This window comes from Streptomyces antarcticus, from assembly GCF_026627255.1.
In the GTDB taxonomy this organism is placed as follows: Bacteria; Actinomycetota; Actinomycetes; order Streptomycetales; family Streptomycetaceae; genus Streptomyces; species Streptomyces antarcticus.
In genome coordinates this window covers 1-56,923 of the sequence record NZ_JAPNLM010000019.1, presented here as the reverse complement: position 1 = coordinate 56,923, position 56,923 = coordinate 1, and the positions used below count along the sequence as shown (strand labels likewise).

The 56,923-nt window shown below is 73.1% G+C and carries 48 protein-coding genes and 1 pseudogene (1 of these 49 cut by a window edge); 19 read left to right on the top strand and 30 right to left on the bottom strand.

The window, feature by feature from the left end:
- Nucleotides 1-816, top strand: the 3' portion of a protein-coding gene (locus OTB16_RS26005; protein ID WP_267723173.1) for an alpha/beta fold hydrolase. Its footprint begins 90 nt before the window's first position; the window shows 816 of its 906 coding nt (coding positions 91-906); its start codon lies off the left edge, out of view; it ends in the stop codon at nucleotides 814-816.
- A 187-nt stretch (nucleotides 817-1,003) separates the two neighbouring features.
- Nucleotides 1,004-2,083, top strand: a complete 1,080-nt coding sequence (locus tag OTB16_RS26000; RefSeq protein ID WP_267723172.1) for a C40 family peptidase — start codon at nucleotides 1,004-1,006, stop codon at nucleotides 2,081-2,083.
- Nucleotides 2,084-2,107: 24 nt separating this feature from the next.
- On the opposite strand, the gene OTB16_RS25995 is transcribed toward OTB16_RS26000, so the two are convergent.
- From OTB16_RS25995 to OTB16_RS25985, 3 genes are all read right to left on the bottom strand, one after another.
- Nucleotides 2,108-3,211, bottom strand: coding sequence for an alpha/beta hydrolase (locus OTB16_RS25995; protein WP_267723171.1), 1,104 nt, complete (start codon nucleotides 3,209-3,211; stop codon nucleotides 2,108-2,110).
- A 143-nt stretch (nucleotides 3,212-3,354) separates the two neighbouring features.
- Entirely contained in the window at nucleotides 3,355-4,047 is a 693-nt protein-coding gene (locus OTB16_RS25990; protein ID WP_267723170.1) for a LuxR C-terminal-related transcriptional regulator, read from the bottom strand.
- Between the two features lie 11 nt (nucleotides 4,048-4,058).
- A complete protein-coding gene (locus OTB16_RS25985) occupies nucleotides 4,059-5,360 on the bottom strand; it encodes an ATP-binding protein (protein WP_267723169.1) in 1,302 nt (433 codons plus the stop codon).
- Between the two features lie 131 nt (nucleotides 5,361-5,491).
- Here OTB16_RS25985 and OTB16_RS25980 point away from each other — a divergent pair, with 131 nt between their 5' ends.
- Both OTB16_RS25980 and OTB16_RS25975 read left to right on the top strand, forming a co-directional pair.
- Nucleotides 5,492-6,802 (top strand): PspC domain-containing protein, encoded by a 1,311-nt coding sequence (locus OTB16_RS25980; RefSeq protein WP_267723168.1) that lies wholly within the window; start codon nucleotides 5,492-5,494, stop codon nucleotides 6,800-6,802.
- Complete coding sequence (locus tag OTB16_RS25975) at nucleotides 6,789-7,013, top strand: hypothetical protein (protein WP_267723167.1); 225 nt, start codon at nucleotides 6,789-6,791, stop codon at nucleotides 7,011-7,013. Before OTB16_RS25980 ends, OTB16_RS25975 begins: the two co-directional genes overlap by 14 nt.
- Here OTB16_RS25975 and OTB16_RS25970 read toward each other — a convergent pair.
- The 4 genes from OTB16_RS25970 to guaA form a co-directional block, all read right to left on the bottom strand.
- Nucleotides 6,959-7,471 (bottom strand): DoxX family protein, encoded by a 513-nt coding sequence (locus tag OTB16_RS25970; protein ID WP_267723166.1) that lies wholly within the window; start codon nucleotides 7,469-7,471, stop codon nucleotides 6,959-6,961. The two genes, OTB16_RS25975 and OTB16_RS25970, sit on opposite strands and share 55 nt — an antisense overlap.
- Nucleotides 7,472-7,489: 18 nt before the next feature.
- The gene (locus OTB16_RS25965) at nucleotides 7,490-8,746 is read right to left on the bottom strand and encodes a hypothetical protein (protein ID WP_267723165.1); all 1,257 of its coding nucleotides are present in this window, start codon (nucleotides 8,744-8,746) and stop codon (nucleotides 7,490-7,492) included.
- Nucleotides 8,747-8,848: 102 nt separating this feature from the next.
- Nucleotides 8,849-9,712 carry a class II aldolase/adducin family protein gene (locus OTB16_RS25960; protein WP_267723164.1) on the bottom strand — a complete coding sequence of 288 codons (864 nt, stop codon included), beginning with the start codon at nucleotides 9,710-9,712 and terminating at the stop codon, nucleotides 8,849-8,851.
- Between the two features lie 175 nt (nucleotides 9,713-9,887).
- Complete coding sequence (gene guaA / locus OTB16_RS25955; RefSeq protein ID WP_267723163.1) at nucleotides 9,888-11,474, bottom strand: glutamine-hydrolyzing GMP synthase; 1,587 nt, start codon at nucleotides 11,472-11,474, stop codon at nucleotides 9,888-9,890.
- A gap of 299 nt (nucleotides 11,475-11,773) precedes the next feature.
- Here guaA and OTB16_RS25950 point away from each other — a divergent pair.
- Nucleotides 11,774-12,064, top strand: a pseudogene (locus OTB16_RS25950) (chorismate mutase); the annotation flags it as partial.
- Between the two features lie 492 nt (nucleotides 12,065-12,556).
- On the opposite strand, the gene OTB16_RS25945 reads toward OTB16_RS25950, so the two are convergent.
- From OTB16_RS25945 to OTB16_RS25920, 6 genes are all read right to left on the bottom strand, one after another.
- On the bottom strand, nucleotides 12,557-14,389 hold the full coding sequence (locus tag OTB16_RS25945; RefSeq protein ID WP_267723162.1) for a GMC oxidoreductase: 1,833 nt from the start codon (nucleotides 14,387-14,389) through the stop codon (nucleotides 12,557-12,559).
- Between the two features lie 10 nt (nucleotides 14,390-14,399).
- Entirely contained in the window at nucleotides 14,400-16,031 is a 1,632-nt protein-coding gene (locus tag OTB16_RS25940; protein WP_267723161.1) for a succinic semialdehyde dehydrogenase, read from the bottom strand.
- Between the two features lie 161 nt (nucleotides 16,032-16,192).
- Nucleotides 16,193-17,869 (bottom strand): serine/threonine-protein kinase, encoded by a 1,677-nt coding sequence (locus tag OTB16_RS25935; protein ID WP_267723160.1) that lies wholly within the window; start codon nucleotides 17,867-17,869, stop codon nucleotides 16,193-16,195.
- 125 nt (nucleotides 17,870-17,994) lie between these two features.
- Nucleotides 17,995-20,913, bottom strand: coding sequence for a protein kinase (locus OTB16_RS25930; RefSeq protein WP_267723159.1), 2,919 nt, complete (start codon nucleotides 20,911-20,913; stop codon nucleotides 17,995-17,997).
- A gap of 77 nt (nucleotides 20,914-20,990) precedes the next feature.
- Nucleotides 20,991-23,555: a serine/threonine-protein kinase gene (locus OTB16_RS25925; protein WP_267723158.1), complete on the bottom strand. Its 2,565-nt coding sequence runs from the start codon at nucleotides 23,553-23,555 to the stop codon at nucleotides 20,991-20,993.
- A gap of 378 nt (nucleotides 23,556-23,933) precedes the next feature.
- Complete coding sequence (locus OTB16_RS25920; protein ID WP_267723157.1) at nucleotides 23,934-25,640, bottom strand: glycerol-3-phosphate dehydrogenase/oxidase; 1,707 nt, start codon at nucleotides 25,638-25,640, stop codon at nucleotides 23,934-23,936.
- A gap of 257 nt (nucleotides 25,641-25,897) precedes the next feature.
- Here OTB16_RS25920 and OTB16_RS25915 point away from each other — a divergent pair, with 257 nt between their 5' ends.
- Both OTB16_RS25915 and OTB16_RS25910 read left to right on the top strand, forming a co-directional pair.
- Complete coding sequence (locus OTB16_RS25915) at nucleotides 25,898-27,127, top strand: nucleotide sugar dehydrogenase (protein WP_267723156.1); 1,230 nt, start codon at nucleotides 25,898-25,900, stop codon at nucleotides 27,125-27,127.
- A gap of 115 nt (nucleotides 27,128-27,242) precedes the next feature.
- Nucleotides 27,243-27,716 carry a hypothetical protein gene (locus tag OTB16_RS25910; protein WP_267723155.1) on the top strand — a complete coding sequence of 158 codons (474 nt, stop codon included), beginning with the start codon at nucleotides 27,243-27,245 and terminating at the stop codon, nucleotides 27,714-27,716.
- A gap of 76 nt (nucleotides 27,717-27,792) precedes the next feature.
- On the opposite strand, the gene OTB16_RS25905 is transcribed toward OTB16_RS25910, so the two are convergent.
- The 4 genes from OTB16_RS25905 to OTB16_RS25890 form a co-directional block, all read right to left on the bottom strand.
- Nucleotides 27,793-28,917, bottom strand: a complete 1,125-nt coding sequence (locus tag OTB16_RS25905) for a GuaB3 family IMP dehydrogenase-related protein (protein WP_267723154.1) — start codon at nucleotides 28,915-28,917, stop codon at nucleotides 27,793-27,795.
- A 165-nt stretch (nucleotides 28,918-29,082) separates the two neighbouring features.
- The gene (guaB, locus tag OTB16_RS25900) at nucleotides 29,083-30,588 is read right to left on the bottom strand and encodes an IMP dehydrogenase (protein ID WP_267723153.1); all 1,506 of its coding nucleotides are present in this window, start codon (nucleotides 30,586-30,588) and stop codon (nucleotides 29,083-29,085) included.
- Between the two features lie 117 nt (nucleotides 30,589-30,705).
- Nucleotides 30,706-31,335: a sigma-70 family RNA polymerase sigma factor gene (locus OTB16_RS25895; RefSeq protein WP_267723152.1), complete on the bottom strand. Its 630-nt coding sequence runs from the start codon at nucleotides 31,333-31,335 to the stop codon at nucleotides 30,706-30,708.
- 312 nt (nucleotides 31,336-31,647) lie between these two features.
- On the bottom strand, nucleotides 31,648-32,259 hold the full coding sequence (locus tag OTB16_RS25890) for a response regulator transcription factor (protein WP_003948568.1): 612 nt from the start codon (nucleotides 32,257-32,259) through the stop codon (nucleotides 31,648-31,650).
- A gap of 380 nt (nucleotides 32,260-32,639) precedes the next feature.
- On the opposite strand from OTB16_RS25890, the gene OTB16_RS25885 reads away from it, so the two are divergent.
- Nucleotides 32,640-32,969 (top strand): WhiB family transcriptional regulator, encoded by a 330-nt coding sequence (locus OTB16_RS25885; protein ID WP_267723151.1) that lies wholly within the window; start codon nucleotides 32,640-32,642, stop codon nucleotides 32,967-32,969.
- A gap of 103 nt (nucleotides 32,970-33,072) precedes the next feature.
- Here the strand turns inward: OTB16_RS25885 and OTB16_RS25880 are convergent, their stop codons facing one another.
- The gene (locus tag OTB16_RS25880; protein WP_267723150.1) at nucleotides 33,073-33,972 is read right to left on the bottom strand and encodes a LysR family transcriptional regulator; all 900 of its coding nucleotides are present in this window, start codon (nucleotides 33,970-33,972) and stop codon (nucleotides 33,073-33,075) included.
- A gap of 88 nt (nucleotides 33,973-34,060) precedes the next feature.
- Between OTB16_RS25880 and OTB16_RS25875 the strand changes: the two genes are divergently transcribed.
- The 3 genes from OTB16_RS25875 (at nucleotide 34,061) to OTB16_RS25865 (ending at nucleotide 36,334) form a co-directional block, all read left to right on the top strand.
- Nucleotides 34,061-34,729, top strand: coding sequence for an MOSC domain-containing protein (locus OTB16_RS25875; protein WP_267723270.1), 669 nt, complete (start codon nucleotides 34,061-34,063; stop codon nucleotides 34,727-34,729).
- A 30-nt stretch (nucleotides 34,730-34,759) separates the two neighbouring features.
- Nucleotides 34,760-35,533, top strand: coding sequence for an SDR family NAD(P)-dependent oxidoreductase (locus tag OTB16_RS25870; protein ID WP_267723149.1), 774 nt, complete (start codon nucleotides 34,760-34,762; stop codon nucleotides 35,531-35,533).
- Between the two features lie 102 nt (nucleotides 35,534-35,635).
- Nucleotides 35,636-36,334 carry an ester cyclase gene (locus OTB16_RS25865; RefSeq protein WP_267723148.1) on the top strand — a complete coding sequence of 233 codons (699 nt, stop codon included), beginning with the start codon at nucleotides 35,636-35,638 and terminating at the stop codon, nucleotides 36,332-36,334.
- A 106-nt stretch (nucleotides 36,335-36,440) separates the two neighbouring features.
- Here OTB16_RS25865 and groL read toward each other — a convergent pair whose 3' ends face one another.
- Together groL and groES are read right to left on the bottom strand one after the other, a co-directional pair.
- Nucleotides 36,441-38,063 (bottom strand): chaperonin GroEL, encoded by a 1,623-nt coding sequence (groL, locus tag OTB16_RS25860; RefSeq protein WP_267723147.1) that lies wholly within the window; start codon nucleotides 38,061-38,063, stop codon nucleotides 36,441-36,443.
- Between the two features lie 133 nt (nucleotides 38,064-38,196).
- Entirely contained in the window at nucleotides 38,197-38,505 is a 309-nt protein-coding gene (gene groES, locus OTB16_RS25855; protein WP_267723146.1) for a co-chaperone GroES, read from the bottom strand.
- 345 nt (nucleotides 38,506-38,850) lie between these two features.
- Between groES and OTB16_RS25850 the strand changes: the two genes are divergently transcribed.
- Genes OTB16_RS25850 through OTB16_RS25835 form a run of 4 tightly spaced genes read left to right on the top strand, consistent with a single transcriptional unit; the run spans nucleotide 38,851 to nucleotide 43,767 of the window.
- On the top strand, nucleotides 38,851-39,531 hold the full coding sequence (locus OTB16_RS25850; protein ID WP_267723145.1) for a response regulator transcription factor: 681 nt from the start codon (nucleotides 38,851-38,853) through the stop codon (nucleotides 39,529-39,531).
- Nucleotides 39,524-41,002, top strand: coding sequence for a sensor histidine kinase (locus OTB16_RS25845; RefSeq protein ID WP_267723144.1), 1,479 nt, complete (start codon nucleotides 39,524-39,526; stop codon nucleotides 41,000-41,002). Before OTB16_RS25850 ends, OTB16_RS25845 begins: the two co-directional genes overlap by 8 nt.
- A gap of 57 nt (nucleotides 41,003-41,059) precedes the next feature.
- The gene (locus OTB16_RS25840; RefSeq protein ID WP_267723143.1) at nucleotides 41,060-42,301 is read left to right on the top strand and encodes an LCP family protein; all 1,242 of its coding nucleotides are present in this window, start codon (nucleotides 41,060-41,062) and stop codon (nucleotides 42,299-42,301) included.
- Nucleotides 42,289-43,767, top strand: coding sequence for an FtsW/RodA/SpoVE family cell cycle protein (locus OTB16_RS25835; protein WP_267723142.1), 1,479 nt, complete (start codon nucleotides 42,289-42,291; stop codon nucleotides 43,765-43,767). Before OTB16_RS25840 ends, OTB16_RS25835 begins: the two co-directional genes overlap by 13 nt.
- Before the next feature lie 75 nt (nucleotides 43,768-43,842).
- Here the strand turns inward: OTB16_RS25835 and OTB16_RS25830 are convergent, their stop codons facing one another.
- Both OTB16_RS25830 and OTB16_RS25825 read right to left on the bottom strand, forming a co-directional pair.
- Nucleotides 43,843-44,733 (bottom strand): polysaccharide deacetylase family protein, encoded by an 891-nt coding sequence (locus OTB16_RS25830; RefSeq protein WP_267723141.1) that lies wholly within the window; start codon nucleotides 44,731-44,733, stop codon nucleotides 43,843-43,845.
- Entirely contained in the window at nucleotides 44,730-45,590 is an 861-nt protein-coding gene (locus OTB16_RS25825) for a polysaccharide deacetylase family protein (protein WP_267723140.1), read from the bottom strand. Before OTB16_RS25825 ends, OTB16_RS25830 begins: the two co-directional genes overlap by 4 nt.
- Before the next feature lie 323 nt (nucleotides 45,591-45,913).
- Here OTB16_RS25825 and OTB16_RS25820 point away from each other — a divergent pair, with 323 nt between their 5' ends.
- The 3 genes from OTB16_RS25820 to OTB16_RS25810 all read left to right on the top strand — a co-directional run bounded on the left by OTB16_RS25820 (nucleotide 45,914) and on the right by OTB16_RS25810 (nucleotide 50,115).
- Entirely contained in the window at nucleotides 45,914-46,330 is a 417-nt protein-coding gene (locus OTB16_RS25820) for a VOC family protein (RefSeq protein ID WP_267723139.1), read from the top strand.
- A 74-nt stretch (nucleotides 46,331-46,404) separates the two neighbouring features.
- The gene (locus OTB16_RS25815; RefSeq protein ID WP_267723138.1) at nucleotides 46,405-48,813 is read left to right on the top strand and encodes an excinuclease ABC subunit UvrA; all 2,409 of its coding nucleotides are present in this window, start codon (nucleotides 46,405-46,407) and stop codon (nucleotides 48,811-48,813) included.
- 105 nt (nucleotides 48,814-48,918) lie between these two features.
- Entirely contained in the window at nucleotides 48,919-50,115 is a 1,197-nt protein-coding gene (locus OTB16_RS25810; protein ID WP_267723137.1) for a class I SAM-dependent methyltransferase, read from the top strand.
- A gap of 42 nt (nucleotides 50,116-50,157) precedes the next feature.
- On the opposite strand, the gene OTB16_RS25805 is transcribed toward OTB16_RS25810, so the two are convergent.
- Genes OTB16_RS25805 through tsaB form a run of 4 tightly spaced genes read right to left on the bottom strand, consistent with a single transcriptional unit; the run spans nucleotide 50,158 to nucleotide 52,769 of the window.
- Complete coding sequence (locus OTB16_RS25805; protein WP_267723136.1) at nucleotides 50,158-50,430, bottom strand: hypothetical protein; 273 nt, start codon at nucleotides 50,428-50,430, stop codon at nucleotides 50,158-50,160.
- The gene (tsaD, locus tag OTB16_RS25800; protein ID WP_267723135.1) at nucleotides 50,427-51,596 is read right to left on the bottom strand and encodes a tRNA (adenosine(37)-N6)-threonylcarbamoyltransferase complex transferase subunit TsaD; all 1,170 of its coding nucleotides are present in this window, start codon (nucleotides 51,594-51,596) and stop codon (nucleotides 50,427-50,429) included. Before tsaD ends, OTB16_RS25805 begins: the two co-directional genes overlap by 4 nt.
- Nucleotides 51,589-52,068 (bottom strand): ribosomal protein S18-alanine N-acetyltransferase, encoded by a 480-nt coding sequence (gene rimI / locus OTB16_RS25795; RefSeq protein ID WP_267723269.1) that lies wholly within the window; start codon nucleotides 52,066-52,068, stop codon nucleotides 51,589-51,591. The genes tsaD and rimI overlap by 8 nt, the downstream gene beginning before the upstream one ends.
- A gap of 38 nt (nucleotides 52,069-52,106) precedes the next feature.
- A complete protein-coding gene (tsaB, locus tag OTB16_RS25790; RefSeq protein ID WP_267723134.1) occupies nucleotides 52,107-52,769 on the bottom strand; it encodes a tRNA (adenosine(37)-N6)-threonylcarbamoyltransferase complex dimerization subunit type 1 TsaB in 663 nt (220 codons plus the stop codon).
- 114 nt (nucleotides 52,770-52,883) lie between these two features.
- Between tsaB and OTB16_RS25785 the strand changes: the two genes are divergently transcribed.
- Nucleotides 52,884-53,441 carry a hypothetical protein gene (locus OTB16_RS25785; RefSeq protein ID WP_267723133.1) on the top strand — a complete coding sequence of 186 codons (558 nt, stop codon included), beginning with the start codon at nucleotides 52,884-52,886 and terminating at the stop codon, nucleotides 53,439-53,441.
- Nucleotides 53,442-53,513: 72 nt separating this feature from the next.
- Here OTB16_RS25785 and OTB16_RS25780 read toward each other — a convergent pair whose 3' ends face one another.
- The 4 genes from OTB16_RS25780 to alr all read right to left on the bottom strand — a co-directional run bounded on the left by OTB16_RS25780 (nucleotide 53,514) and on the right by alr (nucleotide 56,742).
- Nucleotides 53,514-53,717 carry a hypothetical protein gene (locus OTB16_RS25780; RefSeq protein ID WP_267723132.1) on the bottom strand — a complete coding sequence of 68 codons (204 nt, stop codon included), beginning with the start codon at nucleotides 53,715-53,717 and terminating at the stop codon, nucleotides 53,514-53,516.
- Between the two features lie 163 nt (nucleotides 53,718-53,880).
- Nucleotides 53,881-54,447: a tRNA (adenosine(37)-N6)-threonylcarbamoyltransferase complex ATPase subunit type 1 TsaE gene (gene tsaE / locus OTB16_RS25775; protein ID WP_383911161.1), complete on the bottom strand. Its 567-nt coding sequence runs from the start codon at nucleotides 54,445-54,447 to the stop codon at nucleotides 53,881-53,883.
- Entirely contained in the window at nucleotides 54,398-55,534 is a 1,137-nt protein-coding gene (locus OTB16_RS25770) for an alpha/beta fold hydrolase (protein ID WP_267723267.1), read from the bottom strand. Before OTB16_RS25770 ends, tsaE begins: the two co-directional genes overlap by 50 nt.
- A 71-nt stretch (nucleotides 55,535-55,605) precedes the next feature.
- The gene (gene alr, locus OTB16_RS25765; RefSeq protein WP_267723131.1) at nucleotides 55,606-56,742 is read right to left on the bottom strand and encodes an alanine racemase; all 1,137 of its coding nucleotides are present in this window, start codon (nucleotides 56,740-56,742) and stop codon (nucleotides 55,606-55,608) included.
- Nucleotides 56,743-56,923: the final 181 nt, after the last annotated feature.

Below are 56,923 nucleotides of genomic sequence, written 5' to 3'. Positions count from 1 at the left end.
GGCACCCGCCTACACTTCGTGGACAGCGGCCCCGAGAGCACCGGAGCACCCCTCGTCCTCCTCGGCGGCTGGCCCCAGACCTGGTGGCAGTGGCACAAGGTGATGCCGGCCCTGGCCCGCCACCACCGGGTGATCGCGGTGGACCTGCGCGGCATGGGCGGCTCCGACAAGCCCGTCGGCGGGTACGACAAGAAGACGATGGCCGCGGACGTCCGCGCCCTCCTCGACCACCTGTCCATCGCATCGGCGCACCTCGCCGGGCACGACATCGGCGCGATGGTCGCCTACGCCCACGCCGCCAACCACCCCGCGGCGACCCGCCGCGTGGCCCTCCTCGACGTGGCCCACCCGGACGAGGACTGGGCCAGGATGCCCCTGCTCCCCCAGCCCGGGGTCATCCACCTGTGGTGGTTCGCCCTCAACCAGGTGCACGGCCTGCCCGAGCAGCTCCTCGCCGGCCGCTACCACCACCTCCTGGACTGGCTGTTCACCCACGGCGCCGCCGACCCGGCCGCCATCGACGCGCGTTCCCGGGCGGTGTACGCCCTCGCGTACGACTCCCCGGACGCGATCCGGGCCGGAAACGACTGGTACCGGACCTTCGGGCAGGACATCGCCGACCTCGCCACGTACGCCCCGGTGACCGGCCCGCTGCTCGCCCTCGGCGGCGAGCACAGCAACTACGAGCTGCTCACCCATGCCGTCCCGGCGCTGGGCGCCGACACCCGGGTCGTCCGCATCGACGGCAGCGGCCACTACCTCCCGGAGGAGCAGCCGGAGGCCGTCGTCGCCGAGCTGACGCGATTCTTCGGCTGATCACACCGGGCCGGACCGGCAGCGGTCAATATCCTCACCGCCGTCCTCCGGCATCGATCCGCTCCGGTCCCGTGCGACCACATCCGGTCGCATCAGGCCACTTGCGATCACCCTTCATCTGCCCGTTACCTCCGGGTCTAGCGTCCTCCTCCAGCAAGCACCGACAGAGGAAGGACGTGAGGCCCGCGTGGCCAGTCACCGAAAGCCCAGGCAGCGCCCGTTCTCCGGCGGCACCGTACGGACCGCCGCCACCCTCGCCCTCGCGGGCGCTGCCACCGCGACCGCCTTCGAAGGCACCTCCCAGGCCGGCCCCCGGCCCACCCCCGCCCAGGTCGAAGCGGAGGTGAACCGGCTCTACGAGGAGGCCGAGGCCGCGACCGAGCGGTACAACGGGGCGAAGGAGCAGGCCGACGAGGCCGAGCGGGCGCTGACCGGCCTGCGCGAGGAGACCGCCCGCAAGACCGACCGGCTCAACACCGCCCGCGGCGCGCTCGGCACCCTCGCCGCCGGCCAGTACCGCGGCGGTTCCCTGGGCACCGCCGTGCGGCTCGCACTGTCCTCCAACCCGCAGGAGTACCTGGCCCAGGCCGCCTTCATCGCCCGCGCCGGCGACCGCAACGCCGCCGGGATCACCGCCGTGCGCCGCGGGCTGGACGAGGTCGGGAAACTGCGGACCCAGGCCGCCGGGCGGGTCTCCGACCTGCGTGCCAAGCGGGACGAACTCGCCGGGCACAAGGCCGAGATCCAGGCCAAGCTCGCCGCCGCCAGGCAGCAGCTGGCCAGGCTCACCGCCGAGGAGCGCGCGGCCTACGAGGCCCGGACGGCCGCCGCCACGGCCACCACCACCCCCACCCCTGCGGCCGCCTCGGCCGCCGCACCCGCGCGGCGCGCCGCGTCGGCGCCGGCGCCGGCCGACGGTTCGCGCGCCGCCCGCGCCGTGGCCTTCGCGTACGGGGCGATCGGGAAGCCGTACGTCTGGGGCGCGACGGGCCCGGGGTCCTTCGACTGCTCGGGGCTGACCCAGGCGGCCTGGCGGTCGGCCGGGGTCTCGCTCCCCCGCACCACGTACACCCAGATCAACGCGGGCCGCCGGGTCTCCCGCGACCAGCTGGCCCCCGGAGACCTGGTGTTCTTCTACTCCGGCATCACGCACGTCGGCATGTACATCGGCAACGGCCAGATGATCCACGCCCCGCGTCCGGGCTCGACGGTCCGGGTGGCCCCGCTCGACTCGATGCCCTGGGCCGGCGCCTCGCGCCCCGCCTAGACCCGCCCTGCTGGTTACGGCTGGCTACGGCGCCTTGACCTGCGTGGTCAGCCAGCCGAAGGTCTGCGGGAGCTGCTTGGACCACGACTCCAGGTTGTGACCGCCGGTCACCTTCTCCGCGTGCACCACGGTCGGGCTCTTCGCGGCGCCCTTGAGGTCCATGCCGGACAGGTAGCCGTCGTGCGCGGCCCCGGACATCCACAGGGAGACCGGCGGCGGCGTCGGCGCCACCTTGAGCAGGTTCAGCAGGTTGTGGGTGCGGCGCAGCTCCGGGTCCTGGGCGACCAGCGACGAGGGCTCCTGGCCGGGGTCGTTGTAACCGGAGAGCGAGACGGCCGCGGCGTAGCGGTCGGGGTGGGCGATGGCCAGCTTGGCGGCGCAGTACGCGCCGGCCGAGTACCCGGCCACGCCCCAGGTCCGCGCCTCGTCCGAGGCCCGGAAGTTGTCGACGACCATCTTGCGGACGTCGACGCTGAACCAGCTGTCGGCGTTGACCTTGCCGGGGAGGTTGGCGCAGCCCGTGTCGCCGTTGCCGAGCAGCATGGCGCGCGGAGAGACCAGGATGAACGGCTGCACCGTGCCGTTCTTCATCAGCGGCTCCAACACCTCGTGCGCCTTGAGCCCCTGGAACCAGGACTTGCCCGTCCCCGGGATGCCGGGGATCAGTTCGACCACCGGGAACTTCTTGTCCTTGTACGCCGGGTCGTCGTACTGCGGCGGCAGCCACACCATGACGTCGCCCTTGACCCCGGAGACCTTCCCGTCGAGCTCGGTCTTCTGGACCCGGCCGCCGAGGCCGTCCACCGGCTGGAACTGCTGGCGGACCTTCGGCGCCTCTTCCACCTTCTTCCCGCCGAGCCCGTCCGGGCCGAGGTCGGGGGCGGCGGTGACGTACTTCCCGGTGCCGAGCAGGTCGCCCCAGGAGGTGTAGAAGTTCATGTCCCGGTTGATGCCTACGAACACCAGCGCGACGGCGGTGACCTGCGCGAAGACGAGCATCGTGCCGCGGGTGGCGACGCGCACGGCGGCGGGGCCGCGCACCCTGCTCCACACGGCCAGCGGCAGGACGACGGCGGTCACGGTCAACGCGACCACCGCCACGAAGAGGGGGGTCCCCGTCAGGCTCATCACGCCATCAAAGAGGACGTCAGCGCGCCTTACGGTTGCCCACTCCCCCTGCGGCGTGGATCACACGCGCCGGACCGGTCCGGCGGACGTCCCCGCGGACCGGCCCGGCAGCCCGGACCGGACCCGCCGGTCAGACCAGCCGGTCAGACCAGCCGGCGGGCCGTCGCCCAGCGGGTCAGCTCGTGCCGGTTGGACAGCTGGAGCTTCCTGAGCACCGCCGAGACGTGCGACTCGACCGTCTTCACCGAGATGAAGAGCTGCTTGGCGATCTCCTTGTACGCGTACCCGCGCGCGATCAGCCGCAGCACCTCGCGCTCCCGCTGCGTGAGCCGGTCCAGGTCCTCGTCCACCGGCGGCGCGTCCGTCGAGGCGAACGCGTCGAGCACGAAGCCCGCCAGCCGCGGCGAGAACACCGCGTCGCCCTCCTGCACCCGGAAGACCGAGTCCACCAGGTCGGTGCCGGTGATGGTCTTGGTGACGTAGCCGCGCGCGCCGCCCCGGATGACGCCGATGACGTCCTCGGCGGCGTCCGACACCGACAGCGCGAGGAAGCGCACCGGGTTCTCGGCGGTCCCCATCAGCGGGGCGCAGCGCCGCAGCACCTCGACGCCGCCGCCGCCGGGCAGGTGCACGTCGAGCAGGACCACCTCGGGCCGGGTGGCGGTGATGACGGTGACGGCCTGGTCCACGTCGGCCGCCTCGCCGACGACCTCGACGCCGGTGCGGTCGGTCTCGCCGATCTCGGCCTGCACGCCGGTGCGGAACATGCGGTGGTCGTCGACGAGGACCACCCGGACCCGCCTGGTCGGTGCCGTGCCTGTGTTCTCGTCGGACATGCTGCCTCCGGTCATGCTGCGTTCGCCGCCCTCTCCATCTCCAGCTCGACTTCGGTGCCGCCGTCGGGAGCGGACCGCAGCCGAGCGGTCCCGCCGTTGCGCTGCATCCGGCCGATGATCGATTCTCGTACGCCCATGCGGTCGTCCGGTACCGCGTCGATGTCGAAGCCCGGCCCGCGGTCCCGTACGGACACGAACACCGTCCGGCCCTCGACCTCGGCGTAGACCTGCACCGGCCCGCCCTCGCCACCGTACTTGGCGGCGTTGACCATCGCCTCACGCGCTGCCTGGACCTGCGCCGCCAGCCCCTCGTCGAGAGGGCAGTCGCCAACGACGACGACCTCGATGGGCACCCCGTGGTGGTCCTCGACCTCGGCGGCGGTCTTCTTCACGGCCTCCGCCAGCGTCGTGGGCTCCTCGGCCTCGTCCTTGCCGGTGCCCTCGGGCTTGTACAGCCAGTTCCGCAGCTCGCGTTCCTGGGCCCGGGCCAGGCGGCGCACCTCTCCGGCGTCCTCCGCGCCCCGCTGGATCAGGGTGAGGGTGTGCAGCACCGAGTCGTGGACGTGGGCGGCGACCTCGGCGCGCTCCTGGGCGCGGATGCGCATGAGCCGTTCCTCGGAGAGGTCCTGGGTCATCCGGATCAGCCAGGGTCCGGCGAGCAGGGCGACGCCGACGAGGACGGCGAGGGTGGCGGTGAGGACGTTGCCCAGCTGGGCGGCGGAGCCCCGTACGACGATGAAGACGGTCAGGCCCACGCCGACGAGGACGACGCCGGCGAGTGCCCGGGCGGTCTGGAGCAGGCGGGCGTGCCGTCCGGCGGCGGCGTTCCAGTGGGCGCGGCGGGCGTTGTCGGCCTGGCGCCACACGAGGACCACGCCGGCGCCGACCAGCAGCGTCGGCCACACGTACCGGCCGGACTCGCCGCCGAGCTGGACCTTGGAGATGAAGATGCCGGCGCCGATGAACAGGGCGATCAGCGCGGTGACCTGCCCCCGGTCGGGTTTGCGCAGCCGGCGGCTCCCGTCGGCGCAGGTCTCCCAGAGGGAGCCGTTCGCGGTGCGGCCGCCGACGCCGAGCGGTACGAACACCCAGAACGCGGCGTACAGCAGGACGCCGAGGCCGTCCCCGAACATGAAGAGGGCGAGGAACGCCAGCCGGACCCAGATCACGGGCAGCCCGAGGTGCCCGGCGAGCCCGCGCGCGACCCCTCCGAGCATCCGGCCGTCGGCGCTGCGGTAGAGCTTGCGCTGCGGTGCGGGCTCGGGCAGGGGTTCCGATGCGTGCGGGGTGCGGGGTGCGGCGGCTGCGGGCATGTCACTGATGGTCACACGCGCGGGGGCGGGCCGGCATCAGGGCATCCCCCCAGTTCTGGCCGGGGGATATCAGGGTTGCGCCAGGGTCGGGCCGGGTGCCGCGGGGCGCCGCGGGCCGCCACCATGGACGCATGACCGAAGTACACGACGCCCCGCCGGCGGACCCCGCGGCAGCACCGCCCCCGGCGGCCCGGCCGCCCCTGCGCCGCGCCAGGCGTGACAAGGTCCTCGCGGGCGTGTGCGGGGGGCTGGGCCGGCACTTCGACCTGGACCCGGTGGTCTTCCGGATCTTCCTCGGTGTCCTCGCGGTCACCGGCGGCGTCGGCCTGATCTTCTACGGATTCGCCTGGCTGCTGCTGCCCCTGGAGGGCGAGGAGGAGAGCGAGGCCAAGAAGCTGCTGACCGGCCGGGTCGAGGGCGCCACCCTGGCGGCGGTGTTCGCCGCCCTGGTGGGCTGCGCGCTGTTCCTGTCGATGCTGGACAACGGCGAGATGGCGGTCTTCTCGATCCTGGTCATCCTGACGCTGGGCGGCGCCTCGTACTGGTCGCAGCGGCGCCGGGTCACCGCCGTCCCCGAGGCGGAGGCGCCCGCCTCGCACCGGCCGGCGCACTCGCCGGCCCCGCCGGAGACCAAGGCACCGCCCGCCCCCGGCGGTCCGTCGTGGTGGCGGGACCCGCTGGTCAAGGACGGCACCACCGGCCCGGTCGGCGGGACGGGCTACCTGTGGGGGCCCGACGACGAGGTCGCCGACCCCTGGAGCGGCTCCCCGGCCGTGCCGGAGGCGCCGCCCGCCGTCGCGGTCCGCCCGCGCGGCGGCATCGGGGGCCGGGTGTTCGTCCTGGCCGTGCTGGCCGGGGCCGGGTCCGCCGCCTCCGTCTGGGAGGGCGGCACGCTGACCCACGCCCTGCAGATCGGGCTGGCCTCGGCCCTGGCCGTGTTCGGCCTCGGCCTCGCGGTCAGCTCGTTCAAGGGGCGTACGGGCTTCGGCACCGTCCTCCTCGCCCTCGTCACCGCCGGACTGCTGGCGGGGGCGTCGGCGCTGCCCGCCGAGATCGGCACGGACTGGCGCCGGACCGACTGGCGGCCCGCCGCGGTGGCCGACGTACGGCCCGCGTACGAGGCGGGCACCGGGCTGGCCACGCTGGACCTGAGCCGCCTGGACGTGCCGAAGGGCACCACCGTGGCGGTCCGCGCCTCCCTGGACGCGGGCCGGCTGAAGGTGATCGTGCCGCGGGAGGTGACGGCCGTGGCCGACGTGTCGGTCCGGTTCGGCGACATCCACATGCCCGGTGAGACCAGCCGGGACTTCCGCGTCCGCCGCGGCGGCGAGACCCAGGGGGCGACACTGCCCCCCTCCCCCGGCACCGAGGCCGGCGGAACGATCGAGCTGCACCTGGACACGGGTGTGGGACAGGTGGAGGTGGCCCGTGCGGCGTCATGAGTTCCAGCCGGGACGGCTCCTGGCGGGGCTCGTCCTGATCACCGCGGGCGCGCTCTACCTGCTCGACGCGACCGGCCGGGCCGATCTGCCGTGGTTCCTGGTCGTCCCGATGGCCGCGGGCGGGCTGTCGCTCGCCGCCCTGGTCGGGATGGTGACCTACGCCGTGCGCAGGGACCGCCGCGAGCGGATCCGCTCGTCGAGCGACCAGTAGGGCGCTCCGGCGATGATCAGCGGGGTCCAGGCGATGAGGTACACCAGGTCGTTCCCGTAGTAGTACGGGGACACCGCCCAGGAGACGGTGAGCCAGAGGCTGAGCGCGATCAGCGCTCCGCCGAGGGCCGCGATCCGGGTCAGCAGGCCGACGAGGACCCCGAGCCCGACCAGGAGCTCCCCGAGGGCGATGACCGTCCCGAAGGCCACGGGGGCCTCCAGCGCCATGTCCACCATGGCCGGGATCGCGGAGCTGTCGCGCACGGCGCGCATCTGGTCGCCGATGGAGCCGTCGCCGGTGGCGGCGAGGAACGCGGAATCGGTCAGCTTGTCCAGGCCGGCGTATACGAAGGTCACCCCGAGGAAGATCCGCAGGGGCAGCAGCGCGTACCGGGCCGCGCACTCCTTCAGCGGGGAGGGCTTCGACGGGGCGACGTCAAGTACATCGGTTCGATTCACGCGACATGTGTACCCCGATCACTCGGCCACGTCGATGGTGCAGCGGTTGGATTCCACTCCTGCGGCGGTCACCACTTGGACGTCGACGCGCCCCGGTTCCACTTCCGCCGGCACCGGCACCGTCAGTACGGCGTCCGAAGGGTTGGTGAACCCGCCCGCCACCGGGACCAGCGGCACGTGCACGTGCACCGCCCCGATCCGTACGACCAGCCGGGCCAGCATCTCCGGGGTCTGCGCCCCGGGCGGCACGAAGCCCACCCCGCGGATCTCGATGTCGTCCCCGGGTCGGACGGCGGCGTCCAGGTCCCCGGGTTCGCGTCTGCGCACCACCGACAGCACGAGCGGGCGGCTGCCCTCCGCGTACTTGGCGGCCAGGTAGACGGCGGCCGACAGCGCCACCAGCACGGCCAGCGCCCACGGCAGCCGGGGCAGCCGGTCCGGGAAGCGGGCCAGCGACACCGCCGCGTGGACCAGCACCACCGCCGAGACCAGGACGTACTGCGCGTCGGGGAAGGAGCCGCGCCCCGCGTCGTCGGTGAGCAGGTCCGCCCCGCGCGGCCGGTCCGCGGGCAGTTTCTGCAGCCGCTGGCCCAGGATGCGTACGGAGACGACCCGGCGGACCAGTACGGCCACCATCGAGGTCAGCGCGACGACCGCCAGCAGCGGCAGCGCGCCCTCCAGGGCGAACCCCTCGTACAGGGCCTGCCGCTCGGGGCCGGGCACCGACGCGGCCAGCCGCAGCGCGGGCAGCAGCGCCGCGAAGGCGGCCAGCACCACCCAGGCGCTCGGCACGGCCTTGGAGGTGGAGAGCCGGTTGTCCTCGCCGACCAGCGGCGCCAGCATCCCGCCCCGCACCGACTGGGCGCGGGCCGCGACGGTGAGCAGTCCGGCGAGCAGCAGCGCGGCCAGCAGCCCGGCGGTGCGCGCGGTGGACCAGCCGGTGCCGAGCGCGGCGGCGACCTGGACCAGCAGCAGGACCCCGGCGGCGATCCACACGGCGAGCACGGCCCGCCGGGAGAACAGGTACAGCCAGGAGTTGCCGGCTTCCCGGCCCCGGTCGGCGACGGTGCGGGCCGACAGGGTCAGCTCGTCGGAGACCCACTGCCGGGACGCGCCGAGGGAGTGGGCGACGGCGGCCGGAACGCCGTGGCCGGCGGCGAACTCGTCGCGCTTCTCCAGGAACGCGGCGACCGCGCGCCGGTGTCCTTCGCGTGCGCACTCCTCGCAGGCGCAGACGGCGGTATGGGTGCTTCGGGAGATCTCTTGGACAGCCACGTGCGTGCCGCCTCTCTGAACAACGGTGCAATGCCAGCGAATTGTGCACCACTGCGGCAGTGCTCCGGATTGCGCACGATGTCAGAGCAGGTGATTAACGGTTCATGATGTTGACGTCACGGGCCGTGGGGCCGTCTGGCGCAACGGCTGGTAGTTCGCCCAGGCCGCCAGATCGGACCCGAACCGCTCGCGCAGGAGGACCGCGCCGTGGTGGTCGATCGGCACCGGTTTCCCGGCCGCCCGCGCGATCAGCTGCACCTGCGCCGCCCGCTCCGCGGCGATGAACCACCAGACCGCGGCGTCGACCGTGTCCCCGACCGTCAGCAGCCCGCGGTTGCGCAGCACCAGCGCCTTGTACGGTCCCAGTGCCCGCCCGGTCCGGCGCGGGTCCTCGGCCGCGGCGAACTCGTCGAGCAGCGCGTGGTCCCCGTAGAAGGCGCAGGCCTCCTGGGTGATCGGGGCCAGCAGTTCGCCGAGCGCGGCCAGCGCCCCGCCGTACGGGCCCCGCGTACGGACGACGGCCACCGTCCCGGGGCGCTCCCGGTGGACGGCCGCGTGCACGGCGAAGGCCAGCTCGTTGACGCGGCGCCCGCCCTGGAGCACCCGCCCGTCCCCGTCGACCAGCAGCAGGTCCTCGGGGGTCAGCGTGGCGAAGGCCCGGCCGAAGGGGTTCACCCAGTAGCAGTCGGCGAACTCCGGGTCCCGTGCGCTGACGTGCCCGGCCACCCCGTCCTCGTACCCGAGGGCGCCCAGCAGCCGCAGCGCCTCGGCGAGCCGTTCCTTTCGGTGCGCGCGCTCGTCGGCGGGATCCGCGTGCTCGGGCGGCATGTCGAAGCGCAGCCGCTCCACCGGCACCGGGCCGGGCCGCGCGCCGCGCACCTGACCGGGCCGTGCGCCAAGCACCGGACCGGGGCGCGCGCCCGCCGGATCGAGCCGCATGTCCGCCGCCGCCGTCTCGTCGGCCATCGCTCGCTCTCCTCGTCGGTCGTCTTCGTCCGCGCTCCGCCGGTCGTCGGCGCAAGGTACTGGCCACCGCGCGAGGAGAACAGGGCCGCGCACCGGCGAAAACGACGGAGCGACGACGGAGCCGCCGCTCAGCCAGGCTGAGCGGCGGCTCCGTCGTACGCGGGTCAGGACCCGGTCACTCCCACTCGATGGTGCCCGGGGGCTTGCTCGTGCAGTCGAGGACGACACGGTTCACGTCCGGCACCTCGTTGGTGATCCGGGTGGAGATCCGGGCGAGCACCTCGTACGGCATGCGCGTCCAGTCCGCGGTCATGGCGTCCTCGGAGGAGACGGGGCGCAGCACGATCGGGTGACCGTAGGTGCGGCCGTCGCCCTGGACGCCGACGCTGCGGACGTCCGCGAGCAGGACGACCGGACACTGCCAGATCTCGCGGTCCAGACCGGCGGCGGTCAGCTCGTGGCGGGCGATGGCGTCGGCCTCGCGCAGCAGGTCCAGGCGCTCCTTGGTGACCTCGCCGACGATGCGGATGCCGAGGCCGGGGCCGGGGAAGGGCTGGCGCTGGACGATCTCGTCCGGGAGGCCCAGCTCCTGGCCGACCATCCGGACCTCGTCCTTGAACAGCTGGCGCAGCGGCTCGACGAGCTCGAACTCGATGTCGTCGGGGAGGCCGCCCACGTTGTGGTGGGACTTGATGTTCGCGGTGCCGGTGCCGCCGCCGGACTCGACGACGTCCGGGTACAGGGTGCCCTGCACCAGGAAGGCCACGTCCGCGCCGCCCTCGGCGATGATCTCGGCCTGCGCCTGCTCGAAGACGCGGATGAACTCACGGCCGATGATCTTGCGCTTGGTTTCCGGGTCGGAGACGCCGGCCAGCGCGTTCAGGAAGCGCTCCTGCGCGTCGACGACCTTCAGCTGGACGCCGGTGGCCGCGACGAAGTCCTTCTCGACCTGCTCGGTCTCGCCCTTGCGCATCAGGCCGTGGTCGACGTAGACGCAGGTGAGCTGCGACCCGATGGCCTTCTGTACGAGCGCCGCGGCGACCGCGGAGTCCACGCCGCCGGAGAGGCCGCAGATGGCGCGCTTGTCGCCGACCTGCTCGCGGATCGCGGCGACCTGCTCCTCGACGATGTTGCCCGTGGTCCAGGTGGGGGCCAGGCCGGCGCCGCGGTAGAGGAAGTGCTCCAGGATCTGCTGGCCGTGCGTGGAGTGCATGACCTCGGGGTGGTACTGGACCCCGTACAGCTTCTTCTCGTCGTTCTCGAAGGCCGCGACCGGGACGACGCCGGTCGACGCGGTGACGGTGAAGCCCTCGGGGGCGGCCGAGCACGCGTCGCCGTGGGACATCCACACCGACTGGTTGTCGGGGGTGCCCTCGAAGAGGGTGGAGCCGGACTTGGAGACGGCCAGGGGGGTACGGCCGTACTCGCGGGCGCCGGTGTTGTCGACCTGGCCGCCGAGGGTGACCGCCATCAGCTGGAAGCCGTAGCACATGCCGAAGACCGGGACGCCGGCCTCGAACAGGGCGCGGTCGATGGTGGGCGCGCCGTCCTCGTACACGGAGGAGGGGCCGCCGGAGAGGATGATCGCCTTGGGGTCCTTGGCCAGCATCTCGGCCACCGGCATCGTGCTGGGGACGATCTCGCTGTAGACCCGTGCCTCGCGGACGCGGCGGGCGATGAGCTGGGCGTACTGGGCGCCGAAGTCGACGACGAGAACCGTGTCCGGGGCGCTGTCGTGGGCGGCGGAGGGTGCTTCTGGCACGGGGCGGCCTTCCGGCGGAAGAGGTGGCTGTTTTGTCGATTCTACCGGGGGACCCGGGCCCCTCTTCGTCTCACCATCCGAACCGGCTTGGCCTGAAGGGGGACGGAAGGCCATAATCCGTTCCATGCGCGAGCAGCTGAGCTTCCTCTTTACCTATGGCACCGGTCGGTCCGGTCGCCACGGGTCTTCGTGATGCTCGCTTGAGCCGCTGACTTCCCAGAGAGCGCCCCGGTCCGACAGGACCGGGGCGCTCCTGCGTTCCCGCTCCTGTCGGCCACGGCAACCGCCCACACACGAGCCACAGCCACAGCCACAGGAGATGCGCCATGACCATGACGACCACCACCCCCGAGCAGCTGATCGCCGGCTCCCGCACCCGCATCGACGCCCTCGACGACCACATCATCGGGCTGATCCAGGAGCGGATGGCCCTCTCCACGGTCATCCAGGAGGCCCGGATCTCATCGGGAGGGCGCCGGGTGCACCTGTCCCGCGAGATGGAGGTGCTCTCGCACTGGAGCGACGCGCTCGGAAAGCCCGGCACCACCCTGGCGATGACCCTGCTGGAGCTGTGCCGGGGCCGGGTCTGACGCCCGCGGCCGCACGCCGTGTCACGCCCGTTCGTCACTCGTCCGGGCCGTGACCCGCCCCGGGGCCCTTCGTTGGTGAGGGTGGCCGCGCCAGCCAGGCGCGGGACCGCAGCACCACGCGTGGCTCCGCCGGAGCGATGAGACGTACGCCCCGTGGGGCGTGCGTCGTGGGACCTCGCTCCTCAGCGTGACCGGACGGCAGGGGACAGCAGCCCGGTCCGTGACGGGACGGCCGGTCCGGGGGACGCCCCGGGCCGGCCGTTCCGCGTGTACGGCCCCTCGCCACCGCGCCCGTTCCCTCGTGTACGGCCCCTCCCCGCCGGGTCCGCCCTTCACCGTGTGACGGACACCACGGACCGGGAGGGCTGGTTCCGGTACAACCATCGGTGCGGATCACGTGTCACCAGATGCGTGCGGGGACTGCGCTCGGAGGGGGAGTGCAGTCCCCGCCCGTCACCGCGTCGCCCCGCGTCCCGCCGGCCCCGCGTCCCGCTACGGCGCCTCCTGCTTCGCCGGGACCTCGGGGATCCCGAGGAACGGCAGCCGCAGCGCCCCGAAGGCCTCCTTCGGCACCGCCGGGCTGACCGGTTCCACCGCCGGGAGGCGGACGTACGCCGCGCCCTGCTCCGGGCGCGCGTCCTGCTCGCCCTTGTTCGGCCAGAACGACATCGCCCGCTCCGCCTGCGCCGTGATCGTCAGCGACGGGTTGACCCCGAGGTTGGCGGAGACGGCCGAGCCGTCCACCACCGAGATGCCAGGGTGACCGTAGAGCCGGTGGTACGGGTCGACCACGCCCTCCCCCGCCGACGCGCCGATCGGGCAGCCGCCGAGGAAGTGCGCGGTGAGCGGGGCCCCCAGCAGCTCGCCGATGTTGCTGCCCGCGAAGCCGTTGATCTCCTCCGCCAGCAGGGACGCGGCCCGGGTGGCCTCCGCGATCTGGACCGGGTTCGGGGCTCCGTGGCCCTGGCGGGCGGTGAGCAGGCCCTTGCCGATGCCGCCCGGCTTGCGGTAGGTCGTCAGCGAGTTGTCCAGCGACTGCATGACCAGGCCGATGATGGTCCGCTCGGACCAGCGCCGGTTGGACAGCGAGCGCGCCAGCTGGAGGGGGTGCCGCGCGGTCCGGGCGAACCAGGCCCGGACCCGGTGCCGGGAGTAGGGCACCTGGAGGATCGTCATGAACCCCATCGCGTTGGAGCCCTTGCCGTAGCGGACGGGCTCGATGTGGGTGTCGGCGTCGGGGTGCACCGAGGAGGTGATCGCCACGCCGTGGGTGAAGTCGGCCCCGGGGGCACCTCCCAGCGGTAGCTGGGGGAGGTCCGCGCCGTGCCGCCTGCGGTAGCGGCGGTCGTCGGTCTGCGCGCCGACCAGGCCCTCGGAGTTGGTCCGGGTCAGCTCGCCGAGCCGCTCCGACAGGCGCGGCAGCTCGCCGCGGTCCTTCATGGTGTGCAGCAGGGTCTGGGTGCCGTACGTGCCCGCCGCGACGACCACGTACGGGGCGCGCAGCACCTTCGACCGGCCGCCGCGTCGGCTGTCGGTGGGGACCGTACGGACGCGGTGGCCGCCGTCGGGGTCCTCGGAGAGCGCGGTGACCGTGGTCATCGGGTGGATGACGGCGCCCGCGCGCTCGGCCAGGTGCAGGTAGTTCTCGTTCAGGGTGTTCTTCGCGCCGTGCCGGCAGCCGGTCATGCACTCGCCGCACTCGGTGCAGGCCCTGCGGGCGGGTCCGGCGCCGCCGAAGTACGGGTCGGCGGCCTCCTCGCCGGGCCTGGCCCGGGCACGGCCCGCGCCCTGCTCGCCGTTCTCGCCGTCCTTGCCGTCGCCGAAGAAGACGCCGACCGGGGCCATGTGGAAGGAGTCCCCGACGCCCATCTGCTCGGCGACGGCCTTCAGGTGGACGTCGGAGGCGGTCATCGTCGGGTTCAGGCGCACCCCCAGCATCCGCTTGGCCTGGTCGTAGTAGGGGGCGAGCTCGCCGCGCCAGTCGGTGATGGACGCCCACTGCCGGTCCTCGAAGAAGGCGGCGGGCGGCACGTAGAGGGTGTTGGCGTAGTTGAGCGAGCCGCCGCCCACCCCGGCGCCGGCCAGCACCATGACGTTGCCGAGCAGGTGGATGCGCTGGATCCCGTACAGCCCGAGGGCCGGGGCCCACAGGTAGTTGCGCAGGTCCCAGCTGTTCTTCGGCAGGCTCTCGCGGGTGAACCGGCGTCCTGCCTCCAGGACGCCGACCCGGTACCCCTTCTCGGTCAGGCGCAGGGCCGAGACCGACCCGCCGAACCCCGATCCGATGACGATGACGTCGTAGTCGTAGTCGTGCGCGTGCGACACGGGTGGGCCCCTAACGCAGTCGGAGTGCCTTCATGACCTGGAGGCTGCGGGTCATGAACGCCGCGTACTTCTCGTCGTCCATGCCCAGCGAGGGCGCCATCGGCAGCAGCCGCTGGTGGGCGACGGTCTGGGCCTCGGTGTACTTGAGGATGCCCTCGGAGCCGTGGCGGCGGCCGAGGCCGGAGTCCTTCATGCCGCCCATGGGCGCCTGGGCGCTGCCGTAGGCGGGGGCGTAGCCCTCGTTGATGTTGACGGTGCCGGTGCGCAGGCGGGCGGCGACGGCGTGGCCGCGGCGGGCGTCCTTGGTCCAGACGCTGGAGTTGAGGCCGTAGGAGGTGGCGTTGGCCTGCGCGATGACCTCGTCCTCGTCGGTGAAGCGGTAGACGGAGACGACCGGTCCGAAGGTCTCCTCGCCGCACACCGCCATGGGCGCCTCGACGCCGTCGAGGATGGTGGGCTCGTAGAAGAGGGGGCCGATGTCGGGGCGGGCGCTGCCGCCGGCGACGAGTACGGCGCCCTTGGCGACGGCCTCGTCCACGTGCCGCTGGACGGTCTCCAGCTGGCGTGTCCCGACCAGCGAGCCCATGTCCGCCCCGTAGGCGAGGGAGCTGCCCAGGCGCATGGCCTTCGTGCGGGCGGCGAAGCGCTCGACGAACGTGTCGGCGACCGAGGCGTGTACGTACAGCCGCTCGATGGAGATGCACAGCTGTCCGGCGGAGGAGAAGCAGGCGCGGACGGCGCCGGCGGCGGCCTTCTCCACGTCGGCGTCGTGCAGGACGAGCATGGCGTTCTTGCCGCCGAGTTCGAGGGAGACGCCGACGAGGCGGTCGGCCGCGCCGCGGGCGACCTCGCGGCCGGTACGGGTGGAGCCGGTGAAGGAGACGTAGTCGGCGTGCCGGACGACCTCCGGGCCGACGACGGGTCCCTCGCCGAGGACGATCTGGAAGACCTCGGCGGGAAGTCCGGCCTCGATCAGCAGGTCACGGGCCCACAGGGCGGTGAGCGCGGTCTCCGTGTCGGGCTTCATGACGAGCGCGTTGCCGGAGACGAAGGCGGGCAGCGCGTCGCCGACCGACAGCTCCAGGGGGTAGTTCCAGGGGGCGATCTGGCCGACGACCCCGCGCGGCTGGCGCAGTTCGGTGACCTTGGTGAGGGTCGGCATCGCGCCCGTGTGGCCCTTGGGGCGCAGGTACGAGGGGGCCTTTCGGCCGTAGTGACGGGCGGCGATGGCGACCGCCTGAACCTCCTCGTGGGCGTGCAGGCGTGCCTTGCCGGTCTCCAGCTGGATGAGGTCGAGGACCTCGGCCTGCCGGGCGAGGACCAGGTCGTGGAAGCGCAGCAGCACCGCGGCCCGCTTGCGTACGGGGACGGCGGCCCAGGCGGGCTGCGCGGCGCGGGCCCGGTCGAAGGCCTCGGCGACGTCCTCGGGGGTGGCCTCGGGAAGCTCGGCCAGCCGGTCCCCGGTGAAGGGGGTGTGGTTGGCGGTCCGGCCGGAGCCGATGATGCCGCGGGTCAGCCGGGCGACCAGGTCGGGAGTCACCACGTCGGCGGCGGTGCGGACGCCCGCCGGGGCCTTGGCGACCGGGTTGGTGGGCCGCGGTGCGGCGCGGAGGGGGGCGGCGGGGGCCTGCGAGTCCGTCATGGCGGTGAGCGTATTGCGCCCGCGAGCCTTTGGGTACCCGTGGGTAACCGGATTTTGCCTTTTCCGCCAGTGATCGCTGGCACGATCGACGCGTTTGGCGGGATCACCGCCCCTTGGCCGGGTCACCGCCCGCGTGGCGGGGTCACCGCACGCCCGGCGGGTCACTGCGCCTTGGCGGGCGGCTCCCAGCCGCTGAGCACGATGTCGAACTGCTGGCTGGTCGTGTTCCAGTCGGCGGCCGGGCTCGACATGTAGATCGCGTACTCGGTGCCGTCCGGATCGATGTACATCTGCTCCTTGGCCCGCCGGGGTCCGGCGTGCGTCCCCTTCTCGGTCCAGGTGAAGTCCCACAGCGCGGACCGGGTGCTGTCCCGGAAGGTGTTCTGGTTGAGCCGCTGCTGCTTGTAGTCCGTCCGCTTCTGCACCTGCTTCTCCAGGTCGAGCAGGTGCGCGTACGGGTTCACGTAGTCCGGGGTGGGGTCGGCCGCGATCCGGATGAAGTGCTTCCCGTTGTCGGGGGTGTAGTCGATCTGGTCGCCGTCCATCTGACGCGTCCAGCCCTCCGGGACGAAGAGGGTGAAGCCGGTGGGGTCGGTGACCCTCTTCCAGCCGGCCGGGGGCTCGGCGGGCTCCTTCGCCTTCGGGCCGTCGCCCGGGTTCTGCTGGTCGGGGGCGCTCACGTTCTTGTCCGTGCCGCCGCCCTTCCCGGTGTCGGTGTCGCCGGTGTACTTCAGCACCCCGAAGACACCGCCGCCGCCGAGCAGCGCTGCCACCAGGGCGACCACCGCGGCGCGCTGGACGCGGCCCCTGACCGAGCCGCCACCGGAAACGGCCCGCTCCGGGAGGGACTCCGTCGCGACGGAGTCCCCCGAGGGGGACCGCGGGGGCCGGGGGGCGTGCGCGGCGTTCCGCGCCTCGGCTTCCGGGCGGTCGTGCTGATCCTGCGCCGGGGCCAGTTCCTCCGTGGTCACCGCCCGCGTGGGTACGTACGCCTGCGCCGCCTTCGGCTCCCGGCCCTCCATCGCCTCCAGCAGCATCCGCTCGGTCTCCACGGCCGAGGGCCGATCGGCCGGGTCCTTGCGCAGCAGGGCGGTGATGACCGGCCCCAGCGCCCCGGACTGGCGCTGCGGCGGCGGCTCGTCGTTGACCACGGCCTGGAGGCTGGAGATCGGCGAGGTGCGGCGGAACGGCGAGCGGGCCTCGACGGCCGTGTACAGGGTGGCGCCCAGCGACCACAGGTCGGACGACGGGTCGGGGGCCCCGCCGGTGACCCGCTCGGGGGCCAGGTAGTCGATGGAGCCGACGATCTCGCCGGTGCGCGTGATGGAGGAGTCGCCCTCGATCGCGGCGATCCCGAAGTCCGTGAGCAGTACCCGGCCGTCCTTGGCCAGCAGCACGTTGCCCGGCTTCACGTCCCGGTGCAGGACGCCGACGGCGTGGGCGGCGCGCAGCGCGCCCAGGACGTGCAGCCCGATCCGGGCCGCCTCACGGGGCTCGATCCGGCCGGCCGCCTTGGCCGCCTCCGCGAGGGACGGGCCGTCGATGTACTCCATGACGATCCACGGCCGGTCGTCGTGTTCCAGCACGTCGTGCACGGTGACGACCGCGGGGTGCTGGATGCGGGCCGCGGCCCGCGCCTCCTTCTGCGTCCGGGCGTGCAGGACCTCCCGGTCGGCCTGGGCCACGTACAGACCCGCCGTCAGCTCCTTGACCGCGACGGTCCTGTGGAGCAGCTCGTCATGAGCGCGCCACACCTTGCCCATGCCACCGCTGCCGATCGGCTCGATGAGCCGGTACCGGCCCGCGAGCACGGCGCCCCCACCTGTCTGCTGTTCCACGAAACCTCGCCGCTCTCTGCACCTCAGGACAGGTTACGGAGCGCACGGGCGCTGCCGGAACCGACCGGGCGCGTAAAGACAGCACTGTGACGCAATCGCCGTACTGATCGGGCGTCAGAGAACCGTCAACCGCCCGCCCTGTAACTCGCCGTGGCCTTCTCGAAGACTTCGGTCACCTTGCCCGACTCGTCCTCCGGACCGGTGACGATGACCACGTGGTAGCTCCCGCCGAGGGCCACGACGAAGTTGCGCGCGAAGACGTTGCGCCCGTTGCCGTCGATCCACGTGTACCGGGCGGTGACGCGGAGCTGCTGGCCCACCGTGGTCTTCTTGATGTCGCCGACGGAGGACCAGGTGGAGCTGCGGTAGGGGTTGAGCTCCGGCTCCTTGTCCTTCTGGTAGGCCTCCGGGTCCGGGTTTCCCTGGACCTTGTCCCGTCCGGGCACGACGGTCAGGACGAACTGCCCCTCCGTGAAACGCACCTGGCCGGCCTCGTTGATGCCGTTGCGGTCCCAGCCGTCGGGCACCGCGATCTGGAAGTGCTCCGGATCCTGCTGGACGTTGTAGCCGGGCGGCGCCGAAACGGTCGGCGCCGCCGTCGGGGGCGGTGTGGTCGTCTGGGGCGCCGGCTTCGACTCGGGCGTGCCGGCGGGCGTCTGCGAGGGGCCCTGGCTCTGCTTGCGCGGCGTCGGCCCGGCGCCAACCTGCCCGCCGGGTTCACCGGACCGGGGCATGAACAGCATCGCGTACGCCACCGCCCCGGCGAGCAGGGCCAGTACCCCGACGAGCAGGGTCCGGCCGAGGGAACGGGGCTTGCGGGGGCCCGCGGGATTGCGGTGCCGCCCGTGGAGTTCACCGCGCCGGCGTACGACGGGCAGCCGCGCGGGGTCCGGCTCCGGCATCGGGAGGAAACCGAAGCCGGCCTCCGGCTCGGGGGCGGACCGTACGAGCGAACGCAGCCAGCCGCGCAGCTCCTCGAAGTCGGGCCGCTCGGTGGGGTCCTGACGCAGCAGCGACTCGACGATCGGGCGCAGCGCGCCGCACTCCTCCGCGAAGGCGGGCGGCTCCGCGCAGACCATCTCGACGAGTTCGGCGACGCTGTCCTCGGGGTACGGGGCGTGCCCCTGCACGGCGCGGTACAGCAGCGCGCCCAGCGCCCAGAGGTCGGTCGCCGGGCCGACCGGGGCCGCCAACTGCCAGTGCCCGTGCACGGGACCGGCCTGCTCGGGGGCCCACCGCTCGGTGACGGCCCCGACGACGGCCATCCGCGTCTGCCGGGCCCGCTCGGCGTCCAGCCCGGTGCGCGGTCCGTCCCAGCCGGGCCGCGGACCGGGGTGCCCCGGCGCGGGGTGTACGGGCACGGGGCGCCCCGGTGCGGGGTGCCCCGGCGCGGGTGCCGGGACCGGCTGCGGCCGGGCGGCCCAGCTGCCGGCCTGCGGCTGCCGGGGCGGCTCGGGGCTCCGTACGGCGCGTCCCGGCTCCGGGGAGCCCGCCGCCGACGGCCGGTCCCCGTCCGGGGCGTCGGCCTGCCGGTACCCCTGCGGCAGCGCGATCCGCGCGGGCAGCGGGGCCCCGGGCCGGGCCTGCGCGGCGGGGTACGGCCGCGCGTGCGCCTGCGCGGCCGGGTCCGGCTCGGCCGGGCGGTCCGGGTACGGCTCGCCCGGCCCGGACGGGGCGGTCGGAGCGTACGGGGCGGTCGGAGCGGACAGGTCGTACGGGGCGGACGGGGCGGTCGGCTCGGGGCGGGGCTGCGGCGCGGAGTCCGGGGCCTGGCCAGCTTCCGGGTCCGGGGCCGAGGCCGGGTCCGGACCCGGGTCCGAGGCCGACTGCCGCGCGGGGCCCGGCGGGAGCGCCTGGCGGGGGGTGGCCCCGTGCCAGGGCGCGCGGGTGCCGGTGGCCCCGGCCTCCGGGCCGCCGTACGGGTACGAGTACCCCTGCGGGAGGTTCGACCCCTCGGGCCGCGCCTCCTCGACGGCCTTGCGCTGCTCGGTGACCCGGGCGGCGGCGGCCTGCGCCCCGGCCCGGTAGGCGGCGATGGCCCCGGCCCGGGCGGCGGCCTTCAGCTCGGGCCGCTCGTCGGGGCGCTCGGCGGGCCGCTCGGGGGTGATGTGGTCGGTGTAGCGCGGCCCCGTGTCGTAGCCCGGGGCCACGAGCGGCGCGTACCCGGCGTCGCCCGCGCCCGGCCGGGCGGCGGGCGGCACGGCCGCGTCCGGGCCGGTGCGCGGACCGGCGCCCGGGCCCGCCGTGGGGAAGCGGGCGGCGTAGTCGGTGTCGGAGCCGGCGGCCGGTCCGGCGAAGGCCTCCAGGCCCGCACCGGGCAGCCCCGCGCCCCCGCCGGAGTACGGCCCGGCCGCCGGCCCCTGATGCGGCAGCGGCAGCGGACCAGGCGTCCCCGGCGGAGTCCCGGCACCGGTGTACCGCCCCGGCGGCGGGTTCTGGTCCCACCCCGCGTCAGCGCCGAACGCGGCTCTCGGGACCGGGTCGTACCCGCACAGGGCCTCCTCGGCCGCCCCGGCCGCGAGCCCGGTCAGCACGACCCGCCCGTCGTCGCAGACCAGTACCGTCCGAACGGTGATGTTCCGGTGCGTCCAGCCGTGCGCGTGCAGCACCCGCAGCGCGGTCAGCACGTCCGACGCCACCTCGGCCGCCCGGTACGGGCTCAGCGGCTCGTCCGCTATCAGCGCGGCCAGCGGCCTGGCCGGGACCAGTTCGCTCACTATCCACAGCGAGTCGCCCTCGGCGAACACGTCGAAGACCTGGTCCAGCCTGGGGTGGTCCGGGATCGCGGCCGCCGCCTGCGCCGCCTCGATGGCGCGCCGGACGGCGGGCAGTTCCGCCACCCCGCCGCGCCCCGCGGTCGGAGTGACCCGGTGGCCGTCCAGCAGCTCGGCGTCCACGACCTCGGGCAACGGCACCTGCCGTACGAGGACTTCCTGTCCGCTGCGCGTGTCGAAGGCCCGGGTCTCCACCAGCTCGAACTCGTCGGACGGCGGCAACGGCAGACGGTAGCGGTGGGCCAGGATCCGGCCCGCGTACTCCTCCACTTCGCCTCCCCCGAGTGCGGCGGCCCCCCATGGCCCCGCTGACACGATACGACGCGCGGGCCGCCCGCGTCCCGGGGTCAGCCGAGCGACCGGAAGGTCTCGAAGGCCGTGTTGCGCATCTGCGTGCACTCCGCGGCGTCCCACTGGTCCGCGGGGCAGCTGATCATGATCGCGTAGCCGTGCTTCGCGTCCATCTTGAAGCCGCGGTTGAGGACCCGGACCTTGATGCCCTTCTGCTCCCGCTCGAACTCCCAGTCGGCGACGGTCGGGTAGCCCCGGTAGTCCACCGTGTCTATCCGGATCTGCCGGTAGTTGTCGCTGCTGGCCGCGGTCTGCACGGCCAGGGCGAGCCACGAGGCCTTGGCGTCGTTACCGGGTTTCTGGGTGAAGTCGACCTGGATGCGCGGGAATCCGCCGTCACGGCTCCATATGCCGCCGGAGTCCTCGCCCGCCGTGCCCGTCCGGCGGAAGCCTTCGGGCATGCCCATCGAGAACTTGAACGCGGGTTCCGTGACCGTGATGTACCCGGCCGGCAGCGCACCGGCGCCACCGGGAGCGGACCCCTGGCCCTGATCGGCGCCGGGAGTCTGCTGCCCCTGCCCCTGGTTCTGCCCCTGGTTCTGGCCCTGGTCCTGCCCCTGGCCCGGTTCGCCGGCGGTGTTGCCGCCGGGCTGGCCCGTGTTCGGCGACGCGGCCGGTGAGTTCTGCGGGCTTCCGCCCGGGGTGGCACTGCCGGACGCGGCCGGGGTGGGCTGTCCGCCCTTGCCCTCGTTCTTGCGGCCGTCCTTGTCGTCACCGCTGACCATGTAGGCGATGAGGGAGCCGAGCGCGGCCAGCACCACGACCACGGCGACGATCGCGAGGACGATGGTACGGCGCGGCACCACGTCGGTGAGCGGCGCGGCGACCGGCGACGCCTTGGGCTTGGACGCGGTCTTGGGCTCCGGTCCGGGTGCCTCGGCGGCCGTGGCCGCAGCCGCGACGACCGCGGCCTTCCGGGCCGACTTCAGCGCGGCACGGGCCCGTTCGCGCTGCTCGCGGTCCCGTCGCTCGCGCTCCTTCTTCGCCGCCTTCTCGGCTGTCTTCTCCGCCTTCTCGGCCGCGACCTTGTCGGCGGCCTCCTTGGCGTCCGCGAGCGATATCTGCCGGGTCTCCTCCGCGGTCGGGGAGGCCACCGGCACCGGTACGGGATCGGGGGCGTCGAGGACCGCGGTGAGCATCGCCCGCGCCTGGGTGTCGTCGAGCCGGTGGGCCGGGTCCTTGGCCAGCAGGCCGTAGATGACCTCGGTGAGCGGGCCGGCGTTCTTGGGCGGATCGACCGGCTCGGTCATCACCGCGGTCAGGGTCGCGAGCGCGGACCCCTTGTCGTACGGGGGCACGCCCTCGACCGAGGCGTACAGCAGGCCCCCGAGCGACCACATGTCGGCGGGCGGACCGGGCTTTTGACCGCGGGCCCGCTCCGGGGAGATGTAGGAGGGTGCGCCGACGAGCATGCCGGTGGAGGTGACGGAGGGGTCGCCCTCGACCTGCGCGATGCCGAAGTCGGTGAGGACGACGCGGCCGCTGCTGCCGGCGATCAGTACGTTGGACGGCTTCACGTCCCGGTGCAGGATGCCCTGGCGGTGCGCGGCCCGGAGCACGTCGAGCACGGCGAGGCCGACCTCGGCGGCGCGACGGGGCGTCAGCGGGCCGTTCTCCCGGACGAACTCGGCGAGCGACGGACCCTCGATCAGCTCCATGACGATCCACGGGCGGCCGTCCTCGTCGACGACGTCGTAGACCGTGACCGCGCCCCCGCTCCGGATCCGGGCGATCGCCTTGGCCTCGCGGAGGGTACGGGTGATGAGCCGGCGCTTCTCGTCCTCGTCGACCCCGGTGGTGAACCGGAGCTCCTTGACGGCGACCGTGCGGCCCAGGATCTCGTCCTCGGCCCGCCAGACGGTGCCCATCCCGCCCTTGCCGAGCACGGCCCCCAGCCGGTACCGCCCGGCGAGCAGCCGCCCTTCGTCCTTCCCGTTCCCCTCGGCGGCCTTACCGCTCCCGCCCCGCCCCGCGGCCTGGGCGTCCTCGCCCTTGCCCGCGGGCTTCACCTGCTCGATCTCGGCCACGGGGGTGGGATCGTCGATCTTGCGCCCACCCTTCACACCCCCGGCCACAGGCTTCGCGTCCTCAACCCGACCGACAGGCTTCGCGTCCTCAACCGCGGCGACGGACTTCGCGGCCCCTGCCCCGGCCACCGGCGCGGCGTCCTCCGCCGCGGGCACCTCGGCCGGCGCCGCGTCAGGACGTGCGTCCTCGGGCTCCTCCACCGCCGCACCCCGGACGCCGACGGACCCCGACTCGGCAGTGTCGGCCTTCACGGACCCGGACGTGCCCGTCCCGGCCTTCGCGGGCGCGGGCTCAGCGGCCTCGGTCTTCCCCGGCACGGGCTTCGCCGCCTCACCGTTCGCAGGGGTCGGCTCGGCGGCCCCGGCCTTCGCGGACCCCGACTTGGCGGCCGCGGCCTTCGTGAGCACGGGCTTGACCTCCTCGGCCTTGCCCGGCCCGGGCATCGGCTTCGCCTGCGCGCGCTGGGCGGAGGCGGGGTTCACCGGCCCGGCCGACTTCACCGCGTCGGCGTCCGCGTCCCCGGCCTTGGCCACAGCCCCCGGCTTCGCGCCCCCGGCCGCAGACTCCGTACCCTCGGGCAGCGCCGCTGGCGAACCGGCAGGCGAACCGGCGGGCGATCCGGCAGGGGACCCCCCAGACGGCCCACCGCCAGGTGATGCGGCAGGCGCCTGCGCAGCCGAACCCGCATCGTCCAGCTCCGCCGCAGGCGACTCGGTGTGCTCCGGCTTCGACATGCGTCCCCTCTGCGATCGTGCCGCCCGCTCCGGCGGCGCCGGCGGACCCGGCGACGCCGACGGACCCGGCAGCGTCCGGGGTCCGCGGTAACCCGCCCCGGCAGGCCCCTCATTGTTCCTCACTCCGCAACGGACGGACCCCCCCGGGTCCGCGGTTCCCCCTTCCACATCCCGGAGTTACAACGGAACGATGTCGGGGGCCCCCAGCCGCGCCGCGTCGGCCGTCTGGTCGTCGGGCTGGCGCTGCGATTCCCGCTCCGCCTGGACCCGCTTCTCGTAGTGTTCCACTTCCTTCTCGACCTGCTGCTCGTCCCAGCCCAGCACCGGCGCCATCAACTCCGCGCACTCCCGCGCCGACCGCGTCCCCCGGTCGAAGGTCTCGATCGAGATCCGCGTGCGCCGCGTCAGGACGTCGTCCAGGTGCCGCGCCCCCTCGTGCGAGGCGGCGTACACGATCTCAGCCCGCAGGTAGTCGTCCGCCCCGGTCACCGGCTCGGCCAGCCCCGGGTCGGCGGCGATCAGGTCCAGCAGTTCCTCCGTCAGCGAGCCGAACCGGTTCAACAGGTGCTCCACCCGCGCCACGTGAAGACCCGTCCGGGCGGCGATCCGCGCCCGCCCGTTCCACAGGGCCCGGTACCCCTCCGCCCCCACCAGCGGCACGTCCTCCGTCACGCATTCCGCGACCCGCTGGTCCAGCCCGTGCACCGCCTCGTCGACGGCGTCCTTCGCCATCACCCGGTACGTCGTGTACTTGCCGCCCGCGACCACCACCAGCCCCGGAACGGGGTGGGCCACGGTGTGCTCCCGCGACAGCTTGCTCGTCGCGTCCGACTCGCCGGCCAGCAGCGGCCGCAGCCCCGCGTACACCCCCTGGACGTCATCGCGCGTCAGCGGGACCGCCAGCACCGAGTTCACGTGCTCCAGCAGGTAGTCGATGTCCGCGCTCGACGCCGCCGGGTGGGCCTTGTCCAGGTCCCACTCGGTGTCCGTGGTGCCCACGATCCAGTGGCGCCCCCACGGGATGACGAACAGCACCGACTTCTCGGTCCGCAGGATCAGCCCGGTGCTCGAATGGATCCGGTCCTTCGGCACGACCAGGTGGATGCCCTTCGACGCCCGGACGTGGAACTGCCCGCGCTCCCCGATCAGCGCCTGGGTGTCGTCCGTCCACACCCCCGTCGCGTTCACGACCTGCTTCGCGCGGATCTCGTACTCGCCGCCGCCCTCGACGTCCCGCACCCGCGCGCCGACGACCCGCTCCCCCTCCCGGAGGAAGCCGACCACCCGCGCCCGGTTGGCGCAGTGCGCCCCGTACGCCGTGGCGGTGCGGACCAGCGTGGCGACGTACCGCGCGTCGTCCATCTGGGCGTCGTAATACTGCAGGGCCCCCACCAGCGCGTCCTTGCGCAGGGCGGGCGCCACCCGCAGCGCCTGTTTGCGCGACAGGTGCCGGTGGACGGGCAGGCCCCGGCCGTGCCCGCTGGAGACGGACATCGCGTCGTACAGGGCGACGCCCGAGCCCGCGTACAGCCGCTCCCAGCCCTTGTGCTGCAAGGGGTAGAGGAACGGCACCGGCTTCACCAGGTGCGGGGCGAGCCGCTCCAGCAGCAGGCCTCGCTCCTTGAGCGCCTCCCGTACGAGCGCGAAGTCGAGCATCTCCAGGTATCTGAGTCCGCCGTGGATCAGCTTGCTCGACCGGCTGGACGTGCCCGACGCCCAGTCCCGCGCCTCCACCAGACCCGTCGAGAGTCCTCTGGTCACCGCGTCGAGCGCGGTGCCGGCGCCCACCACGCCCGCGCCCACGACCAGCACGTCCAGTTCCCGCTCGGCCATCCCGGCGAGGGCCTCGGCGCGCTGCGCCGGTCCCAGTGTCGCTGTCCTCACGGCTGCCTCCCGTTGGTGCGGGTCTACCCCGCATCGTGCGGGTGATCCCGCTCACATCACCCGTTCATGATTCTGACCGCCCCTACCCACATCAGCCACCGCCTGTGGACAACACAAGAACGACCACCGCCGCAGAATGCGACATATCTGTCATATATACGCCTAGTCTGACATTGCGCCAGCTCCCCTCCGACCCCCCTGTCCACAGGGCTTGCGCACGCATCCCCCTCATGTCAGGGAAGGGACGGCACCCCCCAATGCCCGCAGATCTCGCCGTCATCGGACTCGGCCATCTCGGCCTCCCCCTCGCCCAGGCGGCCGTCGCCGCAGGGATCGAGACGGTCGGCTACGACAGCGGTCCGGTCACGGACTCCACCCTCACCGCCGCCGAGATCCGCCGCATGTCGGCGGCCGGCTTCCGGGTCACCACCAACCCCGCCGAACTCGGCCGGGTCCGCACCGCCGTCATCTGCGCTCCTACCCAGCTCGGCGCGGATCGTGCACTCGACCTCTCCGCGGTCGGCGAGGCCGGCCGCGCGCTGGCCGCCCGCCTGCGCGCGCACACCACCGTGATCCTCGAATCGGCCGTCCACCCGGGCGTCACCGAGGACTACCTCCGCCCGATCCTCGAAGAGGGCTCCGGACTGCGGGCCGGCCGGGACTTCCACCTGGCCTACTCCCCCAGCCGCCTCGACCCGGGCAACCGCACGCACGGCATCGCCAACACCCCCAAGGTGATCGGCGGCCTCACCCCCGCCTGCACCGAGTCCGCACACGCGTTCTACACCCGCCTCACCGAGAAGGTGGTCCGCGCCCGCGGCCTGCGCGAAGCCGAGACCGTACAGCTCCTGGAGACCAACTACCGGCACGTCAACATCGCCCTCATGAACGAGATGGCGGTGCTCTGCCACGACCTCGGCGTCGACCTCTGGGACGTCATCCGCTGCGCCGAGACCAAGCCGTACGGGTTCCAGGCCTTCCGCCCCGGCCCCGGCGTCGGCGGCCACGGCGTCCCACTGGACCCCAACTACCTCCCCCACACCACCCGCACCCCCGGCCACCCCCTGCGCATGATCGGCCTGGCCCAGGAGATCAACAACCGGATGCCGCAGTACGTCATCCAGCGGTCCGCCACCCTGCTGAACGAGCACGGCAAGTCCGCCCGCGGCGCCCGCGTCCTCCTCCTCGGGGTCACCTACAAGCCCGACCTCGCCGACCAGGAGGGCTCCCCGGCCCGCGAGATCGCCAGCCGCCTCATCGACCTCGGCGCGCTGATCAGCTACCACGACCCGTACATCGCGGGCTGGCGCGTCCGCGACCAGCCGGTCCCCCGCGCGGAATCGCTGTACGAGGCCGCGGCCAACGCCGACCTGACCATCCTGCTCCAGCACCACCGCACCTACGACCTGCAAGGACTCGCGGTGAAGGCACAGTTGCTGCTGGACACCCGCGGCGCCAGCCCGGCGGGCGCCGCCCACCGCCTCTGAGGCGCGAAGAATCCCCCGGTGCATGTCGGACACGGCTGCTAACCTGCGGCGTCACTTATCTCGCACTTACGTCCCATGGACACCCGTGCGTCCGATTTCCCTGGGGGGATTCCCAATGGCTCAGAGCTTCCAGCCGCCCGCGCCCGACTCCTACACCGCGGCCCCCGCCCCCGCCCCGGCCCGGCACGGCAACGTGGGCTTCGGCATCCTGGCCGCCGTCGTCGCGGCGCTGGTGGCGGCCGGCGCGTACGGCGGCATCATGAACGCCATCGACCGCCAGGTCGGCTACGCCGCGGTCGCCGTCGGCGCCCTCGTCGGCCTCGCCGCCGGCAAGATCGGTGGGAAGAACCCGGTCCTCCCCGTGGTCAGCGCGGTGCTGTCGGTCGGCGCCGTCTACCTCGGCCAGCTGTTCTTCATCGCGCTCGCGCTCTCCGAGTTCGCCCACGTCGGCCTCGGCGATGTCCTGAGCAACCCGGGCATCGGCGGCCTGAACGACATCTGGAAGGAGTCGGCCGAGGCCATGGACTACCTCTTCCTCGTCATCGGCGGAGTCGTCGCCTTCGGTACCGCCCGCAAGGTCAGCGACTGACCCGCGCCAGCACGCGCCGGAGGGCCGGCACCCCGCTCGGGGTGCCGGCCCTCCGGCGTGTCGGCGTGCTGCCAGGTCAGCGGCTGTGCTGCGAGTCCGCGACCGTGACCTCGACCCGCTGGAACTCCTTGAGCTCGCTGTAGCCGGTGGTGGCCATCGAGCGGCGCAGCGCGCCGAAGATGTTCATCGAGCCGTCCGGGGAGTGCGACGGCCCGGTGAGGATCTCCTCGGTGGTGCCGACGGTGCCCAGGTCCACCTTCTTGCCGCGCGGCACGTCCTCGTGGACGGCCTCCATGCCCCAGTGGTTGCCCTTGCCGGGCGCGTCGGTGGCGCGCGCCAGCGGGGAGCCGATCATGACGGCGTCGGCGCCGCAGGCCACGGCCTTCGGGACGTCGCCCGACCAGCCCACGCCGCCGTCGGCGATGACGTGCACGTAGCGGCCGCCGGACTCGTCCATGTAGTCGCGGCGGGCCGCGGCCACGTCCGCGACGGCGGTGGCCATCGGGACCTGGATGCCGAGGACGTTGCGCGTCGTGTGCGCGGCGCCGCCGCCGAAGCCGACCAGGACGCCCGCGGCGCCGGTCCGCATCAGGTGCAGGGCCGCCGTGTAGGTGGCGCAGCCGCCCACGATGACGGGGACGTCGAGCTCGTAGATGAACTGCTTCAGGTTCAGCGGCTCGGCCGCGCCCGAAACGTGCTCCGCCGACACGGTCGTGCCGCGGATCACGAAGATGTCCACGCCCGCCTCGACGACGGCCTTGGAGAACTCGGCGGTGCGCTGCGGGGAGAGCGCGGCGGCGGTGACGACACCGGAGTCGCGCACTTCCTTGATCCGCTGCCGGATCAGGTCCGCCTGGATCGGGGCCGCGTAGATCTCCTGGAGACGGCGCGTGGCGGTCTCCTCGTCCAGCTCCGCGATCTCGTCCAGCAGCGGCTGCGGGTCCTCGTACCGGGTCCACAGGCCTTCGAGGTTCAGCACGCCGAGGCCGCCGAGCTCGCCGATGCGGATCGCGGTCTGCGGGGAGACGACCGAGTCCATGGGGGCGGCCAGGAAGGGGAGCTCGAAGCGGTACGCGTCGATCTGCCAGGCGATCGAGACCTCCTTCGGGTCCCGGGTACGCCGGCTCGGGACGATGGCGATGTCGTCGAACGCGTACGCCCTGCGGCCGCGCTTGCCGCGCCCGATCTCGATCTCAGTCACGTGTGGTGGCCTTTCCTGTGGGTCTGCCCGTCCAGTATCCCCGACGGGCGGAGGACTGCGTTTCGGTGACCGCTGTACGGACGTACCCGCGCGCACGGCGAAGGGGCGGGCCCCCGGCCGGCGGTGGAGATCGCCGTCCGGGGCCCGCCCCTCACGTCACTCGGTTCAGCCCTTGCGGCTGTAGTTCGGTGCCTCCACCGTCATCTGGATGTCGTGCGGGTGGCTCTCCTTGAGGCCCGCCGAGGTGATCCGGACGAAGCGGCCCCGGTCCTGCAGCTCCGGGACCGTGCGGCCGCCGACGTAGAACATCGACTGGCGCAGGCCGCCGATGAGCTGGTGCACGACCGCGGAGAGCGGACCGCGGTAGGGGACCTGGCCCTCGATGCCCTCGGGGATGAGCTTGTCGTCGCCGCCCACGCCCTCCTGGAAGTAGCGGTCCTTGGAGTAGGAGCGCTGGTCGCCGCGGGACTGCATCGCGCCGAGCGAGCCCATGCCGCGGTACGACTTGAACTGCTTGCCGTTGATGAAGAGCAGCTCGCCCGGGGACTCCTCGCAGCCCGCGAGCAGCGAGCCCAGCATCACCGTGTCGGCGCCGGCGACGAGCGCCTTGGCGATGTCGCCCGAGTACTGGAGGCCGCCGTCCCCGATGACCGGGACGCCCGCGGCCTTCGCGGCGAGCGCGGCCTCGTAGATGGCGGTGACCTGCGGGACGCCGATGCCGGCGACCACGCGGGTGGTACAGATGGAGCCGGGGCCGACGCCGACCTTGATGCCGTCGCAGCCGGCGTCGATCAGTGCCTGGGCGCCGTCGCGGGTGGCGACGTTGCCGCCGATGACGTCGATGCCGCCGTTCGACTTGATCTTGGCGACCATGTCGCCGACCAGGCGGGAGTGGCCGTGGGCGGTGTCGACGACGATGAAGTCGGCGCCGGCCTCGATCAGGGCCTGGGCGCGCTCGTACGCGTCACCGGCGACCCCGACGGCCGCACCGACGAGCAGCCGGCCGCCCTTGTCCTTGGCGGCGTTCGGGTACTGCTCGGCCTTGACGAAGTCCTTGACCGTGATGAGGCCCTTGAGGATGCCCGCGTCGTCGACCAGCGGAAGCTTCTCGATCTTGTGGCGGCGCAGCAGCTCCATGGCGTCGACGCCGGAGATGCCGACCTTGCCCGTGACCAGCGGCATCGGGGTCATGACCTCGCGCACCTGGCGGCTGCGGTCCGACTCGAAGGCCATGTCGCGGTTGGTGACGATGCCGAGGAGCTTGCCCGCCGGGTCGGTGACCGGGACGCCGGAGATGCGGAACTTCGCGCAGAGCTGGTCCGCCTCGCGCAGCGTCGCGTCCGGGTGGACCGTGATCGGGTCGGTCACCATGCCGGACTCGGAGCGCTTGACCAGGTCGACCTGGTTGGCCTGGTCGGCGATGGAGAGGTTGCGGTGCAGTACGCCGACGCCGCCCTGACGGGCCATCGCGATGGCCATGCGGGCCTCGGTGACCTTGTCCATGGCGGCGGAGAGCAGCGGAACGTTCACACGGACGTTCCGCGAGATGAGGGAAGAGGTGTCGATATCGTCCGGCGCCATGTCCGACGAGCCCGGCAGCAGCAGGACGTCATCGTAGGTAAGCCCGAGCGTGGCGAATTTGTCGGGCACTCCGTCGGCGTTGACAGTCATGACACCTTCCCAAATGGTCTTGCTCAGCGGGGATGTCCATGCTAACGGGATCCCGTCGCGTCTCATTCCACGACCAAGGCCGAGCGGAAGTTTTGTCACTTCCTACGATGGACGGATCTACTGCTCGGCGAGTGCGCGCAGTCGGCTGAGGGCCCTGTGCTGGGCCACCCGCACCGCTCCGGGGGACATGCCGAGCATCTGCCCGGTCTCCTCGGCGGTCAGACCGACGGCCACCCGCAGGACGAGCAGCTCGCGCTGGTTCTCCGGAAGGTTGGCAAGGAGCTTCTTGGCCCAGGCCGCGTCGCTGCTGAGCAGGGCGCGCTCCTCCGGACCCAGCGAGTCGTCGGGCCGCTCGGGCATCTCGTCGGAGGGGACCGCCGTACTGCCCGGGTGCCGCATGGCCGCCCGCTGGAGGTCGGCGACCTTGTGCGCGGCGATGGCGAAGACGAAGGCCTCGAAGGGCCTCCCGGTGTCGCGGTAGCGCGGCAGCGCCATCAGGACGGCGACGCAGACCTCCTGCGCCAGGTCCTCCACGAAGTGGCGGGCGTCACCCGGAAGGCGGGACAGCCGCGAGCGGCAGTAGCGGATCGCGAGGGGGTGCACGAAGGCGAGCAGATCGTGCGTGGCCTGCTCGTCACCCTCCACCGCACGGCGTACGAGCGCACTGACGGCGCCGGCGTTGCCGCCTCGGGCGGCGCCGGTGGGGCCTGTGGGCTCGGGTGACCCCGGGGCCTCGTCGTCGCGCATCAATCCATGGTGCCTTGACGCCGCAGGATTCGCGGCACCATGGCCCTGGTTGTGCGTCGAAGCGTTATGAGCGGGTGCGCCGGAACTCATGCTCTGCGCCTCCCCTCCCGCTCGGCCGAATGGTCCCCGAGGACGGGGACCCCACATCTCCAAGAATGCGGCACACCCCCAAGGATGCGGCATCGCGCACGAAGCGACACGTCCCCGGACCGCGATCCGCGCATTCCCGGGTACGCCGCCCCGTCCGCCGGAGGCGGACGGGACCGCTCGGACGGTCCGCCGTCGGCGGACCGGTCCGGGTCCGGGGGCGGGTCAGCGCACCAGGCCCCAGCGGAAGCCGAGCGCCACGGCGTGCGCCCGGTCGGACGCGCCGAGCTTCTTGAACAGCCGCCGGGCGTGGGTCTTGACCGTGTCCTCGGAGAGGAAGAGCTCGCGCCCGATCTCCGCGTTGGACCGGCCGTGGCTCATGCCCTCCAGCACCTGGATCTCGCGCGCGGTGAGCGTGGGCGCGGCGCCCATCTCGGCCGAGCGGAGCCGGCGCGGGGCCAGTCGCCAGGTCGGGTCGGCGAGGGCCTGGGTGACCGTGGCCCGCAGTTCGGCGCGCGAGGCGTCCTTGTGCAGGTAGCCCCGGGCGCCGGCGGCGACCGCGAGGGCCACGCCGTCCAGGTCCTCGGCGACCGTCAGCATGATGATGCGGGCGCCGGGGTCGGCCGAGAGCAGCCGGCGAACCGTCTCCACACCGCCGAGCCCGGGCATCCGTACATCCATCAGAATGAGGTCGGAGCGGTCGGCACCCCAGCGGCGGAGGACTTCCTCGCCGTTGGCAGCCGTCGTCACACGCTCGACGCCGGGCACGGTGGCAACCGCACGACGGAGCGCCTCTCGGGCAAGCGGGGAGTCGTCGCAGACGAGGACGGATGTCATGACCGCCCTCCGCAGCTGCTGATGCGCGTCACCTTGAGCCTCCAGGCTGGTACGTATCGTCACCTGTGCGGTCGATGCTCCCGGACACCTGTCCGAGAACTTCTTGGTTCAACCGCCTTCGCACTCTCAACGATGGTCACTCGAAAGAGTTACGGGTCGGACGGACACCTTCGGCACTCTACGTGAGGACGCGATCACGACGGCGGAGGCGCGGGCTCCGTGTCGTCCACATGGAGCTATGCCCTATTTGGCGGCTTTCCTTCCGTTTGGCACATGTCTGAGGCTAGATTCCCAATGAGTCATATTTACATCTACTCCGACAGTAGGTGTGGAGACATGGACCGTATCCGCCTCAGTACCGGCACCAAGAGGGACTACCAATGGCAGATTTCTCCCGCCTCCCCGGACCGAACGCCGACCTCTGGGACTGGCAGCTCCTCGCAGCCTGCCGCGGGGTCGACAGCTCCCTCTTCTTCCACCCGGAAGGCGAGCGGGGCGCGGCCAGGAGCGCGCGCGAGGCCTCGGCTAAAGAGGTCTGCATGAGATGCCCGGTGCGCTCGGAATGCGCCGCGCACGCACTCGCCGTCCGCGAGCCCTACGGGGTGTGGGGCGGCCTCACCGAGGACGAGCGCGAGGAGCTGATGGGCCGCGCCCGGCATCGCCTGATCCCCGCGTCGACCGCGATCGGGCCGAAAGCGCAGCAGCACTGACCGGAACTCCGCGAAACGTCAGAAGGAACGTTTCTTCGAATGTGCGGCGGGTCCGGGCTCCTTGCCCGGGCCCGCCGGGGCGCGGTCGGGGCCCTGCCCCAGGTCAGCGCGCGCCGGCCCGGACCAGCTCGGCCAGGGTCGCGGCCACGGCCGGGACGCGGGCCAGGTCGGGCAGGGTCAGGGCCACGACCTCGCGCTCCACGGCCGGCTCCACGCTGACCGTGCTCACGCCCTTGGCCCGTACGGACTCCACCGCGAGCTCCGGCAGCACCGCCACGCCCAGCCCGGCGCCGACCAGGCCGACCACCGCCGGGTAGTCGTCGGTGGCGAAGTCGATGCGGGGGGTGAATCCCGCGGCTTCGCACACCTCCACCAGGTGGCGGCGGCAGCGCGGGCAGCCGGCGATCCAGGCCTCGTCGGCCAGCTCGGCCATGCCCACCCGTTCGGCCCCGGCCAGCCGGTGACCCTCGGGGACCAGTCCGACGAGCCGGTCGGTCAGCAGCGGCCGGACCACGAGGTCCTCCCACTCCGCGGCGGCCGCGGGCGAACCGCCGTACCGGAAGGCCAGCGCCACGTCGCAGTCGCCCTCGCGCAGCATCTCCACCGAGCGCGGCGGTTCGGCCTCGACGAGCGAGATGCGGGTCCCGGGGTGTCCGGCCCGCATCGCCGCGAGGGCGGTGGGCACCAGGGTGGAGCTGCCGCTGGGGAAGGACACCAGCCGGACGCGGCCGGCGCGCAGCCCGGCGATGGCCGCGACCTCCTCCTCGGCGGCGGTCAGCCCGGCCAGGATGCCCGCGGCGTGCCGCACGAGGGCCTCACCGGCCTGGGTGAGCCGCATCTCGCGGCCGGTGCGGATGAGCAGCGGGGTGCCGGCCGACTGCTCCAGCGCCTTCATCTGCTGGGAGACGGCGGGCTGGGTGCAGCCCAGTTCGCGGGCGGCGGCGGAAAAGGAGCCGGTCCCGGCGACGGCGCGCAGGACCCGGAGATGACGTGCCTCGATCACCCTCCGAGCATAAGCCCCGCTTTGACCGCGGTGCGAATATCCGTACGACTCTTTGGGGCGGTTCGGCTAGCGTGTCCGCATGGGTCCCATGCATCTGATCTCCGTGAACGTCGGCCGGGCCACGGCCGTTGACTACGCCGACGCCGGGGTGACCGGCATCGGCAAGCGCCCCGTGCCGGGGCCGGTCCGCGTGTCTGCGCCGGGGCCGAAGGCGACCGGTGCCGGCAGCGGCCTGGAGGGCGACGCCGTGTGCGACCGGCGCCACCACGGCGGCGACCACCAGGCCGTGTACGCGTACGCACGCGAGGACCTGGACTGGTGGGAGGCCGAGCTGGGGCGCGAGCTGGCCCCCGGCCTCTTCGGCGAGAACCTGACCACCAGCGGTGTGGACCTGAGCGGCGCGGTGCTGGGCGAGCGCTGGGAGGTGGGCCCCGAGCTGGTCCTGGAGGTCTCCTCCACCCGCATCCCGTGCCGGACCTTCCAGGCCGTGCTGGGCGAGCCCGGCTGGGTCAAGCGGTTCACCCGGGAGAACCGTCCGGGCACGTACCTGCGGGTGGTCCGCGAGGGCCGGATCTCGCCCGGCGACCGGATCGTGATCACCCACCGCCCGGAGCACGAGGTGACCTCCGCGTTCCTGTTCCGCGCCTGGACCACCGAGCGCGCGCTGCTGCCGCGGGTCCTGGCCGCGGGCGAGGCGCTGGCGCCCGACGTGCGCGAGACCGCGCTCGCGTACGCCGCCAGGCACGGGGCGCGCTGAGCCGTCAGCGGGGGCGGCTAGGTTGCGCCTATGACGACTGCGTTGATTACGGGATCCACGGCGGGCATCGGCGCCGCCTTCGCCCGGCGGCTCGCCGCCCAGGGGCACAATCTGGTGCTGGTGGCACGGGACACGAAGCGGCTCGGCGCCCAGGCGACCGAACTGCACGACCGGCACGGCATCGAGGCCGAGGTGCTGGCCGCCGACCTCGCCACGGAGGAGGGCATCGCGGCGGTCGAGCAGCGCCTGGCCGACCGCACGCACCCGGTCGACCTGCTGGTGAACAACGCCGGCTTCGGCAACAAGGGCCGCTACCTCGACGTCTCCATGGCGGACGAGCTGACCATGCTGAAGGTGCACGTCGAGGCGGTCCTGCGGCTGACCTCGGCGGCCGCCGGGCCGATGCGCTCGCGCGGCCGCGGCGGCGTGATCAACGTGGCCTCGGTGGCGGCGTTCCTGCCGCGCGGCACGTACGGGGCGAGCAAGGCCTGGGTCGTGCAGTTCACCCAGGGGGCGGCGAAGGACATGGCGGGTTCCGGGGTGCGCCTGATGGCCCTGTGCCCCGGCTTCGTACGGACGGAGTTCCACCAGCGGGCCGGCATGGGCACGGACAACATCCCGGGCTGGCTGTGGCTGGACGCCGACAAGCTGGTGACCGCGGCCCTCGCCGACCTGGCCCGGGGCAGGACGGTGTCGGTCCCGGACCCGAGGTACAAGGCGCTGATGGGCGTGGTGAAGCTGACGCCGCGCGGGCTGCTGGGCGGGATGTCCTCGCGCACGGGCCGCAAGTACGGGCCCCAGTAGTGATCGGGTCCACCGCTCCCCCGGTAACCGGCGAGTAAACCCGCCAAATGGGTGAAATCTCCCTAAACTGGACGTGTCCCATCCACCCCCGGAGGCGACACGATGGCATTCGTACAGGTAATCGATTACGAGACCAGGCGGTTCGACGAGATGAACGCGCTCCTCGACCGCTACACGGAGCAGACCCGCGGCAGGCGCACGGTCACCCACACGATGATCGGCCGGGACCGGGACGCCGGGACGCACTACGTCGACCTCGTCGAATTCCCCTCGTACGAGGACGCGATGAAGAACTCCCGGCTCCCGGAGACCGACTTGATGTTCCAGGAGATGGTGGCCCTCTGCGAGGGCATGCCGAAGTTCATGAACCTGGACGTGGTCCGCGACGAGCACCTCAACAAGCGGGTCGCGCGGCGGGTGTTCGAGGACATCGTCGGCAAGGGCGACCTGGACGCCGTCGACGAGTGCTTCGCGGCCGGCTACACCGACCACGACATCATGGAGGACCAGGGCAGGAGCGACGGGCGCGACGGTATGCGGCGGACCATCGGCATGTGGCGGGACGCCTTCGACCTCTCCTTCGACCTGACCCGCCAGATCGCCGAGGGCGACTGCGTCACCACCCTGTGGGACTGGAAGGGCACCCAGAAGGGCGAGTTCATGGGGATCGCGCCGACCGGCAAGGACGTCGCCATGTCGGGGTGCACGACCTTCCGGATGGAGAACGGAACGATCGCCGAGGGCTGGTGGTATTACGACGCCCCCGGCCTGATGCGGCAGATGGGCATGATGCCCGGATAGCCGGCCCGACTCGTGCCCCGGCACGGGGAAGCCCCGGTCACCCCCGCTTGGCAGCGGTGACCGGGGCTTTCTCGTGGAACGTGGAGCGTTGAGCGTGGTGCTGCGATCAGTGGCTGTGACCGTGGCCGTGACCGGCGTCGCCCTCGTCCTCGGCCGGCTTCTCGACGACCAGGGTCTCGGTCGTGAGCAGCAGGGAGGCGATGGAAGCGGCGTTCTCCAGCGCGGAGCGGGTGACCTTCACCGGGTCGATGACGCCGGCCTTGACCAGGTCGCCGTACTCGCCGGTGGCGGCGTTGAAGCCCTGGCCCTTGTCGAGCTCGGCGACCTTCGCGGTGATGACGTAGCCCTCGAGGCCGGCGTTCTCCGCGATCCAGCGCAGCGGCTCGACGGCGGCGCGGCGCACGACCGCGACACCGGTGGCCTCGTCGCCGCTCAGGCCGAGGTTGCCCTCGAGGACCTTGACGGCGTGGACGAGCGCGGAGCCACCGCCGGAGACGATGCCCTCCTCGACCGCGGCGCGGGTCGCCGAGATGGCGTCCTCGAGGCGGTGCTTCTTCTCCTTGAGCTCCACCTCGGTGGCGGCGCCGACCTTGATGACGCAGACGCCGCCGGCGAGCTTCGCCAGGCGCTCCTGCAGCTTCTCGCGGTCCCAGTCGGAGTCCGTGGACTCGATCTCGGCCTTGATCTGGTTGACACGGCCGACGACTTCCTCGTGGCTGCCGCCACCGTCGACGATGGTCGTGTCGTCCTTGGAGATCGTGACGCGGCGGGCGGTGCCCAGTACGTCCAGACCGGCCTGGTCGAGCTTGAGGCCGACCTCCTCCGCGATGACGGTGGCACCGGTGAGGGTGGCGACGTCCTGGAGCATGGCCTTGCGACGGTCACCGAAGCCGGGGGCCTTCACGGCGACCGCGTTGAAGGTGCCGCGGATCTTGTTGACGACGAGGGTGGAGAGCGCCTCGCCCTCGACGTCCTCGGCGATGATCAGCAGCGGCTTGGAGGCGCCGGCCTGGATGACCTTCTCCAGCAGCGGCAGGAGGTCCTGGATCGAGGAGATCTTGCCCTGGTGGATCAGGATGTACGGGTCATCGAGGATGGCCTCCATACGCTCCTGGTCGGAGACCATGTACGGCGAGAGGTAGCCCTTGTCGAAGGCCATGCCCTCGGTGAACTCCAGCTCCAGGCCGAAGGTGTTGGACTCCTCGACGGTGATGACACCGTCCTTGCCGACCTTGTCCATCGCCTCGGCGATGAGCTCGCCGACCTGCTGGTCCTGCGCGGAGAGCGCGGCCACAGCGGCGATGTCGGACTTGTCCTCGATCGGACGGGCGGTCGCGAGGAGCTCCTCGGAGACGGCCTTGACCGCGGCGTCGATGCCCTTCTTCAGGGCGGCCGGGGACGCGCCCGCGGCAACGTTGCGCAGACCCTCGCGGACCAGCGCCTGGGCCAGCACGGTGGCGGTGGTGGTGCCGTCGCCCGCGATGTCGTTGGTCTTGGTCGCCACCTCCTTCACGAGCTGCGCGCCCAGGTTCTCGAACGGGTCGTCCAGCTCGACTTCGCGAGCGATGGTGACACCGTCGTTGGTGATGGTGGGGGCGCCGAACTTCTTGTCGATGACGACGTTGCGGCCACGGGGGCCGATCGTCACCTTGACCGTGTCGGCAAGCTTGTTGACGCCGCGCTCGAGGGCGCGACGGGCGTCCTCGTCGAACTTCAGAATCTTCGGCATGGGAGCGGTTCAGTCCTCTCGTTGCGATCGGCCGCTCACCGCGACCGCCACCGCCTGGAACGAACTACGCCCCTCGCCGCCCGGCATCAGCAGGGTGACCAGGGGCGCAGCTCAAATCAAAACTGGAAGCGAATTACTTCTCGATGATCGCGAGCACGTCGCGAGCCGAGAGGACGAGGTACTCCTCGCCGCTGTACTTCACTTCGGTGCCGCCGTACTTGCTGTACAGCACGATGTCGCCGACGGAGACATCGAGCGGAAGACGGTTACCGTCTTCGAAGCGACCCGGGCCCACGGCGAGGACGACGCCCTCCTGGGGCTTCTCCTTCGCGGTGTCCGGGATGACCAGGCCGGAGGCCGTGGTCTGCTCGGCGTCGAGCGGCTGGACCACAATGCGGTCCTCGAGCGGCTTGATGGCAACCTTGGAGCTGGCGGTCGTCACGTTCCGGTCTCCCCCTTCGGAGATCTCACGGGGTTAACTGTTTGAGGTGGCGACCAGGTGGATCCGTCGTCGCGGGTGCCGGACCTGCCCGTCGCCATGTTGGCACTCTCCAGTGGCGAGTGCCAGGCCCGAGACTATTCCGGCGATTAGCACTCGGTCAAGCGGAGTGCCAATTCTCGCCGTCGGGTGTGGCGTGCGGCGGGCTCCGGACACGGCGAAATCCCGGTCCCCCAGGCCTTTCTGACCGCTTTTCCTCTCAGCGCGAACGGGCCGGATCCGGCGTGCGGGGCGGTGCTCCCGCATCCGGCCGCCATCGGTCCACGACCGATATGTGACGCTTGAGCCGTGCGCATCCTGGTGGTCGAAGACGAAGAGGGGCTCGCCGAGTCACTGCGGCGCGGCCTCTCCGCCGACGGGCACCTGGTCGAGGTCGCCCACGACGGCCACACCGGCCTGGACCTCGCCCTCTCCGGCGGACCGTACGACGTCGTGCTCCTCGACCTGATGCTCCCCGGCGTGAACGGCTACGAGATCTGCACCCGCATGCGCGCCCACGGCGACACCACCCCGGTGCTGGTGCTCACCGCCATGGACGGCGAGTACGACGAGGCCGAGGGCCTGGACTCCGGCGCCGACGACTACCTCACCAAGCCGTTCTCCTTCGTCGTCCTGGCCGCCCGCATCCGGGCACTGGCCCGCCGCGCGGGCGCCCCCGACCGCACCACGCTCCAGGCCGGCGACCTCCTCCTCGACCCGCAGGGCCGGCGCTGCCGCCGCGGCGCCCACGAGATCGAGCTCACCGCCCGCGAACTCGGCGTGCTCGCCTGCCTGATGGAGCAGCCGGGCCGGGCCGTCGCGAAACAGGACATCCTCGACGAGGTCTGGGATGCCCCGCACGGCATCGACCCGAACATCGTCGAGGTCTACGTCTCCTCGCTGCGGAGGAAGATCGACGCGCCGTTCGGCCGCCGCTCGATCCTCACCGTCCACGGCACCGGCTACCGGATGGCGCCCGACGGTGGCTAGTGCCGCCGCCCGCTCCGGCCGTGCGGCGCGCCCGGGGAGGCCGTCGCGCGGGCGACCGGCCACCCTGCGGGCGCGGGCCGCCGCGGCCGCCGCCCTCGCCATGGCCGCCGTGCTCGGCGCCGGCGGGCTGTGGCTGTTCGCCCTGCTGCGGGCCAACCTGCTCGACAACACCACCGGCCGCACCGAGCTCGCCGCCCGCAAGGTCGCCGCCCAGCTCGACGCGCGGGCCGTGCCGCCCGGCGGGCGGCTGCCCGCGCCCGAGGGCGGGGTGGACCTGGTCCTCGTACGGGACGCGGCCGGGCGGACCCTGGCCGGCAGCGGGAACCCGGACGACGCCCCGGACTTCGGCGGGCTGCGCCCCGGCCCCGGGGAGGACTCCCGGTCGGCCGTGCTGCCGCCCTCGCGGCCCGGCGCGGAACGCCGGGTGGTGGTCGTCGTCCAGGTACCGGGCGCGGCACAGGTGGCGGGCGCGGTCCGGGTACCGGGCGCGCCGGGGGCGCACGACCCCCACACCGTGTACGCCATGACGGTGCTCGGCGACGTCGACGACGCGACCGGGGCCGTCGCGGCCGGGCTGCTGGCGGGCGCGCCGCCGCTGATCGGCTTCGCGGCGGCCCTCGCCTGGTGGGTGACGGGCCAGGCGCTCCGCCCGGTCACCGCGATCCGCACCGGGCTGGCCGCGGTCACCGCGAGCGAACTGGACCGGCGGGTGCCCGACCCGGGCGGCGCCGACGAGATCGCCCGGCTGGCCCGCACCGTCAACGACACGCTCGACCGGCTGGAGCGCTCCGACGCCCGGCAGCGGCAGTTCACCGCCGACGCCTCGCACGAGCTGCGCAATCCGCTGGCCGCCGTACGCACCCGGCTGGAGGTGGCACTGGCCGCGGGCCGCCCCGACCGGGAGTCGGTGGCCGCCGCGCTGGCCGACACCGAACGGCTCCAGGGGATCGCGGCGGACCTGCTGCTGCTCGCCCGCCTCGACGGCGGCCCGGCGCCGCGCACCGAGCCGGTGGACCTCGCGCTGCTGGCGGCGGAGGACGCGGCGCGCCGGGGCGGGTCCCGGGTGGCGGTGCGCGTGGAGGCGGGGGCGCCCGTACCGTCGGCCGGGGATCCGGCGCGGCTGGAGCGGGCGCTGGCCAACCTGGTGGACAACGCCGTGCGGTACGCCCGTACCGAGGTCGTCGTACGGGCGGCGGGCGACGGCGCGGGCCGGGCGCTGCTGGAGGTGGCGGACGACGGTCCGGGCATCCCGGAGGCGGACCGGGAGCGGGTGTTCGAGCGGTTCGTACGGCTGGACGCGGACCGCGGCCGGGCCAGCGGCGGGACCGGGCTGGGCCTGGCCATCGCCCGGGAGATCGCGCGGGCGCACGGCGGCGAGGTGACGGCCGGCCGGGGGCCGGAGGGCGGGGCCCGCCTGGTCCTGCGCCTGCCGACGGAACCGGCCGGGCGGCCCGGGGCCCGGAGGTCCTGAAGCCGCCTTCAGGACCTTCAGGTTTCCCTCAGCGCCGGCACCCCAGCATCGACAGGCATGAGCGCGCACCGGAGGAAGACGACGACGAACCGAGCCCGCCGGCCGTCCCGCCGCCGTCGGCGGCGGCTCGCCCGCACCCTGCTGATCACGGGCTGCGCGCTGACGGTGACGGCGGGCGGCACGGCCTGGTACGCGTACCGCGACCTGGCCGCGAGCATCGGCAGCTCCAAGGCCCTGGAGGGCGCCGAGAAGTCGTCGTCCGGCGACGTGAACATCCTGTTGATGGGCCTGGACAGCCGTAAGGACCAGAACGGCGAGGACCTGCCGGACGACGTCCTCGACAAGCTCCACGCGGGCAGTTCGGACATCGGCGGCTACAACGCGAACACGCTGATCCTGCTGCACGTGCCCGCGGACGGCAGCCAGGCGAAGGCGTTCTCCGTCCCGCGCGACGACTTCGTCGGCATACCCGGCCACGGCAAGGACAAGATCAAGAAGGCGTACGGGCTCGCGAAGGAGAAGCGGCAGGAGCAGCTCGCCGCGCAGGGCGTCAAGGACCGGCGGCAGCTGGAGCGGGACGGCCGGGAGGCCGGGCGCGCGGCGCAGATCGAGACGGTGCGCGCCTTTCTCGGGGTCCCGGTCGACCACTTCGCCGAGCTGGACCTGGCCGGTTTCCACCACCTCGCCGACGCGCTGGGCGGTGTACCGGTGTGCCTGAACAAGGCGGTGAAGGACCGCTGGTCGGGGGCCGACTTCCCGGCCGGGCCGCAGACGCTGAACGGTCAGCAGTCGCTCGCCTTCGTCCGCCAGCGGCACGGCCTGGACATGGGCGACCTGGACCGGACGAAGCGCCAGCAGGCGTTCCTGGCGGGCGCGACGCGGAAGCTGAACTCGGCCGGCACCTTCACCGACCCGGTGAAGCTGATGCGGCTGATCGACGCGGCGAAGCAGGACGTGGTGACGGACGAGGGCTGGGACCTGCTCTCGTTCGTGAAGCAGGCGAAGAACCTGTCCGGCGGAAGAGTGCGCTTCACGACACTCCCCGTCGAGCGGTTCGGAAGGAACCACGGGGAGGATGTGAACGTCGTAGATGATATGAAGATAAAGCGCCTCATTGCAGAGCAGATCGGACCCGAGGCCGCCGCTTCCGGCGGGCCCGACGCCGCTCCCTCCGCACCGGGAACGCCTTCCGCGCCCGGTGAGGCGTCACCCCCGGCGTCCCGCGACGGGGCGCCCCCCGCACCCCCCGCCCCCTCGGCCTCCCCCCAGGACGGCGGCGGCATCCCGTGCGTGGACTGAAGCCCCTGACGACGGCGGGCGCGCGCCGCCGCACCGAGGCCCTGCTCCTGGTGTTCGTCGTCGTCATCGCCGTCCTCGGCCACGCCTGCGCGGGCCTCGCGATGAACGACGGGCTGCCGCCCAACCTGGCCGGCTTCACGGTCAGCATGACGCTGCTCTCGCTGGTGGGACACCTGGGCGTGCGCCGCTTCGCCGCCTACGCCGATCCGCTGGTCTTCCCGCTGGCCATGCTCCTGACCGGGCTGGGGCTGGTGCTCCTGCACCGCCTGGACCAGGGGTACATCGAGCGGTACGGCGCGGACGCGAACGCGCCGGGGCAGCTGATGTGGACGGTGGTCGGGGTCGCCGCCTGCCTGGTGGTGCTGGCCCTGCTGCGCGACCACCGCCTCCTCCAGCGGTTCATCTACCTCACGATGGCGGTCGCGCTGGTGCTGCTGATCGCGCCGGCGTTCTTCGGCGCGGACACGTACGGCGCGAAGCGCTGGATCATCCTCTTCGGTTTCTCGCTCCAGCCCGGTGAGTTCGTGAAGATCATGATCGCGGTCTTCTTCGCCGGCTACCTGGTCATCCACCGCGACTCACTGGCCCTGTCCGGCCGCAGGGTCCTGGGCGTGCGGCTGCCGCCGATGCGTCAGCTCGGCCCCATCGTCACGGTGTGGATCGTCTCGATGCTGGTGCTGGTCTTCGAGCGCGACCTCGGCACCTCGCTGATCTTCTTCGGCGTGTTCGTGGTGATGCTGTACGTCGCCACCGAGCGCACCGGCTGGATCGTGTGCGGCCTGGTCATGGCCTCGCTCGGGGCGTTCGTGGTGGGCTCGACCGAACCGCACGTCAAGGCGCGCGTCGCGGCCTGGCTGGAGCCGCTGTCGTACTACTGGGAGAACCGGCCGGCCGGGGTCACCTCGGACCAGTCCGCGCAGGCGCTGTTCAGCTTCGGCACGGGCGGCATCTCCGGGACGGGCCTCGGCCTGGGCCATCCGGAGCTGATCAAGTTCGCGGGCCGCAGCGACTTCATCCTCACCACGGTCGGCGAGGAACTCGGCCTGGCCGGGGTGATGGCCGTACTGCTCCTCTACGCGCTCCTCGTGCAGCGGGGGCTGCGGATGGCACTGGGCGCCCGCGACCCGTTCGGCAAGCTGCTGGCGGTGGGCCTGGCCTCGGCGCTGGCCCTCCAGGTCTTCGTGGTCGCGGGGGGCGTCACGGGCCTGATCCCCCTGACCGGCAAGGCACTGCCGTTCCTGGCGAAGGGCGGCTCGTCCCTGCTGGCCAACTGGGTCATGATCGCGCTGCTCCTGCGCATCAGCGACAGCGCGGAACGCCAGCGCGAGGCGGACAGCCTGGGCCCGGCGGAGACGACGATCACCCCGGTGGTGGTGGCCGCGGGGGCGGGGGCCGGGTCGGGTTCGGGGGCCGGGTCGGGGGCCGGGGCCGGGACGGGGACGGGGACGGGGACGGGGGCGGGCTGACCGCGGGCCCGTCGGCGGCTCCGAGGGGCGGGGTGCCGGCACTCGGGCGGGGAGGCCGCGGGCAAGGCTCCGGGGCTACAGGTAGTCCTCCAGGCGCCCTATCCGGTAGCCCTGTTCCTGTATCCGCTGGAGCATCCGCGTCGTCATCTGGGTCTCCGTGGCGCCCTTGAGCTCCGACGGGCCCCGGAAGTGCGCCAGGACGATGTCCCCCGGTTTGAGGGCGGAGCCCTCGGCATACTGGAAGTTGTTGATCTGCATCGAGACCCGCCACAGGACCACGTCCGTGACCCCGCACTCCGCGGCGGCCCGGAGGGTGTCGTCGTTGTAGTTGCCGAACGGCGGGCGGAACAGCGCCGGGCGCGTGCCGAAACGCTTCTCCAGGTGGTCCTGCTGGCCGCATATCTCCTTCTTCTGCGCCGCGAAGGGCAGGGTCCGGAGGTTCTGGTGCGTCAGCGTGTGGTTGTTGACCGTGCTCGCCGAGCCGTTGTCGCGGAGCTTCTCGAAGTGCCCGTAGTCGGGCGAGGCCACGCTGTGGGTGAGGAACATCGAGATCGGCAGCTTCAGGTCGGCCGCCATCCTCAGGAACTCGGGGTCCTTCTCCGCGCCGTCGTCGAAGGTCAGGAAGACGACCTTCTCGTCCGGCGCGACGGGTATCCGGTCCACCACCGCCGCCCGGCCCGGGGCGGCCTGCGGACGCCCGGGCTTCCGGGCGGGCTTGGGCGCGTAGGCGACGGGGGCCGTCAGGCCCCACTTCTTGTACGCCTCGTCCGAGGGGCTCCCCGGCCCCGTCGGCGACCCCGACGGGGCCGCCGACGGCGTACCGGAGGGCCCGGCTTCCGGTGCCTCCTGCGTCGCCTTGCGACCCAGCCGTTCGATCGGGTCCACGCTGTCCCCGCACCCCGTCAGGGACAGCGCGAGCGCGCCGGCCGCCAGCGTCCCGGCTACCAACCGGCGCGCGTGCTTCACAGATAGTCCTCCAGGCGGGCCACGGAGTACCCCTTGTCCGTGACGGTCTTCATGACATGACGGATCATGTCAGTCATCGTCCCCTTCCAGTCCTCCCGGCCCCGGAAGTGCGTGAGGATGATGTCGCCGGGGTGCAGGTCGCGGTCCCACTCCCGGTAGTCCATCCGGTTCGTGAACGCCTCCGCGTTCCACAGGGGAACCGCCTTGATGCCGCAGGACTTCGCCGCGCGCAGCGTGTCCTGGTTGTAGTTCCCGTACGGCGGCCGGAAGAGCGTCGGCCGCTTGCCGAACTGCTTCTGGATGGTGTCCTGCTGGCCGCAGATCTCCTGGCGCTGCTTCTCGTAGGACAGCGCGGGCATGTAGCGGTGGTTCAGGGTGTGGTTGTTCAGGGTGACGCCCGCGGCCTGCATCTGCTTGAAGTAGGGGTAGTTGTCGTTCACGACGTAGTCGCTGAGGAACGCCGTGTACGGGATCTTCAGCTCCTGCATCATCTTCAGGAACTCGGGGTCCTTCTCCGCGCCGTCGTCGATCGTCAGGAAGACGACCTTGTCCTCGGTGGGCACGGTGGTGAAGACCGGCGGGTACTCCTCCTGGTCCTCGACCTCGAAGCCGTCGCGCGTGGTGATCTCGGGCTTCTCCTTCGGCGCGGCCGGGGCCGTGAGCGGCGGCTTGACCAGCCCCCACTTCTTCGCCGCGACGATGCGCGCCCGCTGGGCCGCCTTGGCCTTCTCGGCGGCGCTGAGCGCGCCGGCCGCGCCCGCCTCCGTGCCCTTGCCGGCCTTGGGCTTCTCCGGTGCCTCGGACCCGGAGGAGCACGCCGTCCCGAGGGCGGCGACCAGCAGGGCGGCCACAGCCACCCCGAACCGGCCGCGCGGACCCGCCGCGTACCGGTGACCGTGTTGCGTCTTATCTTCCTTTTGTCGGACTAGCTGCATAGCTGCGCATCCTGGCACCGGACACGCACCCTCCCGGGAAGACACCGCGAGCGGGGCCGCACCGTCCACCGACTGGCCCACACCGCCGGCGTGTCGGGCGGGCGCGGGCGCGGCCCGGCGTACCCCCGCGAGATCCCAGCGCGACATCCCGGCGGACATCCCGGCGGACGTCCCGGCGTACGTCCCGGCGCGACCGGTCAGGAACGGAGAAGCGAAATCCGCCGCCGCCTCGTAGCGTCGGAGGCATGGACATCAAGCTCGCCCAGTGCTTCATCGCCGTCGACGACCACGACAAGGCGCTCGCCTTCTACCGGGACGTCCTCGGCCTGGAGGTCCGCAACGACGTCGGCTACGGGGGGATGCGGTGGGTGACCGTCGGCTCGCCCGCGCAGCCGGGCGTGGAGATCGTCCTCGAACCGCCGCTCGCCGACCCGGGCGCCTCCCCCGCCGACCGGCAGGCCGTGGCGGAACTGCTGGCCAAGGGCCTGCTGCGGGGCGTGATCTTCTCCACCGACGACTGCGACGCCACCTTCGAGCGCATCCGGGCCGCCGGCGGCGAGGTGATGCAGGAGCCGTTCGACCAGCCGTACGGCGTGCGCGACTGCGCGTTCCGCGACCCGGCGGGCAACATGCTCCGCTTCACCCAGGCCCGCAAGCCGTAGGACCCTCGCGCGGCACCGACCGACACCGACCGACCGGCACCGCCCGCCCCACAGTGATGGAGAGTCAGGACAGGATGAGCAAGGCCAAGAGGACGGACCCGCGGTCGCCCGCCCCGCACGCTGCCGACGGTCACGACCTGATCCGCGTGCACGGCGCGCGCGTGAACAACCTCAAGGACGTCAGCGTCGAGATCCCCAAGCGCCGGCTGACGGTGTTCACCGGCGTCTCCGGCTCCGGCAAGAGCTCCCTGGTGTTCGGCACCATCGCCGCCGAGTCCCAGCGGATGGTGAACGAGACGTACAGCGCCTTCGCCCAGGGCTTCATGCCGACGCCGGCGCGGCCCGAGGCCGACGTGCTCGAGGGACTGACGACCGCGATCATCGTCGACCAGCAGCGGCTGGGCGCCGACACCCGCTCCACCGTCGGCACCGCCACCGACACCAACGCGATGCTCCGCATCCTCTTCAGCCGCCTCGGCACGCCGCACATCGGCTCGCCCAACGCGTTCTCCTTCAACGTCGCCTCGGTCCGGGCGAGCGGCGCGGTCACGGTCGACCGCGGCGCCGCCAGCCGGACCGTGAAGCAGACCTTCACCCGCACCGGCGGCATGTGCACGCGCTGCGAGGGCCGCGGCACGGTCTCCGACATCGACCTCACCCAGCTCTACGACGACACCAAGTCGATCGCCGAGGGCGCGTTCACCATCCCCGGCTGGAAGTCGGACAGCTGGTGGACCGTGCGGACGTACGCCGAGTCGGGCTTCCTCGACCCGGAGAAGCCGATCCGCAAGTTCACCAAGAAGGAGATGCGGGACTTCCTCTACCGGGAGCCGACCAAGGTCAAGGTCGAGGGCGTGAACCTCACCTACGAGGGGCTGATCCCGAAGATCCAGAAGTCCTTCCTCTCCAAGGACCGGGAGGCGATGCAGCCGCACATCCGGGCGTTCGTGGACCGGGCGGTCACCTTCACCGCGTGTCCCGAGTGCGACGGGACCCGGCTCAGCGAGGCGGCCCGGTCGTCGCGGATCGGCGGGGTCAACATCGCCGACGCGTGCGCGATGCAGATCAGCGACCTCGCCGTGTGGATCCGCGGCATCGACGAGCCCTCGGTGGCGCCGCTGCTCACCACGCTGCGGCAGACCCTCGACTCGTTCGTGGAGATCGGGCTGGGCTACCTCTCCCTCGACCGGCCGTCGGGCACGCTGTCGGGCGGCGAGGCGCAGCGCGTCAAGATGATCCGCCACCTCGGCTCCGCGCTCACCGACACCACGTACGTCTTCGACGAGCCCACGGTCGGCCTGCACCCGCACGACATCCAGCGGATGAACGGCCTGCTGCTGCGGCTGCGCGACAAGGGCAACACGGTGCTGGTGGTGGAGCACAAGCCGGAGACGATCGTGATCGCCGACCACGTCGTCGACCTCGGCCCCGGCGCCGGTACGGCCGGCGGGACCGTCTGCTTCGAGGGCACCGTCGAGGGCCTGCGGAGCAGCGGCACCGTCACCGGCCGCCATTTCGGCGACCGGGCCACCCTCAAGGAGACGGTGCGCGAGCCCACCGGCGCGCTGGAGATCCGCGGCGCGACCACGCACAACCTGCGCGGCGTCGACGTCGACATCCCGCTCGGCGTGCTCGTCGTCGTCACCGGCGTCGCCGGCTCGGGCAAGAGCTCCCTCGTGCACGGGTCGCTGCCCAAGCGGTCGGGGGAGGCGGGCGAGGGCGTGGTGTCGGTCGGCCAGGAGCCGATCCGCGGCTCGCGGCGCAGCAACCCGGCGACGTACACCGGGCTCCTCGACCCGATCCGCAAGGCGTTCGCCAAGGCCAACGGCGTGAAGCCGGCGCTGTTCAGCGCCAACTCCGAGGGCGCCTGCCCCGGCTGCAACGGCGCCGGGGTGCTCTACACCGACCTGGGGATGATGGCCGGGGTGGCCACCACCTGTGTGGAGTGCGAGGGCAAGCGGTTCGAGGCCTCGGTGCTGGAGTACCGGTTCGGCGGCCGTGACATCAGCGAGGTGCTCGCGATGCCGGTGACCGAGGCGGAGGAGTTCTTCGGCTCCGGGGAGGCGCGCACCCCCGCGGCGCACGCGATCCTGCGCCGGCTCGCCGACGTCGGGCTGGGCTACCTCAGCCTCGGCCAGCCGCTCACCACGCTGTCCGGCGGCGAGCGGCAACGCCTCAAGCTGGCCGCGCACATGGCGGAGAAGGGCGGGGTGTACGTGCTCGACGAGCCGACCGCCGGCCTGCACCTCGCCGACGTCGAGCAGCTGCTCGGCCTGCTGGACCGGCTCGTCGACTCCGGGAAGTCGGTCATCGTCGTCGAGCACCACCAGGCCGTCATGGCGCACGCCGACTGGATCGTCGACCTCGGCCCCGGCGCCGGCCACGAGGGCGGCCGGGTCGTCTTCGAAGGCACCCCCGCCGACCTCGTCGCCGCCCGCTCCACCCTCACCGGGGAGCACCTCGCGGCGTACGCCGGCGCCTGACCGCGGCGCGGGGCGCGGGGGCCGGGGGCCGGGGGCGGCGGCCGGGGGCCGGGGGCGGTGGTCGCCTCGGGGTACCCGGGCCGCGGCGTCGCCGACAATGGACCCGTGACCCCCGAAGACTTCGCCGCCCTCCTCACCCCCGAGGGCACCGCCCTCCTCGACTCGCTCCGCGACCACGACCCCGCCCAGGAGCTGGCGCTCGCCACCCGGCTGCGCCGCGAGCACCCCGCCGCGCTCGTCTCCGCCGCGCTGGGGCAGGCCCGGCTGCGGCAGCGGGCGGTGGCGAAGTTCGGCGAGGAGGACGCCTTCCGGATGTTCTTCACCCCCGGCGGCGGCGAGATGGCCACCCGCGCTTCCGTGGCCTCGTACCGCGCCGGGCGGCTCGCCGCCCTCGGCGTGCGCGGCGTCGCCGACCTGTGCTGCGGCATCGGCGGGGACGCCCTGGCCCTGGCGCGGCTCGGCATCCGGGTGCTGGCGGTGGACCGCGACCCGCTGACCGTGGCCGTGGCACGGGCCAACGCCGGAGCGCTGGGGCTGGCGGACCTGATCGAGGTCCGGGAGGCGGACGTCACGGACGTGGACGTGTCCGCGTACGACGCCGTGTTCATCGACCCCGCGCGGCGCGGGGGGCGCGGCCGCGTCTTCGACCCGGAGTCCTACTCGCCGCCCCTGTCCTGGGCGGTGGAGACGGCCCGCGCGGCGAAGTACGCCGCCGTAAAGATCGCCCCCGGCGTCCCGCACGAGGCGGTGCCCGCCGAGGCCGAGGCCGAATGGATCTCGGACGGCGGGGACGTCAAGGAGGCCGTGCTCTGGTTCGGCACCGCACCCGGCACGATCCGCGCCACCCTGCTGCCGGGGCCGCGCGGGCTGGTGACCGCCGCGCCGCTGCCCGACCCGGAGGCGGGGCCGGTCGGCCGGTGGCTCTACGAGCCCGACGGCGCCGTCATCCGCGCCCACCTCGTCGCCGAGGTCGCCGAGCAGCTGGACGGCAGGCTGATCGACCCGACCATCGCCTACATCACCGCCGACGAGCTGCGCGCGACCCCGTACGCGACGGCGTACGAGATCACCGACGTGCTGCCCTTCGGCCTCAAGAAGCTGAAGGCGCTGCTGCGCGAGCGCGGGGTCGGCATCCTGACCGTGAAGAAGCGCGGTTCCGCGATCGAGCCCGAGGAGCTGCGCCGGAAGGTCAAGCCGCAGGGGCCGAACTCCGCGACCGTCTTCCTGACCCGGGTCGCGGGGGCTCCGTCGATGCTGATCGGCTCGCCCGCCCCGGCCCCCGCGGCGCGGCCCCCGCGCTGAGCGGCGGCCGGAACCACGGCCGGGAGGCCCGGGCCGGGCGGCTCAGCCCTCGCCGACCTCCACCGACTCGAACCGCCAGCGGTGCACCGCCCGCGTGATCAGGTCGGCCGCGGGCTCCGGCAGTTCGGGCAGGTCCGCGGCCACGCCCTCGGCCGCCTCCCACCAGGTGATCACGAGCACCCGGTCCTGCGGCGCCCGGAACACCTCGCGGCGCACCGGCTCGCGGGCCAGGATCTGGGAACGGGCCCACTCCAGGAGCTCGTTGCCCCGCCCGTCGGCTGCCCGGGCCTCCCACATCAGCGCGACGGTGCTCATGAGTACAGGTTGTCCTTGCTCAGCTCGTGCACGTGATCGTGGTCGTGGGAGTGCGCGTGGCCCTGACCCTGGCCGTGGCCCTGGCCGTCCGCGTGGTCATGGCCGTGGTCGTGGTCGTGCCCGGTGCCCGGCACGTGCGGGTCGGTCACCGGCAGCGAGGAGTCCGCCGACAGGTCCCAGTCCGAGGGCGCCCGGTTGCGCTTGACCATCTCCGCGCCCAGCGCCGCGACCATCGCCCCGTTGTCCGTGCACAGCCCCGGCCGCGGCACCCGCAGGACGATCCCCGCGGCGTCGCAGCGCTCCTGGGCGAGCGCGCGCAGCCGCGAGTTCGCCGCCACCCCGCCGCCGATCATCAGGTGGTCGACGCCCTCGTCCTTGCAGGCCCGGACGGCCTTGCGGGTCAGCACGTCCACGACGGCCTCCTGGAAGGAAGCCGCCACGTCGCGCACCGGCACGTCCTCGCCGGCCTTGCGCTTCGCCTCGATCCAGCGGGCGACGGCCGTCTTGAGCCCCGAGAAGGAGAAGTCGTACGCCGCGTCGCGCGGCCCGGTCAGCCCGCGCGGGAAGTTGATCGCCTTCGGGTCGCCCTCGCGCGCGAGCCGGTCGATGACCGGGCCGCCGGGGAAGCCCAGCTGGAGCACGCGCGCGATCTTGTCGAAGGCCTCGCCTGCCGCGTCGTCGATGGTCGCGCCCAGCGGCCGTACGTCGGAGGTGATGTCGGGGGCCAGCAGCAGCGAGGAGTGCCCGCCGGACACCAGCAGCGCCATGGTCGGCTCCGGCAGCGGCCCGTGCTCCAGCTGGTCCACGCAGATGTGCGAGGCCAGGTGGTTGACCCCGTACAGCGGCTTGCCGAGCGCGTACGCGTACGCCTTGGCCGCCGAGACGCCCACCAGCAGCGCCCCCGCGAGCCCGGGGCCCGCCGTGACCGCGATCCCGTCGAGGTCGCGGGCGCTGACCCCGGCCTCCTTCAGGGCGCGCTCGATGGTCGGGACCATCGCCTCCAGGTGGGCGCGGGAGGCGACCTCGGGGACGACGCCGCCGAAGCGGGCGTGCTCGTCGACGCTGGAGGCGATGGCGTCCGCGAGCAGGGTCGTGCCGCGGACGACGCCGACGCCGGTCTCGTCGCAGGAGGTCTCGATTCCGAGGACGAGTGGTTCGTCAGCCATTGCTCTCACTGCTCTCAGTTCGTGCTTGCGCGGGGTCGGTCAGTCGCATGACGAGCGCGTCGACGTTGCCGGGCTGGTAGTAGCCGCGGCGGAAGCCGATGGGCTCGAAGCCGAAGCGCTCGTAGAGCTTCTGGGCGCGGGTGTTGTCCACCCGTACCTCCAGCAGCACCTCGGCGCATTCGAACGCGGTGGCGGCGCGCAGCAGTTCGGTCAGCAGCCGGGCGCCGAGCCCGGTGCCCCACTGGTCGCGGGCCGCCGCGATGGTCTGTACGTCAGCCAGGTCGCCGGCGGCGGCCAGCCCGGCGTAGCCCACCAGGCGGCCCTGTCCGTCCTCGGCGACGAGGTAGCGGCGCGTGGCCCGCGGACCGCGCGCGTGGGCCAGCTCGGACCAGAACATGCCGGCCGACCAGGCGTCGTCGGGGAAGAGCTCGTGCTCAAGCTCCAGCACGGGCCCGATGTCCCACCAGCGCATGTCGCGCAGGACGGCGTCGGAGGCGGGGGCGGCGGCCGTCACTGGGGGGTGACCACCTTGTAGTTCTTGGGCACCTGCGCGTCGGGCCGGCGCAGGTAGAGGGGGGTGGGCGGCAGGAACGCCTCCCCGGCGGCCAGGCGCCGCGCGGCCAGGGCCGCGAGGGCGGCCGCCGACTGGTGCTCGGGGGCGCGCGCGTCCGGGAAGACCTCGGGGTAGAGCAGGGCGCCCTGGCCGACTGCGGGGAGGCCCGCGACCTCCTCGGCGATGTCGGCGGGGCGGTCCACGGCGGGCTCGCCGACGCGCGTGAGGGGGTCCTCGTACCGGGCCCAGTAGACCTCCTTGCGCCGCGCGTCGGTGGCGACGGTGAAGGGGCCCTCGACCCCGGCGGCGCCGGCGGCGTACGCGAGGCCGTCCAGGGTGCACAGGCCGTGCACCGGCACGCCGAGCACGGCGGCGAAGGTGGCGGCGGTGACCAGGCCGACGCGCAGCCCCGTGTACGGGCCGGGGCCGACGCCGACGACGATGCCGGTGACGGCGTCGAGCTTCAGGCCGGCCTCGGCGAGCACCCTGTCCACGGAGGGCAGCAGCAGCTCCCCGTGGCGGCGGGCGTCGACCTGGTGGGACTCGGCGAGGACGGACTCGCCGTCGTGCAGGGCGACGGTGACGGCGGGCGTGGCGGTATCTACAGCGAGCAAGAGCACGCGAACAGCCTACGACTCCAGGGCCCCGGCCCCTCGCGGCCGGTCGCGGAGCGGCCCGGCTGCTACCTTTCGACCGAGGTACCCAACGGGGTCAGGCGCGAGAGGTGGAGCAAGGTGGCACGCAGCAGCTCGGGAATCGTGGCCGGGCTCACCGCCGCGGCGATCGCGGCCGTCGGCTTCCTCGGCTACCAGGCCTCGGCGTCGGCGCCCCCGCGCGTTCCGCGGGCCGCCCCGCAGGACCCGGCGCCCGTCGCGAGCCAGCCCGCCGCGAAGCAGGACCCCTCGAAGCCGGCGGCCGTGCCCGAGGGCTCCGGCACCGGGGTGCGGGTCGTGTACTCGGTGGGCCAGAAGCGGGTGTGGCTGGTCGGCGATCCTGCGCAGCCCGTCAAGTCGTTCCCGGTGGTCCCCAGCACGGTGCACCCGGCCGTGGGCACCTACGCGGTCGGTTCCCGCTCGGGCGCCGTCACCGGCTCGGACGGGGTACCGATCGAGCACGTGGTGCGGTTCGCGACCGTCGAGGGCGTCGTGCTGGGCTTCAGCGCCCGCTTGGACGGCGCGACCCCGGATCCGGACCCGTCCAGGAAGACCGGCGGCATCCGCATGGCGCGCGCTGACGGCGACGCGATGTGGGCCTTCGCGACGATCAACTCCAAGGTGGTCGTCGTCCCCTGACGGCGGCTCGGCCGGCGGACGCGGCGGGCGCCGCCCTCCCGGCCCGCCCGCCGATTCACCCCAACGTGCTACTCAGGCCGCTTCGGACTCCGGAGCGGCCTCTTCGCGTACGGCGGCCTCTTCGCGTACGGCGGCCTCCGGCGCGGGCGCGTCGGGCGCGCGCCGCCGCGCGGGCGGCGTCGAGACGGCGGTGGCGGCCGCCCCCGCGGCGAACAGCGCCCGCATGGACACGGCGGACGGGCGGGGGTGGCGCTGTGCTCCTGCTGGTGCCGGCATGGTGCCTCCTGGGGCCCGGTGACGCCGAACTTAGGCCTACCTAAGAAAGTCTCGGTACCATGTCACCACGAGCGCCGCCACCAGCGCAATATGTTCCCGACGAGTTGTCGGTACGTCCTCCCGGACCCAGGTCCCGACCCGGCCCCGTCCGGTGCGCCGACCGTTACTCCGACAGGGCTCCCGCCAGGGCTTCCAGCCCGGCGCCGGCGCCCCAGCGGGCTCCGATCCCGCGGACCGAGACCTGACGTACGTCGTCCAGGACCTCCTCGTGGCCGACGGCCCGCTCGATCACCACGTGCAGCCGGTCGTCCGAGAGCTCCTCGACCTTGCCGTCGCCCCACTCCACGACGACCACGGACTCGGGCAGCGAGACGTCCAGGTCCAGGTCCTCCATCTCGTCCAGCCCGCCGCCCAGGCGGTACGCGTCCACGTGCACGAGCGCCGGACCGTCGCCCAGCGGCGGGTGCACGCGGGCGATCACGAAGGTCGGCGAGGTCACGGCCCCGCGCACGCCCAGGCCCTCGCCGAGGCCGCGGGTCAGGGTCGTCTTGCCGGCGCCCAGCTCCCCGGTCAGCAGCACCAGGTCGCCGGGGCGCAGCAGCCCCGCGATCCTGAGGCCCAGCCCGCGCATGGCGTCCGGGGAGTCGACGGTGATCAGGGTTTCGGCGCGGACGCCGGCCTCAGCTGCCGGGGCCGGGCCTCGGGGCGCTTCCAGCGGTACTTCTTCCATGCCCGCCAACGTTAGCCGCTGCCGGGGCCGGGACCGCGCCGGTGCGCGCGAGCAGCTCGGTGAGCAGCCGGGTCACGGTCTCCGGCTGCTCCAGCATCATCAGGTGGCCGGCGGACTCCAGGACCACCAGCTCGGCGCCCGGCAGCGCCTCCTTGATGGCCTCGCTGTGCGCGAGCGGGGTGATCATGTCCCGGTCCCCGGCGATGACGGTGACCGGGATGTCCGCGAACCGCTGGAGGGCGACGGTCTTGTCGTGGGTCTGGAAGGCCGGGTAGAACTCGGCGACCACGTCGATCGGGGTGGCCTCGATGAGGCGCTCCGCGAACCGCGCGACGCCCGGATCGACGTCCCGGGAGCCGAACGAGTACATCTTGATCATGCCCGCGAAGAGGTCGGCGGTGGCCCTGCGGCCCTTCTCCACCAGCTCCACCTGCGAGCCGAGGGCCTTGAGCACGCCCGGCAGGAACCGGCGCACCGCGCCCAGGCCGACCGTGGGGAGCCCGTACGTCACCTCGCCGAGGCGGCCGCTGGACGTGCCGACCAGGGCCACGCCGACGACGCGCTCGCGCACCAGGTCGGGGAACAGCTCGGCCAGTCCCATGATGGTCATGCCGCCCATCGAGTGACCGACGAGGATCAGCGGGCCCTCGGGGGCCGTGGCGTCGAGTACGGCCTTCAGGTCCCGGCCCAGCTGCTCGATGGTCACCGGCTCGCCGTCCGCCTGGGCGAGGCCGCGCGCGCTGCGGCCGTGGCTGCGCTGGTCCCAGTAGACGGCGCGGACCACCCCGCGCAGCGCGGCGCGCTGGAAGTGCCAGGAGTCCTGGCCGAGGCAGTAGCCGTGGCAGAACACGACGGTGGCCGGGGGCGCCGGCTTGCGGCGCAGCCGGCGCTTGGCCGTCGCGTCACCCGGCACCTCGTCGACCTCGTAGTAGAGCTCGGTGCCGTCCTCGGCCCGGCAGGTGCCCTCGGTGCCGCGCAGGGAGCCGTAGTCCCCGGCGGCGTCGAGGGCCAGGCGCGCCTTCATGCGCATGCCGCGCCCGACGGTGATCCGTTCGACGGCGACACCGGCCGCCGCGCCCGCCGCCATCACGCCGATGGCGGCTCCGGCCCAGCCGGCCTTGCGCCAGTTCTCGCTCACGCCGCCGCCCTCACTCGGCCTCAGCCGCCCAGGTACACCCGGGGCACGCGCCCCCCGATACGGGTGACGATCTCATACGCGATGGTGTCCGCGGCCTGTGCCCAGTCCTCGGCGGTGGGTTCGCCGCGCTCCGCGTCGCCGAAGATGACGGCCTCGTCGCCGACGCGGGCCGTGTCGGCCCCGAGGTCGACCACGAACTGGTCCATGGCGACGCGCCCGGCGACGTGGCGGACCGTGCCGCCGACCAGCACCGGCCCGCGGCCGGAGGCGTGCCGCGGGATGCCGTCGGCGTAGCCGGCCGGGATCAGGGCGAGGGTGGTCTCGGCGTCGGTGACGTAGTGGTGGCCGTAGCTCACGCCGTGACCGGCGGGGACCGTCTTGACCAGCGCGAGCGAGGCCCTGAGCGTCATCGCCGGCCGCAGGCCGAGCTGGGCCGGGGTGCCGAGCTCGGGCGCGGGCGACAGGCCGTAGACGGCGACCCCGCAGCGCACGAGGTCGAAGTGGGACTCGGGGAGGGTGAGCGTGGCCGGCGAGTTGGCGATGTGCCGGACCTCGGGGTCCACGCCCTCCTTCTCGGCGTACGCGAGCATGTCGCGGAAGGCGGTGAGCTGGAGCTGGATGGAGGGGTGGCCGGGCTCGTCGGCGCAGGCGAAGTGCGACCAGACGCCGGTGACCCGGACGGTCCCCTCGGCCTGCGCGGCCACGGCGGCGCCGACCAGTTCCGCCCAGTCGGCGGGCTGGCAGCCGTTGCGGCCGAGGCCGGTGTCGGCCTTGAGCTGGATGCGCGCGGTACGCCCGGCCGCACGCGCGGCGGCGCGCACCTCGTCCAGGGCCCACATCCCGCTCACGGCCACGTCGACGTCGGCCTCGACCGCCTCGCGCCAGGGCCCGCCGGGGGTCCACAGCCAGCACATGATCCGCCCCCGGATCCCGGCGGCGCGCAACGCGAGCGCCTCCTCGGGGGTGGCGGTCCCGAGCCAGGCGGCACCGGCCTCCTGGGCGGCCCGGGCGCACTCCAGGGCTCCGTGCCCGTAGGCGTTCGACTTGACCACGGCCATCAACTCGGCCCGGGGCGCCCGCTCGCGCAGGGCGCGCACGTTCTCCCGTACGGCATCAAGATCGATCTCGGCGTACACGCGCGTCGGTGTCTCGTTCATCGCCCACAGTCTCTCAGACCCCGGTTACGCGCCCCGGCCGCAGGCACCGGCACCACGAACCGGAGCCAAATCCAGCCCCGCCGGCGTTTGAGGCGCGGGGTCCGGGGCGGAGCCCCGATGCCCGGCCGCAGGCCCAGCCGCAGGCACCGGCACCGGCCCCCGCCGGGACGTCACGGCGTGC

Excerpts from the sequence above, each read along its gene's own strand:
- OTB16_RS25995 (WP_267723171.1), bottom strand. The coding sequence starts at position 3,211 with ATGAGCCTGACGGGGACCCCCCTCTTCGTGGCGGTGGTCGCGTTGACC.
- OTB16_RS25990 (WP_267723170.1), bottom strand. The coding sequence starts at position 4,047 with ATGTCCGACGAGAACACAGGCACGGCACCGACCAGGCGGGTCCGGGTG.
- OTB16_RS25985 (WP_267723169.1), bottom strand. The coding sequence starts at position 5,360 with ATGCCCGCAGCCGCCGCACCCCGCACCCCGCACGCATCGGAACCCCTG.
- OTB16_RS25980 (WP_267723168.1), top strand. The coding sequence starts at position 5,492 with ATGACCGAAGTACACGACGCCCCGCCGGCGGACCCCGCGGCAGCACCG.
- OTB16_RS25960 (WP_267723164.1), bottom strand. The coding sequence starts at position 9,712 with ATGGCCGACGAGACGGCGGCGGCGGACATGCGGCTCGATCCGGCGGGC.
- OTB16_RS25940 (WP_267723161.1), bottom strand. The coding sequence starts at position 16,031 with ATGACGGACTCGCAGGCCCCCGCCGCCCCCCTCCGCGCCGCACCGCGG.
- OTB16_RS25915 (WP_267723156.1), top strand. The coding sequence starts at position 25,898 with ATGCCCGCAGATCTCGCCGTCATCGGACTCGGCCATCTCGGCCTCCCC.
- OTB16_RS25910 (WP_267723155.1), top strand. The coding sequence starts at position 27,243 with ATGGCTCAGAGCTTCCAGCCGCCCGCGCCCGACTCCTACACCGCGGCC.
- guaB (WP_267723153.1), bottom strand. The coding sequence starts at position 30,588 with ATGACTGTCAACGCCGACGGAGTGCCCGACAAATTCGCCACGCTCGGG.
- OTB16_RS25895 (WP_267723152.1), bottom strand. The coding sequence starts at position 31,335 with ATGCGCGACGACGAGGCCCCGGGGTCACCCGAGCCCACAGGCCCCACC.
- OTB16_RS25890 (WP_003948568.1), bottom strand. The coding sequence starts at position 32,259 with ATGACATCCGTCCTCGTCTGCGACGACTCCCCGCTTGCCCGAGAGGCG.
- OTB16_RS25885 (WP_267723151.1), top strand. The coding sequence starts at position 32,640 with ATGGCAGATTTCTCCCGCCTCCCCGGACCGAACGCCGACCTCTGGGAC.
- OTB16_RS25875 (WP_267723270.1), top strand. The coding sequence starts at position 34,061 with ATGCATCTGATCTCCGTGAACGTCGGCCGGGCCACGGCCGTTGACTAC.
- OTB16_RS25870 (WP_267723149.1), top strand. The coding sequence starts at position 34,760 with ATGACGACTGCGTTGATTACGGGATCCACGGCGGGCATCGGCGCCGCC.
- OTB16_RS25865 (WP_267723148.1), top strand. The coding sequence starts at position 35,636 with ATGGCATTCGTACAGGTAATCGATTACGAGACCAGGCGGTTCGACGAG.
- groL (WP_267723147.1), bottom strand. The coding sequence starts at position 38,063 with ATGCCGAAGATTCTGAAGTTCGACGAGGACGCCCGTCGCGCCCTCGAG.
- OTB16_RS25840 (WP_267723143.1), top strand. The coding sequence starts at position 41,060 with ATGAGCGCGCACCGGAGGAAGACGACGACGAACCGAGCCCGCCGGCCG.
- OTB16_RS25820 (WP_267723139.1), top strand. The coding sequence starts at position 45,914 with ATGGACATCAAGCTCGCCCAGTGCTTCATCGCCGTCGACGACCACGAC.
- OTB16_RS25815 (WP_267723138.1), top strand. The coding sequence starts at position 46,405 with ATGAGCAAGGCCAAGAGGACGGACCCGCGGTCGCCCGCCCCGCACGCT.
- OTB16_RS25805 (WP_267723136.1), bottom strand. The coding sequence starts at position 50,430 with ATGAGCACCGTCGCGCTGATGTGGGAGGCCCGGGCAGCCGACGGGCGG.
- tsaD (WP_267723135.1), bottom strand. The coding sequence starts at position 51,596 with ATGGCTGACGAACCACTCGTCCTCGGAATCGAGACCTCCTGCGACGAG.
- rimI (WP_267723269.1), bottom strand. The coding sequence starts at position 52,068 with ATGCGCTGGTGGGACATCGGGCCCGTGCTGGAGCTTGAGCACGAGCTC.
- OTB16_RS25780 (WP_267723132.1), bottom strand. The coding sequence starts at position 53,717 with ATGCCGGCACCAGCAGGAGCACAGCGCCACCCCCGCCCGTCCGCCGTG.
- tsaE (WP_383911161.1), bottom strand. The coding sequence starts at position 54,447 with ATGGAAGAAGTACCGCTGGAAGCGCCCCGAGGCCCGGCCCCGGCAGCT.
- OTB16_RS25770 (WP_267723267.1), bottom strand. The coding sequence starts at position 55,534 with ATGGCGGCGGGCGCGGCGGCCGGTGTCGCCGTCGAACGGATCACCGTC.
- alr (WP_267723131.1), bottom strand. The coding sequence starts at position 56,742 with ATGAACGAGACACCGACGCGCGTGTACGCCGAGATCGATCTTGATGCC.